Consider the following 57,671-nt stretch of genomic DNA (forward strand, 5'->3'; position numbering starts at 1 on the left):
ACGTCCTTGTCGAGCGCGCGCCGCGTGGTGCGGCGATACTCGTCCGACTTGCCGGCCAGCGCGCTCGCGACATATAGCTCGGCCGCTTCGCGCAGCACGTCGGCCTTGCTCTCGGCGCCGCGATCGCGCCGCGCGGTCGCCACCGGCGAGATGCCCTGTTCGACCAGTGCCGCGTACTTCTGCGCCTTCGCGCGCGCGACGCGCAGCGAAATCATCCGGAAATCGCCGATGGTCGCGAGCGGCTGACGCCTGCCGTTCAACGTGTAGCGGAAACGCCAGACCTTGGTGCCGGTCGTCATGACCTCGATCACGAGGCCGTTGCCGTCGGCGACGCAGTAGCGGGTCGCGCGCGGTTCGAGCGCGCGGATCTGGGATTCGGTGAGCGGGGTGGCGAGGCGGGGCATGCTTTGAGGGCGGCTGTGCGTGTGGGCTCGGACAGCGGGGATTTTAAACCTTTGGTTGGATTGTGTACCAAAGATTCGGGCGGTTTTTGGTCAACGGGGCGTGATTCTGGGGTGTGCTGCTCACGCGCCTATTTGGCCTGAATTGCTGGTGTGACGGCCAATACCGCTGACCGGCATGTTCCGCGTTACTTGCCGATACAGAAACGGCTGAAAATCACGCCGAGCAGATCGTCCGAGCTGAACTCACCGGTAATCGAATTCAATTGATCCTGCGCGAGCCGCAATTCCTCGGCGAACAGATCGAGCGCCTGCGAGTTCTGCTCCGCATGCGCGGCGGCGGTCGCCAGATGCTCTTCGGCCGCGCGCAACGCAATCAGATGCCGCTCGCGCGCGAGATAGACGCTTTCCGCGCCCGCCTGCCAGCCCGCGATTCGCAGCAGTTCGTCGCGCAGCAGCGCGACGCCATCCCCCTTCTTCGCCGACAGCCGCACTTCGCTGAGTTCGAGATCGGCATCGAGCGCCTGCGTCGCCGGGGCGAGCCCGGTCAGGTCGGTCTTGTTCAGCACGCGCACGACTGGTACGCCGCGCGGGAAGCGTTTGGCGATCGTTTCGTCGTCGGCCGTCATGCCGGCGCGCGCGTCGAGCAGATGCAGCACCACGTCCGCGCGCTCGATCTCACCCCAGGTGCGCTCGATACCGATCTTCTCCACCTCGTCCTCGGTTTCGCGCAGACCAGCCGTGTCGATCACGTGCAGCGGAATGCCTTCGATCTGGATGGTCTGCGCGACCTTGTCGCGCGTGGTGCCGGCGATCGGCGTGACGATCGCGAGCTCCGCGCCGGCGAGCGCGTTCAGCAGCGACGATTTGCCGACGTTCGGCTGTCCCGCCAGCACGACCGACAAACCCTCGCGCAGCAACGCCCCCTGCCGCGCCTCGCTCAGCACATGCGCAAGACGCTCGCGTATGCGCGCGAGCTTGCCGCGGGCGTCAGCGGCTTCGAGGAAGTCGATCTCCTCTTCCGGGAAATCGAGCGTCGCTTCGACCAGCATCCGCAGCGTAATGACCTCTTCGACCAGCGCGTGGATGTCGCGCGAAAACGCGCCGTCGAGCGAGCGGCCGGCCGAACGCGCGGCGGCCTCGGTACTCGCTTCGATCAGATCAGCGACGGCTTCCGCCTGCGCAAGATCGAGCTTGTCGTTCAGAAACGCGCGACGCGTGAATTCGCCCGGCTCGGCGAGGCGCAGACCGAACGCGCGGCCGGCGTCGATGCAGCGTTGCAGTACCAGCTGCAGCACGACCGGGCCGCCGTGGCCCTGCAACTCGAGCACGTGCTCGCCGGTGTACGAATGCGGCGCCGGAAAGTACAGCGCGATGCCGCGGTCGAGTGGATTGCCGCTCGCGTCGAGAAATGGCACGTAGCTCGCGTGACGCGCCGCTAGCGTTTGGCCGGTGAGGGCCTGCATCAACGGTTGGGCCGCCGCCGCGCCAGCGCGGCCGAACGAAATCCGCACGACGCCGATGCCTCCCCGGCCGGGCGCGGTGGCAATGGCAACGATGGGATCGGAGTCGGTCGTGAGCATGGGAAAGTCGGGCGAAAAACGCGAGGGGAGGGCTGGCCGCGCCGGTCGGGTCGGCGCGAGGCATTGTAACGCGGGCGCCTCGAATGGACGGGCGGGCGGCAAGGGCGCGCAGCGAATCGCGAGCTCGCCGGGTCTGTTGTCGGAGAAACTCGTATTTATCTCAAATAAGCTAGGATTCTTACTGCGCTTCTTAAGAAAAAATAAGAATGAATCGGACCTGCGACTCAGGGAAAAGCACGCCAGGCAATAAAGAGATGAAAAAATCCGATTTCTCGGAACGCGTTGTCCCGCGCACGCCACAAGCTAAAATTATCTCAAATACGATAAAACTAAGCTCGATTAGTTGTCAACTGGGCGAGTGCTGAATTGCACAATCTGGCCCATGCCTACCGACAAAGAAAAAGCCGCCTTCGCGAGAAGGCTGAAAGATCTGCTCGAGCCACTGAAAATTCGCGGCGGGACCAAACTTGCCGAGCAGTTCAATCTTCGCTATCACGGCGAGCGTCCCGTGACACCGCAAACCGCGCACAAATGGCTGACCGGTACGACGATTCCGAAGCCGGACAAGCTGCGCACGCTGGCGGAGTGGTTGAACGTCAAGGAGCACTGGCTCCACTACGGGCCACCGCCCGGTACCGGCGCCAGACCGATGGCACGTGGCGAAAAATATCCACCGACGCCTGAAACGATCGAACTCGCTTCGAAGATCGCGTCGCTGACGCCGAAGGACCGGAATCTGGTCGAGGAAATGATCGTGCGCTTCTACGGCGAGGATTCTGACGAAGAGTGAGCGATCAGGAATAGGCACGTGGCCGCGCGCCGCACTTCCCTCAACCGCACCATAAAAAAAGCCGCCCGGTTCGCACCGGGCGGCTTTTCGTTTTGAGCTTGCGTCGCGGCGGCCATACGGGCCGCCACGGGACAGAACATCAGGCCGGCTTCGCCTTCGAGCTGCCCATCATCCGCGTGATGTAGTACTGCTGCGCGATCGACAGCACGTTGTTCACGACGTAGTACAGCACGAGACCCGCGGGGAAGAAGAAGAACATCACCGAGAACGCGATCGGCATGAACATCATCATCTTTGCTTGAACCGGGTCCGGCGGCGTCGGGTTCAAGCGGGTCTGCAGGAACATCGACACGGCCATCAGGACCGGCAGGATGAAGTACGGGTCCTGCTGCGACAGATCCTGAATCCACAGAATCCACGGCGCGCCACGCATTTCCACCGACGAGAGCAGCACCCAGTACAGCGAGATGAACACCGGAATCTGGATCACGACCGGCAGACAGCCGCCGAACGGATTGACCTTCTCGGTTTTGTACAGCTCCATCAGCGCCGCGTTCATCTTCTGCGGATCGCCCTTGAAGCGCTCGCGCAGCGCCTGCATGCGCGGCGTGATCGCCTTCATGCGTGCCATCGACTTGTAGCTGGCGGCCGACAGCGGGAAGAACACCGCCTTGATCAGCACCGTCAGCAGCACGATCGACCAGCCCCAGTTGCCGACATAGCTGTGAATCTTCGACAGCAGCCAGAACAGCGGCTTCGCGATGATCGTGACCCAGCCGTAGTCCTTCACCAGATCGAGGCCCGGTGCGATGCCCGCGAGCATCTTCTCTTCCTCCGGACCGGCGAACAGACGTGCGTTCACGCTGACGGTCTGGCCCGGCTGGATGGTCGGCATCGTCTGCTTCATGCCGACGCGATACAGCGACGGATCGATCTTCTCGGCGTAGAAATCACGCTTCGTGCCCTGCTGCGGAATCCAGGCCGACGCGAAGTAATGCTGAACCATCGCGACCCAGCCGTTGTTCGCCGACGTCGCGAAGTCCTGCTTGTTCTTGTCCAGATCGCTGAACGTCATCTTCTGGAAGTGATGCTCGTCCGTGTAGACAGCCGGTCCGATGAACGTGTGCGAGAAGCGCGGCGTTTCGACCGGCTGGTCGTCGCGCACGAGCTCCATATAGACCTGCGGCGTCACCGGCGTGGTGCCGACGTTCTGGACCTTCGTCTCGACGCCGATCACGTAGCTGCCGCGCGTGAACGTGTAGGTCTTGATGACCTTGAGGCCACCCTTTTCGGGCGACGCAAAGCTCATCTGGAACGAGTTCTGACCATCAGCCAACTGGGTCGGCTGATTCGGCATCAGCGTGAAGACGTCGTTGTGATTCGGGAAGTCACCGCCGAGCAGGCCGGTGCGCGCCAGATACGTGTGGTTGTTCGTCTTGTCGAACAGCGTGATCACGAGATCCGGCGTCTTGCCGTCGCCCTGCTTGACGAGCGACAGGCGCGACAAGGTGCCGCCGCGGGTGTCGATTTCGCCGCTATAGACGTCGGTGGCGAACTTCACGAGCTGCGATTGCTCGGCTGCCGGCGCATTGCCGGGCGCGGCCGCGTTGGTGGCGGGCAGATCGGCCGGCTGGGTGCCCGGCGTCGTGGTGCCCGGCGCGGCGCTGCCTACGGTCTGGGTCGGCGTCGTGCTCGGGAAGAACATCGACGGGCGTCCGTGGTCGCGTTGCCAGTTGTCGAACAGCATGACAGCTGACATGAAAAAGATGACCCATAGGACGGTGCGTTTGATATCCATGCGTTGTCTCAGTGTCGATGGAACGGCGCGTCAGCGCTTTTCAGAAGTGGGTGGCGGGACGAGATCGATGCCGCCCGCGGAAAACGGGTGACAGCGGCAAACACGCCTCACGGCGAGATAAGTCCCGCGCGCGGCGCCATGATACTGGATTGCCTCGCGCGCGTAATCAGAGCAGGAAGGGTAAAAACGGCACCGGTTGCCGAGCATGGGGCTCACGGCAAGCTTGTAAAAACGCAATAAAGCGAGGAGTACCGTTTGCATGGCAGGTGCGGCCGGACGGCGCCGCGCAACGTGGAGTACCAGGCGACGCCCGCGCCCTGAAGCTGCCGGCGCCACTCTGGTGGCGGCGACCGTGGTGCGGGCGGTCACTGCGTCATTCCGTCCTGGGCGCCTCCGCGGGCGGCGCCTGGCGACGGGTAATTTCGCGCGCTGCCTTGTCGAGCAACGCCTCGATTTCGCTGCGGCAGAGCGCCTTTAACGGCGGCGAGGACGCGCTCGGCAAAGCTTTTTTGTCGAACCGCGTATGTAGACGCAGCAGCACATCCCAACCGCCGAATTCCGCGCGACGCAACCGGAAGGCTTCACGCGCGATCCGGCGCACCAGATTACGCGTGGCCGCGCGCGGCGCATACTTCTTGCCGATCACGAGGCCAAGACGAGCCTCGTTGCCGGTGGGCCGGCCGTACACGACAAAGTGCGCGGTACGGCGCCACGGCCGCAAACGAAAAACGGATGAAAATTCATCCGTTTTTAGCAGCCTTGCGGCTTTGGGGAAGGCGGCTTGCGCTCGCAACGGAACCGAGCCCGGTTGCTGCGCCCCGGCCGCTCCCGCTTCGTCGCGGGCTTCGGTCACAGCGCGCAATCCGCTTGCCTTAGATCGCGAGGCGCTTGCGGCCCTTCGCGCGACGTGCGTTGATGACCTTGCGGCCGCCAGCGGTCTTCATGCGAACGCGAAAGCCGTGGGTGCGCTTGCGACGGGTAACGGAAGGTTGGTAAGTACGTTTCATGTTGCTCTCACTTGATCGAAAAAAACCGCGCGATCATCGCTGAAAGCGCAATGGCCGGTGGTTTGCTGAAATTGGTTTTCGCGGAACCCGCTATTTAAACTGGTTTTCCGTTGGCCGTCAATAGTTTAGCCGTCTTCGAGCACGACCGGTGCTGGCCGGGCCTGCTGATCAGTCCCTGTGGATAACTCACTTTTGGCTCCGTTTTGGCGTTAGAATCTCGCCTTACTTCCCAAAAATGTTGCACGTCGCTCCGGCACGTTTGTCCCGCAAACCCTTGTGGTACAAGCGCCTGGGGCCGTTACGCCTGGCTGCTCAGGGCCTTGTTGCGCGCACGCGACAGGGGCAGCGGCGACCGCCGTGCACACCATAACGATAGCAATTTGATGAACGAATTCTGGCAACACTGTTCCGCATTGCTGGAGCGTGAGCTCACGCCTCAGCAGTACGTGACGTGGATCAAACCCTTGGCCCCGGTCGCCTTCGACGCCGATGCGAACACGTTGAGCATTGCCGCGCCGAACCGCTTCAAGCTCGACTGGGTCAAGAGCCAGTTCTCCGGCCGCATCGCGGATATGGCCCGCGATTTTTGGCACGCGCCGGTGGACGTGCAATTCGTACTGGATCCGAAGGCAGGCATGCGCGCCCCCGCGGCGGCTGCGCCGGCTCCGTCATCCGCACGTCCAGCTTCGAGCGCGCCGCACGGCGGGATGGCCGCCGTGGATGCGGCCGTCAGCGCCGTACAGTCCGCTCACATGGCTCGCGCCAATCCTGGCGTGCCCGCGGTAGCTGCCGCGGCACATGCGCAAAACTCGAATTCGCGCAGCATCGCCGAAGACGCCGCCGACCTCGATCTGCCAAGCCTCGACGCGAACGAAGCCGCCGCAGGGCGCCGCACGTGGCGTCCGGGCCAGGGCGCGGGCGCGGCGGGCAGCAACGAGAACGACTCGATGTACGAGCGCTCGAAGCTGAACCCGGTGCTGACCTTCGACAACTTCGTGACCGGTAAGGCGAACCAGCTCGCACGCGCGGCCGCGATCCAGGTTGCGGACAATCCCGGCATCTCATACAACCCGCTGTTCCTGTACGGCGGCGTGGGTCTCGGCAAGACCCACCTGATCCACGCGATCGGCAACCAGTTGCTGATGGACAAGCCCGGCGCACGGATCCGCTACATCCACGCGGAACAGTACGTGTCGGACGTCGTGAAGGCATACCAACGCAAGGCGTTCGACGACTTCAAGCGCTACTACCACTCGCTCGACCTGCTGCTGATCGACGATATTCAGTTCTTTTCGGGCAAGTCACGCACACAAGAGGAATTCTTCTACGCGTTCGAGGCGCTAGTCGCGAACAAGGCGCAGGTGATCATCACGAGCGACACGTATCCGAAGGAGATTTCGGGCATCGACGATCGCCTGATCTCGCGTTTCGATTCCGGTCTGACGGTAGCGATCGAGCCGCCCGAACTCGAAATGCGCGTCGCGATTCTGATGCGCAAGGCGCAATCGGAATTCGTGAGCCTGAACGAGGACGTCGCGTTCTTCGTCGCGAAGCATCTGCGCTCGAACGTGCGTGAGCTCGAAGGCGCGCTGCGCAAGATCCTCGCGTATTCGAAGTTCCATGGCCGCGAAATCACGATCGAGTTGACCAAGGAAGCGCTGAAAGACCTGCTGACGGTGCAGAATCGGCAGATTTCGGTGGAAAACATCCAGAAAACGGTCGCGGACTTCTACAGCATCAAGGTCGCGGATATGTATTCGAAGAAGCGTCCGGCGAATATCGCGCGGCCGCGGCAGATCGCGATGTATCTGGCCAAGGAATTGACGCAGAAGAGCCTGCCGGAAATCGGCGAGCTGTTCGGCGGCCGCGACCACACGACCGTGCTGCACGCGGTGCGCAAGATCGCCGACGAGCGCAGCAAGGACGCGCAGTTGAACCACGAGTTGCACGTTCTGGAACAGACCCTGAAGGGCTAGCCGCACCAGGAAGCAGGAAAAAGCAGGAAAAATCAGGAAAACGGATAGGGGAGGAGCGACCCGGCTGCGGCCGCCGGGTCGGAACGGGGAACAATCAGGAATGGGGCGATAAGCGGACGGGAAGGAGCACAAAAACGCGGCCGCGAACCCACCGCCCAACGCAGCGGTGCAACAAGCCACCAGCAACCCGGATACCGCTCCGCAAAATCGACCTGTTTATTCCCAAACTCGCCCCCAATTTAGTGAGGCGGTCCCGTTTTCAGGCACAATACAGGTTTAACCGCCCGGCGGCCGCGGGCGGATTTAACGCCGTGACGGGCGCTTTTCATGGCGCCGGCGGGGAGCCGCGGCTGCACGGTGAAAAGCTTGTCCCGTAAGGCGTGCAGGCCGTTATATCAACGAAGGAACCCTATGCAACTGGTCAAGACCGAACGCGATAACCTCCTCAGGCCGCTGCAAACCGTGAGCGGCATCGTCGAACGCCGCCATACGTTGCCGATCCTCGCCAATTTGCTGATCACCAAGAACGGTCCGGACGTATCGTTCCTGTCCACCGACCTCGAGTTGCAAATCACCACGCGCGCCGATTTCGGCGTGGGCGGCGATTCGGTCGCGACCACGGTGGCAGCGCGCAAGCTCCTCGACATTCTGCGCGCCATGCCCGACGGCCAGGTCACGCTGACGCTGAACGACAAGCGCCTGACCGTGCAATCCGGCAAGAGCCGCTTTGCGCTGCAAACGCTTGCCGCGGACGAATTCCCGACCGTTGCTCAGGCTAAAGACTACGGCGCGAACCTGGTGGTTCCGCAAAAGACGTTCCGCCAGTTGCTCGGCATGGTCCATTTCTCGATGGCCCAGCAGGACATCCGCTACTACCTGAACGGCATGCTGCTGGTGGTGGATGGCGACCAGTTGATGGCCGTCGCGACGGACGGCCACCGTCTCGCGTTTTCGTCGATGAAGATCGAGGGCTCGTTCGCGCGCCAGGAAGTGATCATCCCGCGCAAGACGATTCTCGAACTGCAGCGTCTGCTCGAAGACATCGACGACACGCTGAAGATCGACATCGCGCAGACCCAGGTCAAGTTCACGTTCGGCCAGGTCGAACTCGTGTCGAAGCTCGTGGAAGGCAAGTTCCCCGACTTCCAGCGCGTGATTCCGAAGTCGCACAAGAACAAATTCCAGATTGGCCGTGAAGAACTGCAGCGCTCGCTGCAACGCGCGGCGATTCTGACGTCGGACAAATTCAAGGGCGTGCGCTGCATCGTCGAGCCGGGCCAGTTGAAGATCATGTCGACCAACGCCGATCAGGAAGAGGCGCAGGAAGAACTGGAAATCGCATACGACGGCGACAGCGTCGATATCGGGTTCAACGTCACGTACCTGCTCGACGTGCTTGCGAACCTGAAGGTCGACATGCTGCAAGTGAGCCTGGGTGACGCCAGCTCCAGCGCGTTGATCACGATTCCCGAAAACGAGGAATTCAAATACGTGGTGATGCCGATGCGCATCTGACACGGCCAACATCAAGAAAAACACCAAGGGGCGCAGCGCCCCTTTGGCGTTTTTATGGCGTTTTGAAAAGTCCAGAGCAGCAACCTTGCAGTAACGCAGAACCGGAAAAAATCCATGACTGAAACGAACAATACGCAGCCCGATAACAGCTACGGCGCCTCGTCCATCCAGATCCTCGAAGGTCTGGAAGCCGTGCGCAAGCGGCCTGGGATGTACATCGGGGATACATCGGATGGCACCGGTTTGCACCACCTCGTGTTCGAAGTGCTCGACAACTCGATCGACGAAGCGCTCGCTGGGCATTGCAACGACATCCAGGTGATCATCCACGCGGATAACTCGATCTCGATCACCGACAACGGCCGCGGCGTGCCCACCGGCCTGAAGATGGACGACAAGCACGATCCGAAGCGCAGCGCCGCCGAAATCGTCATGACCGAGCTGCACGCCGGCGGCAAGTTCGACCAGAACAGCTACAAGGTGTCGGGCGGCCTGCACGGCGTGGGCGTGTCGTGCGTGAACGCGCTGTCTGCCTGGCTGCGTCTCACCGTGCGCCGCGACGGCAAGAAGCACTTCATGGAATTCCACCGTGGCGTGCCGCAGAACCGCGTGCTGGAAGTGATCGACGGCGTGACCACGTCGCCGATGCTGGTGGTCGGCGACACCGAAAACCGTGGCACCGAAGTGCATTTCATGGCCGATGAGACGATTTTCGGCAACGTCGAATATCACTACGACATCCTCGCGAAGCGGATTCGTGAACTGTCGTTCCTCAATAACGGCGTGCGCATTCGTTTGCTGGACCAGCGCTCGGGCAAGGAAGAGGATTTTGCGTTCGTCGGCGGCGTGAAGGGATTTGTCGAGTACATCAACAAGAACAAGTCGGTGCTGCACTCGAACATCTTCCACATCATGGGCGAGAAGGAAGGTGTGGGCGTCGAAGTGGCGATGCAGTGGAACGACAGCTACAACGAAAACGTGCTGTGCTTCACGAACAACATTCCGCAGCGCGATGGCGGCACGCACCTTACGGGTCTGCGTGCGGCGATGACGCGCGTGCTGAACAAGTACATTGCCGATCACGAAGTCGCGAAGAAGGCGAAGGTCGAGACGTCGGGCGACGACATGCGTGAGGGGCTGTCCTGCGTGCTGTCGGTGAAGGTGCCCGAGCCGAAGTTCAGCTCGCAGACGAAGGACAAGCTGGTGTCGTCGGAAGTGCGCGCGCCGGTGGAAGAAGTGGTCGCGAAGGCGCTCGAGGAATTCCTGCTCGAAACGCCGGCCGACGCGAAGATCATCTGCGGCAAGATCGTCGATGCGGCGCGTGCGCGCGACGCGGCGCGCAAGGCGCGCGAGATGACGCGGCGCAAGGGCGTGCTCGATGGCGTCGGCTTGCCGGGCAAGCTCGCGGATTGTCAGGAGAAGGACCCGGCGAAATCGGAGATCTATATCGTCGAGGGTGACTCGGCGGGTGGGTCGGCGAAGCAGGGGCGTGATCGGAAGTTTCAGGCTATTTTGCCGCTGCGCGGCAAGGTGCTGAACGTCGAGAAGGCACGCTACGACAAGCTCCTTTCGTCCGAGCAGATCGTTACGCTGATTACCGCGCTTGGCTGCGGGATCGGCAAGGAAGACTACAACCTCGATAAGCTGCGCTATCACCGCATCATCATCATGACCGATGCTGACGTCGACGGCGCGCACATCCGGACACTGTTGTTGACGTTCTTCTATCGGCAGATGCCGGAGATGATCGAGCGCGGGTATATCTATATCGCGCAGCCGCCGCTTTACAAGATCAAGGCGGGGAAGGACGAGCGGTATCTGAAGGATGAGTCGGAAGTGAACGCTCATATTCTTCGGCTCGCGTTGCAGGGGTCGGAGTTGGTGGCCTCTGAAGGTGCGACTCCGATCACTGGCGATGCGTTGGGTGAATTGGCGCGTGCTTATCTGTTGGCGCAGGCGGTGGTTGATCGTTTGAGCCGGCTGTATGACGCGGGTGCGCTCGAGGCGGTGATGGATGGTGTCGTTATCGATCTCTCCAGCGAGCAGGCGGCCGAGGCCTCGGCTCGCGCGCTCGAAGCGAAGCTGCGCGACGATGCTCTGAAGCCTGAAGTGCGCGTGACTACGATGTATGACCCGGTGCGGGAACTGCGCTCGCTGCGCGTCGCGCGGACGCATCATGGGAATCAGAAGATCTCTGTTATCGACGAAGAGTTTCAGTTGACTGCGGATTATCAGCAGCTCGTGAATACTGCTAATACGTTCAAGGGGTTGATTGGCTCCGGCGCTGTGATTAAGCGTGGCGAGCGGAGTATGGCGGTGACTGACTTCAAGAGTGCGATGAAGTGGTTGCTGGCGGATGCCGAACGCAATGTTTCCAAGCAGCGCTATAAAGGCCTCGGCGAGATGAATCCTGAGCAGCTTTGGGAGACGACTATGGATCCTGCAGTGCGGCGTCTTCTGCGGGTGCAGATTGAGGATGCTATTGCTGCCGATGGCATTTTCACTACGCTCATGGGCGATGATGTCGAGCCGCGGAGAGCCTTCATTGAGTCCAATGCGTTGAGGGCGGGGAATATTGATGTTTGAGGGTGTTGTAGCAGGAGCCATAACCTGAGATTTTGGGATGCATCCAGTGAGATTTTATCGAATGATGCGTCCCGATAGCTCAAGCTGATGACGCCTTGTCACGCGCTATTCCGAAAGGAACAACGGCCACCTTTATGAGGTGGCCGTTGTTTTTTTGGGGAAAACTCCCAGACTGCGCTTAGCTAGGTCGTCGGCAATCTTGCTGATGCCTTGCAATCTGATGTGGACAAAGCGTGGAATCTGGCGAAGTCGGGGACGGTGGAGTGAGGCGACGAGGGCGCTGCTTGTGTTTGTGTTCGCACCAAATGAAAGTGTTCCGCGACCTCTCGTAGAAGCCTTCCGCGGATGGAGTCAGCATCCCCTCAAAGCCTTTCTGGCCGGGGCGCGGAACGCTTTCACTGTGGCACTCAGATTCAGCAAAAAAAACCAAACGTCGCGACCCCTAGTGTAGACAGCAATCGCAGGGGCGAGTCGGCGCGGAACGCTTCTTCCCTTCTGGTATTGGCGCGCCACGGCTCATGCCGCGGATTCTCCAAAAGAAAGCGCTCGGGGCTTTCATTTCCAGTCGGAATGTTCCGTCTTTTCGTGAATCCGACGCCGTCGGGTTGCGGGCCGGCCATCAGCCGGTGGAGTTAAGCAACCCATGTCGCTTGTTACCAGCAATCACTGTTGCGTCAAGACTCGCCGGACATTTTCGATTACGGTCGCGAACGCCGACCAGCGACTCGTGTCGCGATAATCAGTGCATACAGAAATAGCCGATAATCAGGCCCTTATTTTCGTTTTTTCCGACCACGCCACCATCAATTTCTCGTCGCCACACTGCCACCGTATTACTTTTGTCGACGAAGGCGTTCCTTGGTTGATTTCCAGGCCCTGCTCCGACAATTCGGCCCGCGACATGCAAACTTGTTGATACCATTCCTTTTCAGCGAAATATTCACCCGCGGCCTTTGAAGCGCGTAACGGGCATGTCGACTGACGGGCGGAGCTTCCCTTGAGAGATGGAATGCTTCAAAAAGCCGTACAAAACTACAAGCAGAGGCAATAGGGCATGGGTGTCGGGGAATGGTTTTCGGTGTTTTGTGGCTCGCTTCGAATCAATGGCGAGAAACGCACGTCACTCGCGAATCGGACCGCCCGCATCGTAGGTCGGCTCAATTCCGACCTACGCTGCCTGAATTCGGATACCTCGTACCGCTTCTACGTCGGGTCGTACGGTCGAAGCACGGCCATCCCCAGCGTGAGTGACGTTGACCTGTTGTATGAGCTGCCTTACGCGCTCTATGCACGGTTTCACGGGCATGCCGGGAACGGGCAGTCTGCGTTGCTCGGGCTCATCAAGGATTCACTCCGCAGGACATACAACGTCTCGGACATGGCTGGCGACGGGCAGGTGGTGGTAATCAATTTCACCGACGGCGTGCGGTTTGAAGTCTTACCAGCCTTTGTCAACACCGACGGCAGTTATACGTTCGCTGATTCCAACAATGGCGGGGCTTGGCGTATATGCAAGCCTAAGCACGAAATGGAGGCTTTCTCGGCGAGGAATGTGGCGTGCAACTACAACCTTGTCGAACTGAGCCGTATGGTTCGAGCTTGGCGTGACACGAACAACGTCTCGATGAGCGGCATGTTGATTGACACGCTCGCCTATCAGTTCTTGGGCACGTGGACGTACCGAGACAAGTCATACGTGTACTACGACTGGATGACGCGCGACTTCTTCAACTATCTTGCGAATCTTGACAAGCAACAGACCTACTGGCTCGCCCCGGGTAGCGGCTCATATGTCTACCGCAGCGACGTATTCCAGTACAAGGCCCGCTCTGCTGAACTGAGGGCACTCGAGGCACTTGAATACCAGCAAAGCAACCATGACTGGTCGGCAAGGCAAAAGTATCGGGAAATCTATGGAACAGCATTCCCCGCCTGACGGCATGCGGGTTGAGCCAGCAGCGACGCTCGAAAGCCAACTGCGGGAGATGTACGCGCGCGCCGCTTACACGCATAAGACCCACGAGAAGATGGCAGACCGGTACATCACCCGATACAAGCGCATCAAGACAGCCGAGATTGTCCTGTCGGCCGTGACAACGAGCAGCTTGCTGCTGGCCGTCCTCGGAGACTCTCACACCGGGACAATTGTTGGCGCGGCACTTTCGACGGTATTGCTCGGATTCGCTCTTTATTTCAAAGAGGCGAGTCTCGGGGAGCAAGCTCAGAAACACACCGTTGTTGCGTCGAAGCTATGGGGAATACGTGAGGCGCTACTGTCACTTTTGGTAGATATGCGAGACGGACGCGCGGTCGATGAAATACGCCTTATACGGGACCGCTTGAACGAATCAATGGAAGAGATATACAAGGCTGCGCCACGCACAGACGGAAAGGCATATGGTGATGCGCAAAAGGCATTGAAACAATCTGAGGAGCTGTTCTTCACCGATGATGAACTTGACCGCATGCTGCCCAAGCAGTTGCGGACAAAGCGCTCTTGAATCACGCTCGTCATTTTGCGAATGTCACGAGACTCACTGCCTTGACCAAACTAATGGGCCTTTGCCCTGACAGACTCATTGAAGGCCCGCTGAGATTTCTGGAGCTGGTGCAGCAGCTCTAACGGAATTTTAGCCCCAACTCGGTAATGGTTAAGGCAATCCAGAGCTGATACATAGACATCACTGGCTTCGGACGCGGCACATCGGGAATTAGAAAGCAGGACAACAATGAAAACGTCAGAAAACAGGACGACCGACGCAACAACAGCTGACATCATCAACAGCATGCCTGGTGGGATACATCTGCGCACCATACGTGACGCGTTGAAACAAGGTCATGCCTCGGTGATGATTGGCTCTGGCTTTAGCCGGAATGCTGAAGGTGGAGCAAAGCTGCCCCTTTGGGGACCGTTGATGGACGCCCTGTTGGCGGACATGTATCCGGACAAAAATGAGCGCCGGAGGGCAAAAGACAGATTCGGAGGCACCAGCGGGATGTTGCGTTTGGCGGAAGAATATACTGCGATTGGGGACCGGGCGCGGCTGGATGCGCGGCTTCATGAATTGTTGCCCGATGCAGGTGTCGTCACACCTGGTGAGCTTCACACAAAGCTTCTGTCTCTATACTGGACCGACGTCTTCACGACCAACTATGACACCCTGTTGGAGAGGACACTTGATTTGGACCGTAGTCGTCTAAACCCAAGCATCAAGCCTCGCTACCAGGTCGTCGTCGCAGCGTCCGATGTCCCGTATTCCAAGCGTGACGGACGACCCCGCATCATCAAGCTGCATGGCTCGCTGCGTTCAGGCACAAAGCTCATTGTTACCGAGGAAGATTACCGCAATTATCCTCGAGATTTTGCACCGTTCGTCAATACTGTTCAGCAGTCGATGCTCGAGAACGTTTTCGTGCTGATTGGCTTTTCAGGCGATGACGCGAACTTTTTAGCATGGACGGGATGGACCCGCGACCATCTCGGTGATAAAGCTCCACCTCTTTACTACATTACCTTCAGTCCAGTCTCCGAGGGACAGCGTCTACTCCTAGAAAAGCGAAAGATATTTCCAATCAGTATTCGGTCGCTCGGTATGCAGGGTAATGAAGTTGATTACGGAAGAGCGCTTAAGGTGCTGCTGGACTTCTGGCAGGAAGTGCCACCGGTTCGGCGCGCGGAGTGGCCTTTCCATGTTGCCAACCAGCTCACGACAATGAAAGCTGGATTGACAGAGATGGTAGCGTGGCTGGAAACGGCGCAGCGCAATCGTGCGGATTACCCAGGCTGGATTGTCGCACCCGCTGATAATCGTACTCGTGCGGCGGACTCCGGCGCGCTCGCGTTCGCACTTCAAGCATATGAGAAGCTTCGCGAGAAAATGCCGCCTTGGCTTCGAGTGGTGTTTCTTGACGAAGTCGTGTGGCTAATGGACGTCGCGTTGAAACATCTCAGCCCGCAAATCGTCGCGTTTGTCACTGACGTGTTGTCGGAATGCGATATGAGCGTTGGCGCCGAAATGCCCATTCCTGCGCTGCCCGCAGACGCTGAGCCATTGAAGGTTTCCGACGACATACTTTTAGCCAAAAGGGCAAACCTCGCGCTCGCGATGCTGAGAGACGCTCGCGAAGACAATGAAGAAGGTCACTTTCTAAAGTGGGTCAACTGGCTCTCCCGATATGAATGCGAGAACCATTCACTCGAACTTCAATGCGCCGTACTCCATGAGCGTATCTTGTTTTGCATCGAGCATCGAAGAAAGCAGGATGCAATCGACATGCTCAACAAGCTAGCCAGAATAGCCGTTCAAGCTGAAGACCCATACTGGCCCATCCGCGCAGGCGCTCTTTTAGGCGAGGTCGGAGTTATTCGTCGAGGGCTGGAGCTCGTTAAGCGCGGACTTCACACCATTCGCGACGCGATTCAATTCAAAGGTGACGATGCCTATCTTGTGTCTCGCGAACAATGGGCCGAGTGGTTACTCGGAGCGCTCAGCAACGCGGTTAGAATAGGCGACGAGAACAAGAAAACCCCCGCGGGTCTGAATCAGGCTCGCACTTGGTCTCCGGAGCCTGGTCTCCTCGCACGCATCAATCAAGAAGAAACCGACAATCCAGAGAACGTCTCTCCGGAAAAATCAGTGCGAGACGAGAATGCGCGTGACAACATCGAACATCCGTACTTCATCATGGACGAAGTTCGGTACGATGTTCAGCTCGGAGATAGCGTACTCACCGCTAGCGTCATCGAGATTGATGCCAATAAGGTGCCCGCGAACCGGCGCATACCGTTGCTTCTACCTACGGCGCAAGCAGCTGCCATCAGCTACGTACGTCTGATTGAACGAGTCTCTCTGCCACCAGCGCTGGGAGAACTCATGTATGGCGCTAAGACCTTGGCGTCTTGCTTCCGAATTATGTCCCTGAATGGGGGGCAAGATGCAAGTTTGAGGATTCTTCTGCGCGCCAGCGCTCGTATCGGGCCCGGTTCTGCAGATGTTTTGGACCTTGCCGCAATCTCAGCACTCAGTCGGGAAATTGCACTGACTCTATTTGAGCAATCTGTCGAGGTGATTAACTCTATCACGATAGATGCGCAATGGGATGCGGCAGCGTCTTCTGCTTTGAAGCAGCTCCTTGACTTGGCATCTCGGGTCGCTTTTCGGCTCGAACCACATCACGCCGTCATTCTGTGCGAGCTTGCATTTCAATTGCACGGTTCGGCAGCTCTTCAAGAGGATTTGCAGCTTCACCGGGCGTATGCCAATTTCTTCGAGCGAGCAATACGACTGCTCCCTCGGTCCGACCATGCCAGTTTCGTGCCGCGCCTTCTTGCCCTGTCTACTAGCAAGGTGAAGCTCCTGGCCCGACAGCTATGGCCCGATGCAATATACTTCGCGGGAAGCCCCGGCTCGGTCAACAAAGTTGGCGACGAGCTAACAAGCGTTGCAAATCAAATCCTTGACGACTTTGAGCAGCTAGCATCGGGGGGCTCCCCTTCGGAGAGGTCGCAATGTGCGCGGGCCTTGACGTGGCTGCTTCATGCTGATGCGCTGACGACCGAGCAGAAGCGGCGCTTTGCTGCGCAAATATGGCACAACGTCCCTATGGGCGGAATCCCCCGATTCGAAGCCCTACCGTCTAGCACTTTCGTTGTGTGGCCGCATCTCTCCGACCGTCTGGAGCCGCACGAGTCCTTCAAGCAGTGGCTTGAAAAACTGGACTTTCCGAATATGGAAGGTCTCCATGATTTTATGGGTGAGAAGAAGAAGTTTGTCTTGACTCCCGATGATACGCTACTGGGCGCCCTCGTAATGAGCGCGCGAATCCAGGAGAAAATCGACTGGACAGAAGACGAACTGCTGCCGTATATCGAGAAAATGCGCGGCTGGTGGGCAACCGAAGGCGTCGAACTAGTCGCTAGGGCCCTCGCTGGTTCTGACGACACTACAGGCCTACTCGTGAGCGCGCGCCTACGTGCAATCGTCGCCGTTTGCCACGACGTATTCGCAAAAGTCCTCACGCTCGAGACTGTTAAAATTCACGGACTCGGCGACTGGTTCGAGGAGCTTTGGAGCGCGGGGCTCACCATCAACTCGCCGCAAATACCATTGCTCTTCGCCTGCCTGCGATGGTGGCCCGAAAGGTCCGACCAGGTCATTACCCAAGCCATTGCAACCATCGAAAGTAGCGCAAACGATGCCGCAACAGGAGACGCCTTGCGTGTAACGTCGCACTGGGTGGCTACACATCGAACGCCAACCGTCGGGACACGCCGATTTGTGAGCTACCTGCTAGATGGGCTTCGTGGTGGTCAGGATTTTCTTGTCGAGCAGAAGCTTCTCGTTCTCGAACAGTTGCTAGAAGCACAGACGGGTACCAGGCATTTGCAAGAGCATCGGCACGCCCTCGCCAGTAGACTCTGCGACCTCATGCACGACCTGCAAAGCGGCGCGGCGCTCCGCTCGGGCCGTGTGAATTATTTCGCCGCGCCGCTATTGCGCGTGGCTGTCGCAAAAACGCTTGCGGCCATGGGTAAGAATTTGAATGGTTGTGCGCGTGAGCTCACCTGGAAATCCGCGATAGCGCTCGCACGAAGTGATTCCCTCCTTCTTGTTAGGAACTGCGTACTATGACGCGCTACAAGGCAGCCCGAATGATTGAACGCATCGAAAGGCCGCACATGAAGCGAATGCCAGACCACGACCAGCAGAAGCTAGACGAATTCTTCGCGCTTTGTCGCCACTACGAGGGCTCCTACGCCTGCTGATGAGTAACTCAGAACGCGGATGAATGCATCTGCCAACTTCACGACAGTGATTTACCTGCTGACAGCTCGGTGCGCACGTTGAGCTCGCCGACTTCGAGAACGCAGCGGTCCGTTTGCGGCTGTGCGCTAGTGAGCGGCTCCATGCTTCGGCGCTTAAGTTTGTGGTGTGACAGGTGCGGACAGAAATGCTGCCAGTTCACGAAGCAGCGTTTCGATTGTCTCCCGTGACTGGCGCCATTGGTCAGGCTTGCGGTGCATTTCAGCTAAGTAGATGTATGGCCCGTCCGACAAAGCTCGCGTCACGCGAGAGAGTGTTCGTGACGCTTTTCCATTAACTAAGACGCGAAGCGAGGCTGCTCCTTGGCCGACTTGCACCATGCGGTGAAGCGCTGAGGTCAGAAGCTTCTGGTCGACGGGGGCTTGGCTGTTTGTGGCGAGGACGGTCTCTGAGGCGTCTAAGAACTCCCCGACGTTGAGAGCAAACTCGACAAAGGTCTTCGCGGCGAGGTTTCGAACGCCCTCAACCTTAAGCTTTGCAGCCTCGAGGCAGTTGGTCACGCGGCTCAATTCGCGGGTCGCATCGGCAATGAAAGTTGTTGCGTCGTAAGTCGTCGAAAGGGAGTCTCCAGTTGAGAATTTGATAGGAAATTCTCCAGCAAGGGCTCGCGGTAGTGCAATGGAACACAACTCAAAGACGACCGCGAGCAAGTCTAGGAACGATTCGCGGTCGGCCCCTTTGGGTGGCCTTGGGGAGTAGTCATTTAGGATGAAAAAATCATGCATCTCCCGCTGCAGTTGATTCGCCTTTTGCGTAAGTGAGATGAGTTCGCGTCGCTGTATCTCGCTCTTCGCACTGCCAAGAAGCTCCTGCATATTGGTCAGCGTAATGTTTGTGTGTTCAGCGACGCGAATGGCGCCCGCTTGAAATCCTGACTCAGAGAGGAGAAAGGCCCGGTCTGCACCTATATCAGACGCAATTTGGGCGAGCGCCAGAACCTTTTCTTTCGGTATTGCGGTGTTCCAAAGCTTGCACTCAACGACCCACGTGATGGCTACACCAGCAAAAGTGGCCCGAGCGAGGACATCGACCACGTGAAGACCCCGTGCTCCGACCGCCTCTTTTTCGACCTCAACTGTGCAGCCAAGCGATACGAATAGTTCAGCGACCTCTTGTTGATAGGTCTGCCATGCTGCAGTCATACAGTCTCCTGAAGCGGCCAGATGGAAACATCCGGTTGCGGCGCTGTGCATGTCTGTAGTCCGAGTGCACCTCGGCGCTTCTTTCGAATACCCCGCGTGCAACATGCAAAACGCATCATATATTTGCACCAGCGCGGAAAAATTGTCAAAAACTCGAGCCGATAACAATTGTGCCGAGGAGCCTTGCTATTATCATCTGCGATAGCTTATAGCCGGGCACGATTTTTCAGGCCCGTGGGTCACAAATCCGTCGAACATCCTGTGGATACGATGATTGTCGCAACAGCTTGGCGCCTGTTCCACCGCCTGTCTGCGTCTATACTCGCCAGCTATAAAGCTTACTGGCTTCATTGCCGAAAAGATGAAGGCCCGATTTGCGCGTTGAGCGAACGCGGGTAGCGCAATGATTGAGTGGAATCGCTCGTAAGCGATGAGCTATCGCGAGAAAGATAAAAACAGGAAAAGGAGATGCTGTGGCAGGTATGGATTGGGTCAAGCTGCTTTCCGCACAAAGACTCGGAGTGGACAAGAAGTCTGGAAAAGGGAAGGACATTCGGAGCGAATTTGTCCGCGATTACGACCGATTGATTTTCTCGTCGGCATTTCGACGGCTACAAGATAAAACGCAGGTTTTCCCGTTAGCGAAAAGCGACTATGTTCGAACTCGCCTGACACACAGTTTGGAGGTCGCTTCTGTCGGGCGGTCGCTTGGAACGCTTGCAGCCGCGGAAATCGGTAAGTCGGAGAGACGTGCTGCAAAGGTCAACCCGCAGGATATCGGAGTTATCGTCTCTGCAGCATGCCTCGCACATGACATCGGAAACCCGCCGTTTGGGCACGCCGGAGAATCGGCGATTCAAGAATGGTTCGCCAATGAGCACGAAGGTGGGAGGCGTCTGGCGTCGTGGAAGATGAGTCCTTCACAGAACCACGACTTCCGGATGTTTGAAGGCAATGCTCAAGGCTTCAGAACGATTTGTCATACGCAGATTCCCGAGCAGAAGGGGGGCATGCAACTAACTTGTGCAACCCTCGCGACGTTCACCAAGTATCCACGCGAATCAAGCGTTCCAGACCGGCAACGCTCGGGCATAAGCGGGAAGAAGTTTGGCTTTATGCATTCTGAGAGAGACTTGTTCGCCGAGGTGGCTGACGAGGTCGGACTACTCAGGAAGCCTGGAAAGGGCGCTGCATGGTATCGCCATCCCTTAGCTTTCTTGGTTGAAGCCGCAGACGACATCTGTTATCACATCATGGATATTGAAGACGGCTTCCGCGCCGGCATGGTGTCATTTGATGAGCTGCGCGACTTGCATAAACCGTGGATTGACGACGCGATTGAAACGCGCTTGGCGCAGGTACACGACAAACATCGACAAGCTGAGTACCTGCGTGCCCGTACGATTGGTAAGCTCATCCATGAGTTCGTTTCTGTTTTTGGAAAGAAACTCGATGGCATCATGACAGGCGCGTTTGACGACGAGCTTGCTTCACATATCGACGGGGCTGACGCGTTCAAACAGTTCAAGAAGGTTGGCCGGGCGAAGGTCTACAACAGTAGGCCGGTTGTCGAGGTGGAAGCCTGTGGCTTCGAAGTTATTGGTGGTCTTCTTTCCGCGTTTGTTGGAGCGATGGATGACCTGGCCGAAAAGAAAGGGGCAGCGTCCGTGCGGTCGAAGACACTCCTACGCCTCACTTCATTCGACACAGACACCTTGGCTTCGGCTTCAAATTACGAGCGTGCGGTGCATGCGACTGACTTTCTGTCGGGGATGACAGACTCGTACGCAGTCACCCTGTATCAAAGGATTCGCGGCATCGAACTCCCATAATCACGTGCTCCTGCGACCAAGGTCCACCACCCGATGCTATCGGGCAAAGTCAAATGACCCACCCCAAAACTTTCATTTGACGAATGGCGTCTGCTCATTAAAATGTGCATTCCGAGTGAATCTTAGCGATGTCCTTACTGCGAGCAATCGTTTCGGGCACGTAAAACTCAACAAATAGAACAGTCCGGGAGTCCATATGTCTGGTGGTGGTGGCGGCGGTGGAGATTGGAGGCCTGAGCCGAAGGCGCCCGTAGTTAATCCAACGGCAGGGGGAGGCGGTGGGGGTATTGGCGGCGTACCCAACGACCCCTGTGTCATTGAGGAAATCACCAACCTTAACTCGGTCGTGGCAGCCGCGTTGCGAAACGTGCGGCCAGGTGACCTTCTTGACGTGGTGTTCTTGCCAGGTCCGCCGCATCGACTTGTTACTCAGGACCGCAACGGGGCGACCGTGGGTTCCATCACGTCTCGTTCGATGCTTCAGTTCATTGAGTGTATCCAGAACGGCCGGCAATATGTCGCTGAAGTGCTAGCCATTCAAGGCGGCACATGCCAGATTCGTGTGGGTCTTCGATGACTCAGAGCGAGATTGTTGTTGCAGGTGGCGTCTATCACGAAAAATGTATCTGGCCTGAATGGGACCAAATCTTTGGCTCCGGTGGGCGTGCGGCTACCGCACTCGTCAGCCACGTCGACAAGGTGACGTTGCACAATTATGCGCGAGACGATGTAAAGCAAGAATTCGCGAAGGCGGCAGCGCTCTACGGCTTTGGAGTCGTAGCGCACCCATGCCCAATCGGCATCTCGTTCGAATATGTGCATTGCATGTCCACGCCGGTTGTTCGACCGCCGCTTGCGCGCATACCGAAACTCGACCCGATGGAGGTTTCGGCCGGGGCCGTCCTTCGGTTCGGGATGCTGGAAGGCTCGGCAAAGGTCGACGCCAATTGGTGCGTCCATGACCCACAGTCAGCCTTCCATCCGGAATCGTTCTGGGATAACGGGAGTAAGGCAGAGCATCTGGCAATCGTGGCAAATCGCAGCGAGATAGTTGCGATGGGGCAGGATATCGACCCCGACGTCGCGGCAAGAAACCTGCTGGCGCGTGGCGCCGAGGTGGTGGTGGTCAAGTCAGGCCCGGAGGGTGCCTTTGTGCACATGTCGAATGGGGGCAAGGCTCACATTCCGGCATACAGAAGTGATTTGGTCTGGACCGTTGGTTCGGGAGACGTTTTCGCTGCAATATTCGCCGCTCGTTGGGCCGTGCATCGCGAAAGCCCGGAGCACGCAGCGGAAGTTGCGTCGCGCGCAGTTGCACACTACGCCGAAACTATGGGATTGCCGGCTCTTCGTGTCCAGGAGCTAAAGCAAGCTCAGCGGGTTCCAGCTTCTACTATCCCTGGGAGGGTCTATCTGGCGAGTCCCTTTTTCAACCTCGGGCAGCGTTGGCTCGTGGATGAAGCTCGTCGGTGCCTGAAGGAACTGGGCCTCGAGGTGTTTTCACCGATTCATGACGTTGGTCCAGGTCCTGCACATCTGGTTGGACCCGCCGACATACAGGCGCTAGAGGAATGCGACCGCGTTTTCGCGATTCTTGATGGCCTAGACGCGGGAACCGTTTTTGAGGTTGGTTATGCGCGCGCGCAGGGCAAGCCGGTGTACGCCCTTGCACAAGCGGTTAGCGAAGAGAACCTCAAGATGGTGATTGGCTCGCACAGCAAAGTCTTCTTTGATTTCGTGACGGCGCTGCACCACACTGCGTGGAAAACATGAAAACGGCGCTTCTCCTTTCTGGCGGCATGGATTCAGTCGCAATTGCGTATTGGATGCGACCGGAAGTCGGAATCACCGTTGCCTACGGTCAGCGTGCCGCTGAAGCGGAGGTGCGCGCGGCCGCTGCTGTTTGCGAGGCGCTCAATATCGAGCATCACGTGATTGACGCCGACCTGAGCGCACTTGGTAGCGGCGACATGGCCGGGTCTGCGCCCGCCGCGCTTGCGCCCGTTTCAGAGTGGTGGCCGTTTCGCAATCAGATGCTCATTACATTGGCAGCAATGAAGGCCGTTAGTCTGGACGTAAATCGTCTCTTGATTGGTACGTTACGGACAGACGGCATGCATGCGGACGGTACGCAGGAGTTTATCGCTGCGATAAACGCGCTACTTCGCTGCCAGGAAGGCGCGATTTCACTTGAGGCACCGGCGATTGGGCTCACTGGGCCCGAACTCATTACGGCCTCAGGTGTGCCTGCAGATTTACTGGCTTGGGCGCATTCGTGCCATGTCGCCAATGAAGCTTGCGGGATGTGCCGCGGTTGCCGGAAGCACTATGAGACGCTTGGGGAGCTAGGCTTTGAGCCTTATTGAGGACCCGTGCCCACTTCGCGATGGTCCGTATTCGGAGTATGCGTGGCCAGTCGAAGACCGTGTGCCATTCGGGACCTTTAAAGCTCCCGCGCCCGCTTCGTTCGTGGACATCTTTGAACGACGGCGCTCGACCCGTGCTCTGGCTCCCGCGACTGTCGATTCGATGACGACAGTGTTCCACCTCGCACTAACGCCCCGGTTTTGGCAAGAGGGTGACGCAATGCGGCGCACCCGCCGGCCAGCGCTTTCGGCTGGAGCGCTTCATTCCATTTCGGTTGTTCTGTTTGTAGACGGCGTCGCTTATCGCGTTAACGTTGAGCTCTGCACGCTCGACCGACTGAGCTTTCCATCGGAAATCTACGAGATGTGGACTAGCAGATGCAAGTTTCTGCTACCCAACGCTAAAGGCGCGTTCATGGCCCTGGTTGCCGACATGGCGAAACCGAAGGCAGCATATGAAAACGGCGAATCGCTCCTGTTGCGTGATGCCGGTGCGCTGTTGCAGACGCTAGCGCTCGCAACAGAGTGGTGCGGTCTCGGGTTTTGTCCGCTGGGAATTCTGGGCAACGAGGTCGTATCGGCACTACCAGCAAACGAACAACTGCTCGCGGTCGGCGCCGCAGCTATCGGCGTGCCAATTCAAACCTGACTGGGAGCCAAAGCCCCTCAGTGCACGTGGGTAGGGTCGGCGCCGAAAAGGTCCAGCTGCTCGGCCTTCACGTGAGCCTTCTTCAAAATGACAGACAATCGGCGCATGTGGTCCCACATGAGGCCATCGAGGGTCGCGGCGGATACATCTATCGCTCGTGCGAATTTCACGAAGCGCGCTTCCAGCTGACGGTAGTGCGTTTCCGGTTGCCACTCTTCCGGAAAGAGTCCGAGATGCCGGCCGACGCGAATAATATGGATGTCCAGAATCGCTACCTCGCTTCGCGGGCGCATGTTGCGAACTACCCAGGAGGCGGTCTTGAGTCCGATACCGGGGAGTTCGTTCAGTCTGTCCCGGAATGCAACATCATCGTCAGGGGGCGTGAAGCCAGCTAGTTGTTCCAGGCATCCACTGAGGTATCGCGACTTCTGACGAATGAATCGATATTTGCGGTCGCGGTCTCGAAGCGTGAATGGCTCGCCCAGCGCTTCTTCGAGCTCTTGAGTAGTCACGCCCGACCGTAGGAGACCGCGTTCGCGTACTCGAGCGTACGCGGCCAATGCCAATTCAGCAGGCATTCCCCAACCGCCAAGCAGGCAGGCTGCCACTTCCTCATTCAGCGAGCGTCCGAGACGAAAGTCTTGAAAGGTCCCAGATTCCGTGTGCTGCCATGCCTGCCCACGCCAATACGCCGGTGTCATCAGTTCATCGAACGCTCCCCAGGGGATGCCTGGTAGCACCTCCTGATTCACTGGGGGAAGGGTCAATTCACGGAGTTCGCCCGCGATGTGCGCGTACATTGTTTGCATCGGGTCCGGAGCTTATCTGAGGATGAATACGAGTTGGCGTGAGATGCATGCGAGGCGTCGGATGATACAACAATTCGACCGGTAGCCCCCTAGGACCATTGCTCACGCGAAGCTGCAACGAAGTATAGTCAACGAAAATAAGCGTGCGGCAGGTATCGTCGAAGCGCCTCCGGCCATGGTCTGAAATGAGCGGTGAAATTTGCATGTCGACAAACGCGCCGTCAACGCGTCGAGGCGCAAAGCCGCTCGCGGCGACTCTGACAGAGACGATTTACCGATGCGATTAGACAAGACAGTCCACCGGCGCGCTGCGTTGAAGCAGTGCGAGGCGTCGATGTAGCCTGTCCCAGTCGAAAAAGCTTGAAACGGCGAACAGGAGATGCCCAGCTGTGCTTCTCGTCGCGCGTCGCCGGCCTTCTGAAATTTTTTTTGCATGTAAATCTCAACTGCTCACGGTCAGATTTCCGACTTCCCCTGTCGCAAGCAAAATCATCTCCCCTCTCGCCCGGTATACATACTGCTGCCCGCTTTGCGGTGCAGCCGCGCGACTGGTCGGACATCAACGGCAGCGGTCGGCGCTTGTAGTTTGATTCTGACCGGACCTGGCGACCGCGAGCCTGGCAGAAACAACCGATTCCGCTTCTGCTACTGCATCGTCAAAGACAACAGGCGATGCTTTCGACACCTTTATCAGCTCCAGCAGTTCCTTCCCGTATTCTTCATATTCGGAGTTCACGCCGAGTATGTCGAGAAGGAGGGGAGAATCGAGGTACACCGAGAAGCCTTCCAAGGACTCCGGCCCATCTCCGGCTGACTCACTGAAGCAGGCAAGCGCTTCCGCAGCCATGTTCGCAAACGCAATATCTGAAACTCGAGCAAATCGGTCCGGATGTGCATTTTTAGGTCGAGCAAAAATTGCGCGACATGAAAGTCGAGACGCAATTCCCGACGCTCGGCCTCATCGGGCGGAGCCGCTTTGAGCGTCAGAGTGGTGTTTGCTCGCTTGGTCGTTGTCCCAAACTCTTTGCGTGATAGAAGGCGCATAGAGTCGGTGTGCAGAAGCCGGTCGAGGAAACCTTCCTGCAACGCTTCGTCGTCGAGGCTCGCGAGAATCTCATCGTCGCGGCAGCTTTTAACGAAGTCATTCAACACCCAGTCAATCTCGCCCTCCGTCACGGCTGGGACGTCTTCATCTTCAAATTGTTGAGTCGCTGCATATTTATACACGGGCCTTTGCGCGCTGCCCAAGATGCTTTCAAGCAGGCCGTCCCGCTCGAGTTGCACAGCAAGACCGAGTATTGCAAGCCGTGGAATTCGAAGACCGTAGCGCTGCTCAACCTCATTCGAAAATTGTGCAGCATCGAATATCCCAGCCAGGCGCTGGAGGTAGCGCTCGGGCGCACGCTCGGGGTGCCCATATTCCAGGAGCAGGTGATGCAGGTTGCCATCCTGGCTGCCGGTTTTACGCCTGGTGAAGCGGACCAGTTGCGTCGCGCAATGGCCGCCTGGAAACGCAAGGGTGGCCTCGACAAATACTACGACCGCATCGTCAATGGAATGATGGAGCGTGGATACGAGAAGGCGTTCGCCGAAGCCATTTTCCAGCAGATTCACGGCTTCGGCGAATACGGCTTCCCAGAGAGTCATGCGGCAAGCTTCGCGTTGCTCGTGTACGCGAGCAGCTGGCTGAAATGCCATGAGCCCGAGGCGTTTCTCGCTGCGATGCTCAACAGCATGCCACTCGGTTTTTATTCTGCGTCGCAACTCATCCAGGACGCACAGCGGCACGGCGTGAAGGTCTTGCCGGCGGACGTCGCCATCAGCAACTGGGACTCGGTACTCGAACACTATGAGTCCGCAGCACGGCCGGCGGTACGCCTCGGCCTGTCGCTCTTGAAGGGCATGAAGGACGGCGCAGCGGAGCGCATTGAAGCCGCGAGAGCCGTGCGTCAATTCGTCGGTGTCAGCGACCTCGCACGACGCGCCCAGCTCGACCGTAAAGACCTTCAGGTTTTGGCCGCAGCGAATTCGCTGTCGTCATTGGCCGGTAATCGGCGCGAAGCACTTTGGGCGTCTGTGGCCGCGGTGCCGGACAGCGACATCCTCGCCGACGCGCGCGTTGAAGACGAGACGCCTGTGCTCGGCGCACCGTCGGAAGGCGAAGACATTGTCGCTGACTACAACTCGATGAGCCTCACGCTCGGACGGCATCCGCTATCGCTGCTACGGCCCGTGCTGCTTGAACAACGTCTCGTGCCGGCAGCAACGCTCATGACGTACCGCAACGGTCGGCTCGCTCGCGGATGCGGGCTAGTCACCTTACGTCAGCGACCAGGTACCGCAAAGGGAGTGATGTTTGTGACCATCAAGGACGAGACGGGCAACGTGAACGTCATCATCTGGCCGTCGCTGCAGGAAAAGTTTCGCCAGGAAGCCCTCGGCGCGTCGCTGCTCGCCGTTTATGGAACGTGGCAATGCGAAGGCGAGGTCCGTCACTTGGTTGCCCAGCGGCTCGTCGACTTATCGCACCTTTTAGGTGGGCTCACGGCAGTCAGCCGCAATTTCTGTTGAGCAGCCTATCCATACAAAGGCGCTTGATTGTTCAGGTGGTTAATAGATGTCATTCGATTTTACCAACTCCGTGTGAGCTGTTCCGACCACCGCGAGAAGCCCGCCTTAAACAGGCGTATTGTTATCTGACGGTCTCGCTTTCGCTGCCAATTCGGTTCATCCAAAGCGACAGGTGTGACCCTATATTTTCAATGGAGGCGGCGATGAGCAAAGGAACAGGCGGCGGCCAAGGTGCCACACGTAGCAACGCGGGCGGTGTATCGAAGGGCTCGTCCAGCGGGGCCAAATCAACTGGGAGCAGCAGCCGCTCGGGAAGTGGCTCTTCCGGAGGTAACTGGCCGAGTACGACGGGCAACCCGTCCGGCGGTGGACGTGGCAATGCGGCACCTCGTGGAAGCCGATGATTTCCAATGCGAAAAACAACCGTCCTATCCGATGGTTGGTTACGAGCTGTTCGATTGCTTCTGCCCATTTCGTGATGACGCGGTTGCACCGCGCCATCGCGTGACATGAACCAAATAATATGCTCGACCTGCGATTTATCTGGAATCTCGGCGCAATCATATTCAGCGTAGTCGGCCTACCGATTGTGCTGTTTTTCTGGGAATCGGCCATTCGGGTGACGAACTGCGATACCGATTTGAAATTTCTTCCGCCAGAGCTGGCGTCCGCCGGCCTGGCACTACTTCTTGTCTGCTTTCCAATCGGCGAGAAGCCTGAGTCAGGAACGACACCGGAAGCGCGGCGTGCCTGCCGGGAATACAATTGGAACGCGACATTGTTGATTTTGGCGGTCTTTTGGTTTGCCGTAGGCTCGATATTTTGGGTCGCCGCGTTTGGGTACTCGATAAAAGGTACATATCCCGCATTCTGGCTGAAATGGTCCTTCGGCGGATATTTTAAAGAGCTGGGGGCAATGGGAACCGACGCAATTCTTTTTTATTGCGCGGCCGGCGTGCTGGCATCGGGAAAAATGGCGAAGACATGAGCGAAATGCTATCTCTCGTACTTCGGAATCCTCCAATCATTGTGATTCCAACGATAGGCATATTTGCGGCCTTCGCGCTCTTGCGGCTGAAATCTAACTACGTGAATCACGGCGTTATCAGCTTTACTCGGACGAGCGGCCACGCGTCAGATTCCGTCGCGGTCAGCGAACCCGCTGCGCAGGGCCAAAGTGAAAAGGACTTGACGGAGCAAGGTCTGCCTAAGGTGGACGATGTGTCTGACCAGACGGCGCCGGTGGAACAGAACCGCCGTGAGGAACCTGCACGCCAAGGAGAGAAACCAACTGCAGTCGAGCCGCAGTCGAAACCACGGGAGCGCGTGCGAGACATGCCTGAGCGCGTCGCCTATTCGTATTTTCAAAAGAGCGAGCCTAGTTTTTACAGATTACATGATGCTGTCGACGAGACTTGGGACCTCCTTGCGAGGTGGTCAAGGGACGTAGCCATTTCGTCGCAAAGGGAAAACTTCGAAAATCGCTCATATTTTGACGAGCGACAGTTATGGTCGCTCATCAAGGTCCGGGATGCCTGGCGCGATGTGCGAGAAGCCGCGCCGGAAACGTGGGGGCGCAACGACCTTGACGATTTGCAGCATCACATGTCCGAAATTTTGAACAGGCTGACCGACGATACTATCCGTGCGCAACGCGAAGATTCGGGGTCGATTGACAACGTCAGATTCGGGTTATCTGAAATGCAGTACCTCCTGAAAGAGTACAGTTCCAACCTTGAATTCAGAAAGGTGGGCAAAGAGTTTCTGACCGAAGTCTCCCGCGCGCGCGATTAGCCGCGCCAGGCAGTCGAGGTTCACCAGAACCTCTTCGCGCCCGTTAACATTCAAGTTTGTCACGTTAATCCACCCGCTGTCGGCACTCGACATCATCGCGATGGCGCCAGCAATCGCTGGGGGTTCAGCGTCGCGCATACCCGCATGATTTCATGCTTCTCGCAGAGCCTCGCGTCGAGCTTCGCGTAGTTCGTGTACTCGAGTAAGATGCTGCGCTTACCAAACATCGCGGTGTCATGAGAATCCCGGGGATACCGTTGCGGATGCCGCCGTGTAGCTATATTGATGGGGACTTCGTTTGCAACGTAAAGAGTGTAGGTGACATGACTCATGGTCAACCGAGGTAGACCGCCAACGAATGAGCCATGGCGACACGTCGGAATCAATTCAAACGAAGCATGAAAAATCGCGAACTCAAATGGCAGGTGCAACTGTGAAGAGATCTGAGAAACTTCTGGAAAATATCGACCAGTCGAAGGAACAGCACACCCCCACGACAGCAGATATCGCCCCGCACAACGAAGCCAACCCGAGCAAGCAGACGGCGGCGGTTAGCGCTGCTGAGCAGAAGGTATCCGTCGGCGCAGGCAAGAAGACCACCTCGTTGCGGTTGATGCAGGCAGTATGGGCAGCGCAAAAGAAGCCGTCATTAGAGACGGGCCCACAGACAGATATTGCCGCGGGAGAGGATGACCCCACTTCACGCTGAAAATTGCCTGACGAAATTCGGATGCCACGCCCGAATGCCCCGGTGCGGTCACGATAGCGTTGACATCGAGACCGCTGGACGTATGCTTTGGCATAGACGCCAGCGCATTCAGACTGCAGTTATTTCGCCATCGACCGCAATAATCTGACCGGTGATGTATGCGGACGCGTCTGAGGCCAAGAGCACAGCAATTCCTTTGAGGTCTTCAGGGCCGCCGAAGCGATTCATAGGGCAAAGTTCAAGCAGATTCGGCGACTGCTCGATGTTGACCTTTGTCATCTTTGTCGGAAAGAATCCCGGCGCGATTGCGTTCACTGTTATCCTTCGTTGGGCCTATTCTGCAGCAAGTGCCCGCGTCATGTTGACCACGGCACCCTTGCTTGCGTTATATGCAATCGTCTTCATGTGTCGCGGGTCGATGCCGACGAGACCTTCGACGGACGCGATATTCAGAATTCTGCCCCTGCCAGTACGAAGCATGGAATGACGACCGACAGCCTGGGTCAATACGAAGAGGCCCGTGACGTTCAGGTCGAACACCTTCTTCCAGCCGTCTAGGGGATGTTCTTCGGCCGGAGCCCCCCAGATAGTCCCCGCGTTGTTATCCAGAATGTCGATTGCTCCATGCACTTCGATAATGCCTGTTACAACCGATTCGATAGTTTCGTGGGCAGACAGGTCACATACGACGGCCACGGCATCAATTCCGCAGGCGCGTACCCGCGCGGGTTCCAAAAAGCCCTTGTACCAGTGGACATCAGCCGAATACGCGGATTCTGACCGAAACAGGAATACGATTGACGCGGTTATCCGTGTTGCCAACGATATCGGCGCCATGCCAGCGCAAGTGTCGCTCAGCTGGCTGTCCGACCGACCTGCTGTGACGGCCCCCATCATCGGCGCGCGAACTTTGCAGCACCTGACCGAGGCACTTGGAGCCGTCGACCTCACTCTAAATTCGGACAGCACCACGTTTCTGGATGCGGTCAGCGCACCGCTCTCCGGCGGTTACCCCTATGAAGCCTTCGGCAGCGGCCAGCGGATGCGGTTTGTCGACAGCCCGACTCAAGCGCTCAAGTCTCTGGTCAGTGAAGGGTCCAAGCATCCGTTGGGACGCATCTGAACCATCGCCAACGCCGGGTGGTCATTTCCTCGACATCCTCGCGTATTCCCTTGCACCGCCCTGTTCAGGTTCAAAGCCGACGGGGCTTTCGCGCGCACGGCGATGTCGGTCGTCTGATGGCCCGTGCCATTTAGGACGGCTGGAATAGCGCCCTGAGGCAACCGACTGACGGGCGACGATGGCTCAGACAGGTGTCTCGTGATGCTTTGGAACGTGTCTGAAGGCCACGCTCAGAATACTGCGGGGCTCAACTTCACCAAAGGGGATTTTCAAGCAGCAGGTGAAAGCTAGAGAACAATGCTGAAATCTAGGCAGTTGAACAAAGGAGCGCGAGGTCAGTGCCCCGAGCGATGCGGCAGTAGGTGAGTATAGGTGCACGCCGCACGTGTGGGTGTGTTGCTGCTAGCGTCGGCTGGCGCGCGACACCCGACCCGCACGGGCTGCCAGAATCCCGCCAATCGTACCTCCGACATGACTTTGCCACGAGATGCCCGGCGTCAGTGGCAACGCGCCGATGAACATCGTCATTCCATACGCCGCGACCACGACGAGAGCGACTGCCACCGATAGCATGTCGCGGATGTACAGCCCGCGGCCTACAAGGTACGCGGCGTAACCGAATACCAGTCCGCTCGCATCGATGTGAATCGTGTATGGCGCTCCCAGTAGCCACGCGCATAACCCTGCTCCAAGCATCGAGCCTATCGTGGCATCCCAGAAGTTTGAGACCTTTGGCCAGGTGCAGAGCCAGCCGAGGACAAGCAATCCTGAGGTGTTCGCCAGGAGGTGGCGAAAGTTGGCGTGCAGCCAGGGCGCGAACAGGATTCCCTGCAATCCGCTGATGGTGCGCGGCTCGACGCCATGTGTGTCTAGATGTAGCCAAGGAAACAATACAGACAGGAAAAAGACTATCCACATTGAACCGACGAAACTTGCAAGCAGGGAAACGCGTGCTTTTAAGTTGACACCACCCGTCGCCACCTTGCAGGAGCTTTCTTAGATGTAGTAAATGCAGTCACAAGGAACTGCCGGCGTTGGAACTGAGGGCTGCGTTATCCGTGGCGCAGCCGCACGAGCACCTTGCGTATTAGCAGCCGACCATTTTGCCCTGTGGCAATCCGTCCGCCACGCAGGATGTCATAGCGCCTCATTGGCTTTGGGTTTCTCCTGTTTTTTATTGCGACGCTGCGTTCGGTTGTATTAGTGCTGCTCTATCCGGAGTCACAGATTGGTGGTCCGGGTTGGGACAAGGACAACGTCCGGCGCTTGATTTTGTGGGGCTCTGTCAGAAAGATGCCAAAAGCCTGTTTCTCGAAAGTAACAAGACGAAGTTATGCACACCGCCACGGGGGCTCTACACCGAATCCATCTTCCAGCAGATTCACGGCTTCGGCGAATACGGTTTCCCTGAGAGCCACGCGGCGAGCTTCGCGCTGCTCGTCTACGCGAGCAGCCGGTTGAAGTGTCACGAGCCGGAAGCGTTTCTCGCCGCGATGCTGAACAGCATGCCGCTCGGCTTCTATTCTGCGTCTCAGCTCATCCAGGATGCGCAGCGTCACGGCGTGAAGGTGCTGCCGGCCGATGTCACCATCAGCAACTGGGATTCAGTGCTTGAGCGTCACGATTCTCAATCAAGGCCTGCAGTACGCCTTGGCTTGTCGCTCCTGAAGGGCATGAAGGACGGCGCCGCTGAACGTATTGAAGCCGCGAGAGCAGTGAGACAGTTTGCCAGCGTCAGCGAACTCGCCAAACGCGCGCAGCTCGACCGGAAGGACCTTCATGTTCTGGCCGCCGCGAACTCTCTGTCGTCGCTCGCCGGCAACCGGCGCGAAGCGCTCTGGACGTCTGTCGCCGCGGTACCCGACCGTGACATCCTTGCCGATGCGCGGGTGGATGATGAAACGCCTGTGCTTGGCGCGCCGTCGGAGGGCGAAGACATCGTCGCCGACTACAACTCGATGAGCCTCACACTCGGTCGACATCCGCTATCACTACTGCGGCCGGCGCTGCTCGAACAACGGCTTATGCCAGCGGCGACGCTCATGACCTACCGCAATGGCTGACTCGCGCGTGGTTGTGGATTGGTGACGGTACGTCAGCGACCAGGGACCGCAAAGGGCGTGATGTTCGTTACCATCGAGGATGAGACGGGCAACGTGAACGTCATCATCTGGCCTTCGCTGCAGGAAAGGTTCCGGCAGGAGGCACTGGGCGCGTCATTGCTTGCGGTGTACGGAACATGGCAATGCGAGGGCGAGGTCCGACGTCTGGTCGCTCAACGACTTGTCGATATGTCGCATCTGCTCGGCGGGCTTACGGCGGTCAGTCGAAATTTCTGTTGAGCGATAGCACCTACTGTGAGGAGTTTGTTGTCGATGGACGCTGATACCAAGTTGAGAGATTTTGAGAATTATCTGCGCCGTTTCATAACTGAGGTAATGAAACGAAAATACGGGCCTGGCTGGCTTTCTTCCCTTCGTATGGATGAGAACGTGAAGAAGTGGAAGGCGCGCATGGAGGAGGAGTCGAAAAAGCGAAAAAGCGTCTCCGCAGACACTCGCATCCTTTTCTACGCTGAATTCTATGAATTGACCGAAATTCTGGAAAAATTTTGGCCGCATTTCTTTCAAGAGACTCTTGGAAAATTCCGTCCGATAAAGGACAAGCTGAAGGAGCTTGAGGGGCTGCGCAACCCAGCCGCTCACGGCCGAACGCTCATGCCTAGTGAACGGGAATTCATCTCTGGAACGACTGGCCAGCTTCGGGCAGTATTTGGGCGGTATAGCTCGACTCTCTTCGGCGCCGACGACGACCCGTATCCGCAAATGCTCTCGGTCGAAGACAGCTTGGGTACGCTGATTGAGTTCAAAAAAGATATGCGGCAGCATATCCGGACAACCAATAAGGTAGTCCAGGTTGGCCAGCAGATTGAAATCGTTGCTCTGGCCGAAGACCCGAGCGGCGAAGACCTTGAGTATCTGTTCAGAACTCTACACATGAGCGTCAATACCGGGTGGACTGCGAGCAACCAGTGGTCTTACGTATTTACGGATGCTGATGTTGGAGAAATGTGCGACGTATCGGTCAGGGTGCGTAGCAAGCGTCCTCACCATCGCATGCGCTCGCACATCCCTTCCGAAAGCCATGACGACCTGATGACGCTTCGCTACAGCGTTCGTCCCGCGCTCTAGCTGGGAACAACAACTATCCGCCGGCGCTTCGCCCGAACTGGAACGTCTGCTGTCTCGCCGAGTAGATTATCCAAGGATGTGCCGAAGCGAAGCCCTAAGAGTATCGTGTCGTGATGGTCTCGATTCCGATGCGCAATCCGAATCATCGGACGCGGCTCGTGGTACCCCTTAATTTCGGTGGAGGCGGCGATGAGCAAAGGAACAGGCGGCAATCAAGGTGGCGCGCGCGGCAACTCGGGCGGTACATCGAAGGGCTCGTCCAGCGGGGCCAAATCAGCAGGAAGCGGCGGCCGGTCTGGCAGTGGCTCTTCAGGCGGGAACTGGCCGAGTACGACTGGAAATCCGTCGGGCGGTGGGCGTGGCAACGCTGCGCCTCGCGGAAGTCGTTGACGAACTGTTCGTCGAGGGTCGCACACCCTCACAGCCAGTCCGCCAAAATATTATTCTGGAAATTCTCCCCAGCACACGGCGAGGTTTGCGAGCGTGGTCTCCAAATCTAAAAACATCACCCCTGTTGCGCGGTATTCATACTGCTGCCCGTTCCGCGGTGCAGTCGCACCACTGGTCGGACATCAACGGCAGCGGTCGCGGGACAGCCGGTACTCTGGGATAGCCTTGAGATACCGGAAAGGGTGGCGAAGTTAGCGCCCTGAGGCGAACGGCTGACGGGCGACGCTGGCTCCACATGTTCGTAGACGGCGACCACGTCCTCGAAAGGGGCTTCGCTGCGCGCGGTACATGTTCCGCCCCCGGTCGTACACTGCCAAAGCTCGCGAGTGGTCGAGGCAGAAACCATCAAGGTAGAACCGTGGCACTAAGTGATGTCTGCGAGGCCTTTTCATTGGTGGTGCCTTTCATGTAACGCGCAACCGACTGCTCCAGCGATTCTTCATGCAATACTGTGAAGCTCGACAAACAATATTAGCGATTCGTGGTGTGGCATGCCAAGAATCGAAGAACGTAATCATGGACCAGGATTTTCTTCGAGCACTGCTGTACCGCGCAGAAGGCGCGGATTTGGATTTCAAGCGCGAACAATACAAGGTTTCCGGGTCCGACGCAGAAAGAAGTGAACTCGTAAAAGATGTTCTCGCGATGGCAAATGCGTGGCGCGAGTCGACCGCATATATCATCCTTGGAGTAGCGGAGAACAAGTCTGACTTCCCTATCGTTGTGGGTATCGCTGACCTACACGATGACGCGCATTTCCAGCAAATAGTCAACTCCAAAGTTCACCCAAAAATCGACTTTGCTTACGAAGTTTGCAAATTTGACGGACTCCTGGTGGGAGTAATCTCAGTGCCAAAACAGAAGCGTCCGTTCTACCTCCCAAAGCGATTTGGCGATGTCAACGCAGATACCGTGTACCTCCGGCGTGGAAGTTCGACGGCGATTGCCAAGCCAGACGAGATTGCACTCATGGGTCAAGGCGATGTTCAGCGCCGCGAGCCGCCGAAGGTGTCGTTGACGTTCAAAGATGCGGATGATGAAGACATCAGCTCGTCGGTCCGACAGTTGGTACATGTCGATTTTGGCGACATCAAGCAGCTTCCTGATTACAGAGAGCCGGACGTAGATGCGATGTACTCGATGCTCAACATGCGTCATTCCACAAACTCCGATTATTGGAGAGAAGGCGCAAAGTATGTTGCCGACAAGTTTGGATGGGTTCGCGCGACAATCTGCATCAAAAATGAGTCGCGGTATTCACTGACTCATTGCAAGCTGGAATTCACTGTGAAAGACGGTGGCGGAAATTCGCTTGCGATTCGGTACGCCGATGACCTTGCAAGAGCGCCGCAGCACGGATTGAAAATACCAAAGTCGCTTTACGACATCGGTCGGTCTGTCGACCTCGAAGTGGTCGCAGCGACAAAGCGCTCACCGTCGAAATGTATCTACCATATCGATAAGGTTTTAGCTGGCGATACAATTACCTCGGACGCAGCCGTCGCATTGACGGCATCCGAGAGCGGGTTGATTACAATCAACGGCCAATTCTTCGCGCATGAGCTCGAATCGCCGCTTCCATTGACTTGCAATTGCGAGTTCATCGTCGAGAAACGCGACGTCAGTTTCGAGCAATTGCAACGAATGCTCATGAAGAAGCGACGTCCCTGACGTTAGGAGCGTGAACTACTATCGCTAACTGGCAGTTGGTGAAAGCTGCATAACGGAAAAGAGCGCTAAACGCCTCCCACCTTTGTTGCCTTCACTTTCAACGCTGCCTCCCGTTTTAGGCAATCAGATACTTCGACCGGTCTTTAGCACCGGCAATCCATGCGGGTGCCCGACCGCGGCCGCTCCACGTCGCTCCCGTGTTTGGGCCTGCATATAGAGCCGGCTGAGGACCGCGAACATAGTTTCCAGCTTTCGGCGAGTTCTTGACAGTGTTAGAAGAAGTGACGGCAGTGCTTTCAACGAGGTACGTGGAACGGTCCCTGACGGTCGCAATCCATGCAGGAGCACGTCCGCGACCAGACTACGTCGCGCCAGTTTTGGGGCGACGGTAAAGCGCTGCCGATGCAGTTTTTGAGACAGCCGCCTTGACGCGGGGCTTGCGTCCGCGTTTCTTGCTACCACTACCATCCGCAACGATGTCCGCAACGGTAAGACCATGCTTTTCCATGAGCCCGTGGATTTTCTCGACGACGGCAGTCGTATCTTTTTTCAAAAGCGCGTCGGCTTGTGCCTGTAGTTTCGCAATCTTTGCATGCACAGTTTTCAGCGTCACCATACCTTCACCTTGTTTTAGTTAGCAGTGGACGGGTTATCTTACCGTGACCAAGTTGCAGGACGCTTGTGATAGGTGTCGCTAACGGTCGACTGACAACGCCAATTTTTGAGGTGACCGGCACCACCGTCATCCTTCAAAAACAGATACCGATTGATGGATTACCTTGAGGTGTCGACCATCGTACCGGACAAAAGACCATGCATCTGAGGCAGGCCCATCCGTTCTTCCTCGATTGTGAAAACGTGCGTAAAGAAGATGGCTGCCCGACTCGCGCAGATAGCGGTCGAGCAAATCTCGTCGAATATAAAGGCCAGACCTTAGCTCTGCCGTCAGGCTAAAAGCAGCCAGTACACCTGCTTCGTCTAACCAACCCGACTGGCGGTCCCAAACTAGCCCCAGATGTTCCACGAGGGCTGGAGCCGGCACACTAAGATTTGCTTGACGCTCATTCGCTGCGTAATCGTATTCCCATTCCACGCCACGCAACAATTCAACATCTGCGTATGTGAGGTCACCGTCGGCGGCTAACGCAACGCTATCGCTCAACGCGCACTGGTGAAACGCCGATGCGCGCGGATATTCACCAAAAAAAGCGCGGTAGCAATGATTGCCATGGCTGCTGAATGCATGCGTGTTGTCAAGGTATCTTGCCGTCAGTTGCTTAGCCTTATCAATGATGAAGCTCGAATAGTCAACCGTAATGTACCGTGAGTCACGAGAGTAGGCGCTGTCTTCTCGCTCATCGTCATGAGCGTAGAAGGCGAGCGCAACCCAATCAGCGCCATCGCTAGACCGGCGATGCAAGCACTCTTTGTGCGGCGTCAAGTCGTCCGCCTTCACCCAGTTCAAATCGCTAATCTCACTGGCGTCGGGAAAATGATAGCGAGCATCGCCAACTACGCGCTCATCGTATGAACGTGGCCCAGAAATATCTCGGACATCGGTAACGTCGACCTTTCGCAGGTTTATGGACCAGAAGTATTCAGGCATCTCCGCCACGGTCACATCATCGTTCCAAGTTTTTGGTGGAACGTTTCGTGCGAGAAGGCCTACGAGCCGATGCAGCGAAATCCAGAAATATTTCTTGCCGAGCCGTTCCGCATACCCTGGACGTCCGCGTCCAGAACCATGTCGATTATGCAAAGGGTATTCGTGGGCGTACGCTATCCCTTTCGGGCCCGGGTAACCCAACCGAAGGGTTTCAAGCATTATCCATGACGCAACATTTTCGATGGTGATACCCATGGAAGCCAAATCGAAATCATGCATCTTCGATTCGAGAACGTAACGCTTAAAATCCGTACCCCATTGTTCACTGAGGTCCATGTTTGGTGGCAGGCCCTCAATGGACGTGAACGCTGTAGCATCCGAGTAAGTCGGCCATTTCTCCGGCAAATAGAAAGGCGCACAAAAGGCTATCGCTCTGGCTTGCAGCTCCGCCGGTATGCCGACTGACTCACTCAGTGCCATAGCAAGCATTCGCACCGAATCTCGGACCATGACGTTCGGAATAGCAAAGCCGGGGGTCGCAAGTTTTTCGAGAATTGCGATGAAATCTTGCTGTCTGTTGGAGGGAGCAAGAAGGCTTCCGCAATATATGGCCAGCGTTAGCGATTCAAGAATATAGTCGTCGTCGCTTCCTTCGAAGAGGTGAACGAGGCTCAGACCGAGTGCAGGGTATAAGCTGATGACCCGCGTCAACGCCTTGGTGCTACGGTCTCTAACACGACGGTCCGCAGAGCTCGTAACCCACAACAGAACAATCGCGAGAAGCTCACGACTTTCGTCTGGCCATCGACTTACATCTGAGCGGAGCGCTGCATCAACAATTGCGTGCACCACGCCTTGCTCTTCAAAAGAGCTTGTTAGAAAAGTCGAGAGCAGCGCGTCGCGGCCAACTAGCGACCGACCGTTCAGGCATGAATGAAGCCACTTTGCGTTAATCGCACACTCTGGAATCATTGCCGTCTTGAACAATGTTTCATAGGCGGAGCGCCACAATTCCTGCTGCTTAAGACAAGCCTTGATGACATCGACGGTAGCCGAAGTAATGCTCTTCCTCGAGCGGAAGGTAATACTCCTTAGAAAAGCCGGCATCGATACTGCGTGCGGAAGCGCCAATCTATAATCGGTTATTTCGACGTTTGTTTTCTCCGGTAGAACGGAGGCTATCGCCTCGACAAGCCCCGCGTTTTCCGGGCAAAGCTTTGACAACGAGTTTCCGAGCAATTTAAGGTTGACCTCGTCGCCGGCAGAACACGACTCGAGGATATTTGCCGCGACGAGCGAGTCGCTAAACTTCTGGTAGGCGAAACGTACAACCCATTCATCTCGAACTACTTCACTGACGATGAGCAGGCCCTCGCGTTGCAGCTCTTCGAGCATCACTGACGCATGTACATCGCCGCTGAGCACCGAGTTGAGCGTGGATACCGCTACCTCGTAGTTGATTGCACCTGCAGGGTCACATGCCCATACCTCTGCAAGCTCTCGTAGGCTGCGCCGAACCAAATTGACCGGATTGGACCATCCGCGTTTGCGTCGGATGGCGCTGTCACAAACATCCAGATAGCTGTTGAATAGGTTGTCGAAGCCCGGTGCCGACAAGTCCAGGTTCTTTCCACCGCCAGCCTTGATTGTTTTACAGGCCAAGTGTAGCAACAACGGATTAACGAGTTCTTCTGAAAAAAGCGGCGTGATTTCGCTTTCGATTTGATATGCCGCGCAGAAGGCCTCTAAAGCCTCGGCCTGTCTGCCCTCGAATCCTCTGTGGTTGAAGGCGAATCCCGGAAAGCGCTCGTCCACCACAAGGTCACGATACGTATCCCGGGTCGAAACGCAAACGAGAATATTCGGATAGTTTGCTATCTGTTGAAGAAACTCGGGTAGCCTGTCGCGCCAGCGCGCGGCGTCAGGCGTCTCGTTCAGAGCATCAATGTAAATAACGAATGGAAGACGCGTTGACGCTGCGCTCGCGCTGATACATTCGAACAGCTCGCCGCGGCCTACCGAAGCTCCGAAACCCAGTTTCGTGCGGACCACCTCCCACGGCTGCCCGTCCCTGAAGTCCTCTCCAAAAACTACGAGAGAAAGCCCTTCAGCAGTCAAGCGGCGATTGGCCGCTGCTACTAACTCGTGAGTCTTCCCAATTCCCGGCGGCCCCACCAAGAGAAGCGATTGCGCGCGGGACGCATTTACAGCAGGAGACCTAAGCCGTGACAGTACCTCACTGATGTCCTTAAGCGCTTCCCGACACATGTCCAGAATCCCCGCGGGGAGCGCCGCCATCATCTCGGCCTGAAATTGCCGAAAGTGCGGATTGTCGTTTTCCTCGCCGTGTAGACTGCAGAACTTTTCATAGTGTTTGTGTTCCGCCGTTTCCATTAAAGGAAGCAGCAACTCGAGGTGTGCCTCAAGTTCGTCGGAGTGATTCACGACAAAACCGGGACTGCGCATCTGAGTGAACGCGTTGTTGACGGAACTCAACAGCTGTTTGGCCTTCTTCTTGTCGAGTGCATCTAAAAGCGAAAACAGCTCTGCGCTCGCCTGGGCTAGAGAAGCGAACGCGTGACGATATGGGCGCACGTTCTCCACGACCCAGCCATCCGGTGACAATACGCGTCCGAAAAAATCGAGTGCTTCGTGCGCTTCGGTTGCGACATCAACGAGTGAAGAGTGACGGGGACCGGCAAACGCCTTCGCTTGCTCAAGCCCGCTCACAATCTGGGCCTTCGTCAAGGCTGCCTCGCCAAACCAGTAGCGACGGTAACCACCGTGGGAGTCGATGGTCAACAGCTTTTCTCGCACCAGCGATTCGGGCACAAGATGAATTTCGACGGGGTGGCCAAGTGCAAATGATGCAATCCGCATTTTCACACGCCAGTCTTCGAATCGCTCGGTCTCGCTACGACCATGCGCACCAGCCGAACGCTTTCCCGTTAAGTCAAATGGGATATAAACGTAGTACTCGGTCAAATCAGGATAGTTCGCCAGCGCCGTCTTGTACGAGTCCTTTATCTGCGAGAATTCGCCGTTGCCAAGCTTAAAGAAATACTTTGCTTGGAGCCCCACGACGCCGTCCCCCGGCGTACGGAAAAACGCTTCGACACCGCCATCACCGCCGTCACCACGAATCGCGACAAACTCGCTTCCAGGGGGCACGTCTGTCGTGCGTTGGAAAAGAAGGATGCTCAACGCCTCGAACGAGTCACGTTTACTCTTCGGTTCGGCACGAATTGTCTGGAAGTCGATGGTCGTCACGATGTGCTGCTGGAAAACAAAGAGCTAACACTTTACTGCAACCTTATCGCAACACCCCATTCGTTTCGCTGGCAGTTTGTCTACGGATACTGCCGCAGGAAGGGAACTTCCTCACCTGCCAGCTCCGACTGAAGTCTTCGGACGGCCCCTCTGCTCCTCGGTTAGTCGCTCGCAGGGACCGTTCAATTGGTGTGGTTATAGTCATCGGTCGCAGACAGTAGCAATTGCCGCGTGCGCTTCATGACCTAGACGACCTCGCGTTGCGAGACGTCCCACTCGCCAGCGTCGACCTTCAATCTCACCCCATTCTCGGCCCGGGTCAACGCCACGTCTGGCGACAGACCCGAGGTAGCAATCTTTCGCGATACGTAATCGGATAACCGCCCCATATCTCTCGGTCCACATCAGGTCCTAGACGATGCCTACCGCCAGCAAGTTCGAAGCTCTCGGAGCGCGAATTTTCGAGTACCTCTTCCAGGAGGGGTTGGACTGGTCGACCCTTGTTTCAGAAGCGGTGACGACGGCCGACTCTTAAGGTACTTTCCCAATGCAACAAGCATATCGCAAGCGGGAGTAACGAAGGACAGCCCCGTATACATCCGTCTACGTTCGAGCGCAATTTAGAAAGCTACTTTTGTTGACTAGCTCTAAAGATGCCATCAAATTCGCCGTTATCAACGTGTGGGGGATTCGCGATGCTTTTAGAGCGGTAGGCTGAACCTGAAAAATACGCACGCAGTTATGGGTGTGAAGCTCCTGATTGCCGATTGGCAATGCCGCATTGGCCTGACATGTTTCGGGCGCGCACCATCGCGCTCAGATTCGATAAGTAAGTATGAGGAGGTTTGAAATGCCGTATCAAGCTGCTATCCAACGAAGTGACCCGACCGCGCTGATATTCTTGGTAGACCAATCAGGTTCGATGGCCGACCGCATGGCAGGAAGCGAGCGAACCAAAGCTCAATTCGTGTCTGACGTGCTCAATCGCACGTTGATGAATCTCGTCACCCGGTGCACAAAGTCGGACGGCGTACGGGACTATTTCGAGATTGGTGTCATCGGCTATGGCGGCAGTGGTGCTCAGAACAGTTTCCACGGCGGTCTTTCGAGTTCCCTGTTGCACCCCATTTCGCAGATTGAAGCAAATCCTCTGCGGGTGGAAGACCGGAGACGCAAGGTTGACGACGGTGCCGGCGGGTTCCTTGAACAGTCTGTGAAATTTCCTATCTGGTTCGAACCGAAAGCTGATGGCGGAACGCCGATGTGTGCCGGCATTACGACCGCCGCCGAGGCGCTTGCTGGCTGGTGCGATGCGCATCAACAAAGCTATCCTCCGACCGTCCTCCACGTCACTGACGGCGAATCGACGGACGGTGACCCTGAAGCGTTGGCCGACACGCTTCGGCAATTCCACACGAATGACGGAAATGTGCTGCTCCTAAACCTGCACGTCAGTGCGCAAAACGGGCAGCCCGTTCAGTTCCCGTCATCGGACGGGGCATTGCCCGACCAGTATGCAAAGCTGCTATTTCGCATGTCGAGCGAACTGCCGAAGCACTTGATTAGTGTCGCGCAAGAAAAAGGCATCGCGGTCTCGTTCGAAAGTCGTGGGTTCATGTTCAACGCAGAGGCCGGAGAAATCGTAAACTTCTTCGATATTGGCACTCGGGCGTCGCAGCTTCGGTAACGTCCAGCATGCTCGGCATAAATTTTAAGGCGTCGGTTCCGAAGAGCCTCTCCGAACAGGATGCCAACGAGGATGCCGCGTCTTTCGACCTCGAGCGTGGCATCGTCGCCATCTCAGACGGGGCCTCGGAATCCTTCGATTCAAGGGCATGGGCGCGCCTGCTTGTTGCTCGCTTCATCCAGCAACCGGCGGTGAATGCGGAGTGGGTGAGCGCGGCACGTCTAAGCTACGAGGTGGATTGGGACTTTGAAACAATGTCCTGGTCGCAGCAGGCGGCCTTTGACCGAGGAAGTTTCGCGACACTCCTTGGAGCTGAATGGCATGAGCATAGCCGTGCGCTCGAAGTCTTTGCTGTTGGCGATAGTCTTGCCGTCCACCTCGATGCCTCCGGCGCGTGGGAGTCGCACCCTTACCGTCGCGCCGAGCAGTTTGACGAACGACCGCGACTCCTTTCAACAAAAGCAGAGGCGAATGCGTTTGTCCGTTCGAGCACGTTTTACACCGAGTCTTGTGCCGTTTGGGAACTGACGGAAGGAAGTCTCGTTTTTCTGATGACAGACGCGCTGGGTCAATGGCTGTTAACCGAGCCGGAGTCGTTTAATGCTCGCTGCCAGCTGCTTCTGTCCGCTAACACCGAACCCGCTTTCACCGAGTTTGTTCTGGAGCAGCGACGTCTCGGCGCAATGCGGATAGACGATACGACTTTGATGGTGCTTTCTATCGACAACGGAGCGCCATCGGAATGACATACCCGACGCTTGAGCAATATCAAGAGGTCCTCCAGCATCCAAACACCGCGTTCCTTGATGCGGAACTGGCGCGCGGGTCGGTGGCTACAACGGGTCTAGGGATGCCGTTGGCGATGTGCGGGGGATTCGCACTTACCTACACGGTCACCACCGGCGGCCGCAAACTCGCTGTTCGTTGTTTCCATAAAGAATCGCGCGAGCTGCAGCAGCGCTATGACGCCGTATCACGAACGCTTCGCGGGTTGAGCTCACCATATTTTGTGGCTTTCGACTTTTTGCAAGCAGGCGTCAAAGTGAACGGCGCCGGGTACCCAATCGTGAAGATGGATTGGGCGCAGGGCACAACGTTAGGTGAGTTTGTTGAGAAGTATTATCAGGACGGGCCCCGACTATCCAAACTTATTGAATCACTGCGGAAACTCGCCCAATATCTTGAAGGCCAAGGCATTGCCCATGGAGACATACAACCGGGCAACGTGATGGTGTCCGCGGATGGGGCCACCGTTCAGTTAATCGACTATGACGGCATGTTCGTGCCGAGCTTGGCTCACATGAAGAGCGCGGAGCTGGGTCACCGGAATTTTCAGCATCCCGGTCGCTCCGAGAAACATTTTGATGCCAGGCTGGACCGGTTCTCGTTCATATCGATGGACCTAGCGTTGCGAGCGCTCAGAGCGTCGCCCGGACTGTGGAACACCACACAGAGCGAACCGGAGTCGTTCGTCTTCCGCGCAAACGACTTTGTTGCGCCATTATCGTCACCGACGTTTGCTGCCCTGTCGCGGATAGGCGACTGTTCAAAAGACGTCGCGAGTTTTGCCGCCGTTTGCAACGCCGACATCCTTTCAACGCCGACGCTCGTCGATTTCGTTGCGGGAAGAAACATACCGGCCGCTCCTCGATATGTCGCACCCGCCGCGGGTGTCCAGCTTTCGCGAACCGCATATCTGGCGCAGCACCCTGTTCTCGATGCGTCACAATACGGCGTCGTGTTCAAGCATATTGGGCAGATGGTCGAACTCGTCGGCAAGGTGGTTGGCGTAGCGCAAGGAAAGAGCCGCAGAGGCGGTCGCCCCTACGTATTCGTGAATTTCGGCGATTGGAAAGGTACGTGCGTCAAATTGGCCATCTGGAGCGACGTTCTGGAGAAAATGACTAACGCGCCAAACAGCGGATGGGTTGGCAGATGGCTGAGCATCAAAGGGCTCGTGGACCCGCCGTACTCAAGCCGTAAGCACGGGTATACGCATCTCTCCATCACTGTGTCGTCGGCGAGCCTTGTCCACCAGATTTCGGAAGAGGAGGCCCGATACCGCCTTGCGCCGGCTTACCGCGTTCCGAATGTCACCGTCACGCGCAATGGCGATAACGAATCGTTACTAGCGTCCATGGGAAGGAAAGCTGCCGCGCCGGCTGCTACGCGCCCGATTCCTCCAGGGACGATAGGACCGCAATCGGCAAACCAGCAGCTGCTGGCGCAACTGCAGAGTCGCGCCAGCTCGTCCGCCGTCGGCGCAACGGCTAAACCGCCGCCCGGAAGTTCACGAGCGACGTCGGCCGCGGCTGCTCGTTTCCCAAGCGGGGGAGCCTCTTCCAGTTCTGCACCGAAGGCAACTCGCGCTTCCTCGCCCACATCGACCAATGCGTCAACAGGTAAGAATCCTCGGAAGGGGGTTCCGGGTTGGGTCTATGTGGTTGGATTCATCGTGCTCTGGCTGTTGGTGAAGGCACTCGCTCGACGATAACAAGGGCCAACTTAATCATTGCGCACGGCTTTGAAGATGTCGCGAACCGGCAACCATTCGCTTTGGTACGTTGCTCCTATGAGCCATAGCATACGGTTTTCTCTCGTTTCTCCGATAAACAGGGGAGAACAATCGCACGACCCACCCGTTGCAACGGGATGCGACTACGGCGTGCGGCGGCGATGATTTCGTCGCTGTGAAGATTGAGTCAAGAATCAATGCAAGCGCGAGCCGCGCAAAAACTGGGGGAAAAGTGAAGAAAGCGTCAATTGTCGTCATAGCTACTGCATTAACCTTGGCGGCATGCTCCAAACCTGAAGACACCGTGATTCCGAGTGACCCGAAAAGCTGGGATACGCAGCTTGCACCCGAAGTAAAGAAGCTTAGCGATGAAGACAAGCAGTTGCTCACAGGTTATCTGATGCGGGCAAAGATGGGTGAGGCATTCGGAGGCGCGCCGATTCCCGTCGGAACAACGGTGAGCCAAGGCATTGAACGTCAAAAGGATTGGCTTGCGAAGCAGGAAGCGCAACAGGCCGAGCAGGCACGGCTGAAGAAGGAAGTCGAAGCGCAGAAGGCCGCTGCTGCGGCAGAGGTATCTAAAAGCGTCGTACTGGCATTTCTGTCGCAGCACATTGTCCCAAAGGATGTGTATGCGCAGCGCTATAGCGACCAGTTCTTTATCGACGTCGCGGTGCAGAACGCGAGCCAAAAGTCCATCAAAGGCGTCAAGGCGGACCTCGTTTTCAAGAATACGTTTGGCGAGACGATTTACACGAGTGGGCTTACGATTGAGCAATCGATTGAGCCTGGCGCACGAGCTACCTGGGAAGGTGGGCATGAACTTAACGAGTTCAAAGACACCGACAAAAAGCTGATGAATCTCCAAGAAGGGAGCTTCACCGCTGAAATCCGCCCCACGATGGTCGTGTTCGCCGATGGGACCAGCATTGGCTCTGTAAATTAACGCCCTTCTCTTTGAAGCCTAGAGCCGCCGGGCCTAGTCTGCTGGTTCTCAATGTGCTCGTCGGGGAGAACGACGCAGGTAAAACGTCGGTCATCGATGCAATTCGGCATGTGCTGCTGACCACGAGCTATGAATTCCTGAGAATTCAAGAGCATGACTTCCATATCGAAGGGGACACTCGCGCGAAAACACTTTGGCTCGAAGCTGAGTTCCGCGGCTTGTCGAAGGAGCAACGGCGACAGTCGTTGAATGGCTGACCTACCCGAGTTCGGGCGACCCCTATCTTGTCGTCCACGTAACCGCAAAATTCGGCAAACCGATTGGGCGTAACCGCGGGAACGTCGTCACCGTCGTGATGTCCGGGCATGACGGCTCGGGTATCGAAATTGGCAGCGCAGTTCGGGACCTCATTCGCGCTACCTATCTGAGACCGCTGCGTGACGCGGAAGCAGAATTGCGCGCGGGTCGCCAGTCACGACTTTCGCAAATCTTGCAGGCTCACAAGAACATTGCTGGCCAGGAGCATGACGGTTTCGACCGTGACGACGCGTCAAAGCAACCGACGACCAACGGCGCCCGAGCTGTTGAACGACGCAAACGCCAGCAGTGTTAATCCCATGTCCCGTCGAGAAGGCAAGCTCGTTCCGACAGGCGACGAATTAGCGGCAGGCGCCGGATTGACGGCGATGAACGTGCTCACAATTTGCGGCGAACACGCTAACTGAGCGGTCGCTCCCGAGGGACGGACGTGCCACAGGTCGACGCCCTTGGCAACTGCTGGACTCTTCGCTGACAACTCGAGTGATAAAGGGACGAGCCCAAGATTTGCAGGTTTTCGTTTCACTGACAAGCGCGCGAGCCGTATCGCTCGCCGTGCTGCCATGGCGCCCTCGCGCCTTTTTGGTTTCTGAGGGTCGCCCAAGGACTTCGTTACCGTTCCTGTCCGGATTTCAAGGTGAGTGCGAGTTGCGGGGTAGGCAGGCGCTGTGGCTCGGGACGGCTTGAAAATTCCCCCAGCATTGCCTACGTTGGTAAACCCAAGCCGGTGCAACGCCGGCGCGCAGTACCAAGAATGAGCTTGCATTCGTCTGGTTGACCGCCCGCGCGGTCGGTCCCTCTATTTATGAGAGGGTATGACGCGGGAGCAGACGATGAAACTGGTCTGGCTGCGGGAGAACTGGGCGACGTCGAGGACAGTCCGTCGTCTAGCCCTTCTTGTTTTGTCCCTGATTGAGCGGATGCAGCGTGATGGTCTGCACACCCATCGCGCGCAGGCAAGCTATCAGAAAGGCTGCCGAGAACCGCTTCCGGTTAACTTTGCGGTTGAGTTGGTCGGGAGACTCGTAGACGCCCAATTGTTCGAGCATCCGCGAAAGCTGTTTGTAACGGATGCCGCGCCGCATCATCTCTTCCTCTATCAACCCCTTCGCTTCTTCTTCCCACGACCCATAGGGCTCAGCCGACGGCCGACTGCGCATGTTCGGCGGTTCATCCATCACTTTCCCTCAACTTCTCTGACGTCCCGATTCTTGCATCGCTGGAATTTTCTCACAGCGATTTTCGGTCGTATACGACCGAAGACAAGTCAGGCGACCTACACGTCCTCAGCAACCCATTTTTGTGAGGACGGAATGCTGACAGAAACATTACAAATCAAGGTGTCGACCACAATGGTCGCTGCTGCACGCCGGACGACCATCTCCACGCAGGTTTGGCTAAAGACTCTTGGTGGGAGCGCGAAATGAGAAGCGCACCGTCCTATGGCGTCCGTAGCCGCCGGACTACTGTGAACACCGGTGTCCGGCCCACTGCCCGCACCTACGGCAAGGCCCGCATCGGCACTTATGCCGAAAAAGCCGCCGGCCACATCACCGTTGAGTCTGACCCGGAGCGCCTTGTCGCGCACATGTTGTCCATCGACCCCCGCGTGCGCTCTTTCAGGCAGCAACCGTTCACCGTCGACCTGGTCCTTGAGCGGCTGCTGTTCACGCGTGAGGAGCTGTCAGAAGCTCGCAAAGCGCGGGGTAGTCGCGGCGGGGAGGCGGAGTACACACCCGACTTCGCCACCGTTCAGGCTGACGGCCTGCAGCACGCCTATGAAGTCAAGCTAGAAGGCTTCGAGGGCGACGGTCGGTACTGGGCCAAGGTTGAGCGAGCTCGCGAAATCATGGCGGCGTACTGCTATCCGCTATCGATGCTAGTCGTGCCCGCGAATGAACGACACCCGGCCGTTGTCAACGCGCAATTGCTAAAGCCGGCGATATTGCGTGCGCGCGAATACGTGACGCCGGACATTATCGACCGGGTCGAACGCTTTTGCGAATCGGGCCCGGTGCTGCAGCGAGCCCTGTGCGCCGAGCTCAAGATTTCGACCGGCCTGATTCCTGCGCTGCTCGCGACCGGCGTGCTTCAGGCAGACCTTGCGCATCAGCACATCTGCGCGACTCTGCAACTGTCTGCTGCATATGGTGACCTGAGCCACCTCTGCCTGATTGAGGGGCTGCGGCCATGATGTCCGACCTGCGCACTGGAGACAGGTTGGCGGCCGCCAGTAAGCCCGAGAGCTACTTCGAGGTGCTCGACAGTCGTTTGCATGCCGGCTCAATCCAAATCTTCGATTCGGAAAGACATGAGTCGCGGTATGTCGATGAAGCACGCATGCGAGTTGCGATTTCAGAAGGTAGCCTGGTCCTTCACCGAAAAGGGATGCCACGCGTCAGCATCGCCGCTCAATACGAAAACGATGCATTGCACGACCAGGTCCGTGTGCTGACCTATGCTCTACGGCGCATTGATGAAATCCGCGAACAACGCGGCGTTTCGTTTGATGCAGCCATTCCTTTGGTCCGCGATGCCTACGGAAAGGAGCGCGCCGGCCAGTTACTGGTGCGCCCGTTTCCGTCTCGCGCGACCCTGTACCGCGCTCACAGGAATCAGCGGCTCGGTCTTCCGGTCCTCAAAGGCGACAGGAATAAAGGCAATTCGACCGCCAGGTATTCAAAGGAGCTTGTCGAATTCGTTGAAGAGGTCATCGAGAGCGAATACCTGGTTACCGAATCGAAGTGGACAATTCTCGATACGACGAAATATATCGACCGAGAGGCCCGACGGCGCGGTCTGCATGTCGCGAAGCACGCTATCAGCCGCAAGTTTGTATGCGCGAGGATTCGTGACCTGACTGTCGATGCCGAATACGACCGCATGGACCCGCTCGACCGTGTCGCCGGCAAGTCATATGCGAAAAAGCGAATTCGAGCGGCGTTCCCGTTTGCTCGCATCGAGCAGGACGCGCTGCATCTGCCATTCGTTGTGAGAACATCCCATGGCGTCGCTCGGACCGTTTATCTCGTACTGGCGATTGATGTCTGTACTGGATATCCCGTGGGGTGGCATCTCGTCATCGGTTCGCCACGGGAGATGGATTCCCTTTTGTGCCTCGAAATGTATTTGACGCCCGCCAAGGGCGCCAGATTTTCGGAGCTTGGCATTCTTCACACGCTGAATATCTTTGGCACGCCCGGACAGGTCATTTTCGATAACGGTCCGGAGACGAAGGGCGGGCGAATCTACCGTCTCGAGCGGCTGGGAATGGACGTCAAGCACTGCAAGGCAAAAGAAGCTCAAGGCAAGCCATTCATCGAGCGCCTGAACCGCTCGCTCAAGGAGGCGTTACAGCGCCTCCCGGGGTGCACTCGCTTCGAGGGAAAAGATGGTGCACGCGACCCTGAGGCATTGGGCGAAGAGTTGATGACTGTCGAGGAACTCGAGAAGTGGATTGTCAGATGGCTCTATGAGGACTGGGTCAATAGTCCGCTTGCGCGGCATCGTTGGGACGAACTGCTCGTCGATTCACTGAAGGGCAAGACGCCGCTTGAACGCCTGACTTACCAGACCGAAGAAATGGGGCAGCCTATCACCATGCCGCCGCCACGCCACGAATGGATGGCAGCACTCTTCGAGCATGAATTGTGCGCGTTGAACGCCCATACCGGCATCGCGCTCAAGCACGGATTTAGGTACAAGGGCGAGGCCATTTCGTACCTACTGTCGAAATATGGCGACCGCGCAGAACTTCACGTGGTCTACAACCCTGACGATTTTCGCCAGGCGTATGTGTACGAGGGAAGTGACCTTCCGCTCGTCACGTTGACGCACGAGCACGTTCGCCCCGATACGCCAGCGTGGACCTTCGCGGAAGCCAAGGCCCGATTCGATACGGGCATGGACAACTGGACGGCCCCGGACGCAAAGGTTCAATTCGAGCACGACATGGACAAGGCGGTCACTGGAAACGGGAAGGCCAGCAAACGCAAGACCCGCAGCAAGCGCGAGGAAAACAAGGAAACCGTGCAGCGCTCCAAAGACAACTCAGCCATCCAACGCGCCATCGACCGGCCGCTTTCGGCGGCAGCCCCGTTCGGGCCCGTCCCGTGGATAAATCCGTCGCTGACAGCCGAAGACCATCTGCCTCACGACATTTCATACGACGCAGCGCCTTTGATGAACATCGTGAACAGAAACACCGGAGAGAAATTGCTGTGACACCTGCTCAACAACTACGCCTCGATATTGAGGCTTGCGAACTTCCTCATCCCATGTTCGTGGAGCATCTCAATGCACTGAACCGCCGCATCGATGACGCGCTCACGGGCTTTGCGCCCAAAATCGTTCGAGTTCCCGGCCCGAGCGGCGTTGGGAAATCTTCGCTCATTGCGAGCCTGTCGCGAGGCTATCCTGAGTCGCGCATCGACGGACGGCGCAACGTACCAGTGCTGGTAGTTGATGTGCCGGTGGGCGCAACGGCCAAATTGCTTCCCAAAAGCGTTCTCGGCGCGTTAGGCATCCAGGTTCCCGGCAGCATGACGGCGGGTGCAATGTTCGACCTGATGGTGAAACAACTGCGCCTGGCCGCAACACGCGTCGTGATTTTCGACGAGATATCACACCTCGTTGACGAAGGGTCGCGGGTGCCTCCGCGTGCAGCCAGCGACTGGCTCAAGACGCTGGCGGATACGCTCGCCCTGACGCTAATTCTCTTCGGCATTCCGCGACTCCAGCGGCTTTTTTCCGCGAATGAACAGTTGCGCCGCCGAGCCTGTCCCGCGCGTAACTTTCTGCCGTACGACGCCACGGATGCTGAACAGATGGCCGCCTACGTCTCATGTGTCGTCAATTATGCGCGCGTTTTTCTCGCAGCCGGCTATCCCATTGACGTACCCGGCCGCGTGCTGACTCAGCAATGCTACCTGCTCACTGGCGGCCTGATTGGCGTGCTCGCCGACTTCATGGGCGAGTTGGCCAGTGTGATGAAAGACGAAGCGCCGCGCCCCATTACATACGCAGACTGTCAGGAGGCGCTGAAAGAAGTTAGCCACGCGGGGTCTCCTCATCGATTGGCGTTCGAAGATTCTGGCATCGACTACGCGGGCGTGGAGCCGGCGGCGCTGAAACAGGCATACGTTCATGTCCTGACAAGTAACGCGGCGTCCGTACCAGTTCGTAAAAAATCGGGAGATAAAAAATGAGCCTCGTTCTCACCTATGCACCGCGCGACGACGAATCGGGGATGGGCTACTACCGGCGCCTCTCAGCCGACAATGCGCTTTTCAGCTGGCGCGACCTGGCAAGCACAGCGGGTGTGGAGCGAAACCGCCGTGCCTTACTTAATCATACTGACGATGTCGCCCGTAACCTTGGCATGGAACCGGAATGGAGCCATTTCACCCGACGACAGGAAGAGCATTGCCGAGACTGGGGGCGTTTACACCGCGCCCAATCCGATGCCGTGTGCCCCGCGTGTCTGTCTGATTCGCCTTATCTGCGACACCACTGGGAACACGCCTACGTTACGGCGTGTCCGCAGCACCGCATTTTGCTGGTGGACCAGTGCGACGCCTGCGGACAGCATCTGTCGTCGGAGCGACTCTACATTGGATTGTGCTCTTGCGGTCAAGACCTGACCACCCTGCCGCGCGTGCCGGCAACTCGAGGTCAACAGTGGTTGTCGACACTGATTGCGACCAACGGGCAACAGTCTGGCGGTGTGAAGCCGCCTCTGCGCGGAGTAGACATCAATGTGCTGGTGAAGGTCATCCGGACGCTCTGCCAATATGCGGAGCCGAGGCGCCTCGGGTTGCCGCGCGGCGCAGCATCGCCGAAATCTGTCACCGAAGCAATTGAGTTTCTCTCGCCGCTCGAAGCCTTGCTCGCCGCCTGGCCGACGGGTTTCCAGAACCACGTCGAGCAGCGCATTGCCGCTGGCCGCAAGGATGCACGCACACTGAACACGTTGCTTGGTGCCTGGTACATCAGTCTGCGCAAGCTCTGCCAGGGCACAACGCTCGAGCCTCTGCTCCAAATCATTATCGACGTTGCCGCCCGGACGTCCGACTGTATTCTGGGCATGGATTCGGCCAAATACCTAGCCGAGGATGCCACCGGATACATACGCGCGCCAGATGCCGCGAGGGCAATTGGCATCAGCGTCTCACGTCTGCATGACTCCATTGACGCTGGCGAGTGCAAACACCGCGCACAACGTACTGGCACGCGTGGCCAGCTCTTCGAAATCCCGTGCGACGAGGTTGAACGCATCCGGCGACAACGTGCCGGTTGGATTACCGACAATGACGCATGCGAACTGGCCGGCGTTGCACCCGTCGTGCTCGAACGCATGAAAGCAGCGGGCGTCATCCGGTCAAACGCCCGCTGGCGGGAAGACCTGATGAAGGGCGGCCCAGTCGAGCGTCAATCCGTTCTGGATTTACATGAGCGCGTGGAGCGGTCGGTTCAACCAGTGTCACTGGCCGATGATACGACGCTCACATGGGCGGAGCTGACCAGCCGGCGTACGGGAGACCGAAAGGCTATCGAGTCGCTGATGCAGGCCATCGCATGCGGCAAGGTGAAAGCCATCGCGCGTGGTCGGACACTGGGCGAAATGTCCTTCCTGAGGACGGACGTATCGCAGTATTTCGGCACGCCTCTGCTTGAGGCCGGCATGTCGATTCAGCAACTGGCCAAAGCGACCGGATGGAAATGGGAGTCCATCCAGAACTGGGTGGACCAGGGTCTACTGGCGTCGGAGTCGATTCTGCGACGTGGCCAGCCGTGTCGGGTCGTGCTGCCACATCAATTGCTGGAGTTCCGGCAAGCCTATGTTCCACTGGCAGACCTCGCCCGTGCCATGGGTACGAAGTCGTCCGCACTGTCGCGTCTGCTGCCCGGCATCGAAATGGTCGGCGCAAAACTGCTCCCTGGTGGCGTCACGCGGGGCGGGCTGATTCGTATTGCCGACCTCGGCCGGCTCGCGGTCATCGGTGCGAAATCGGGCTATGACCTTTTTGTTCCTGCGTCGCTTACGCCATGAACAGACAAGCGACGCGCCTAATGACCGCCATGTCTCGAGCAGCGAGTCAAGCACCGCACGGGACATGTCGGCCTGCACGAAGGGGCAGCAGGCCTCTCCGATTCAATCAGTTGTATCGCTACATTGCTCCATCATCAGGAGACTGAGATGCCAATCTGGAAACCACGTCCCACTTCCGAACTGCCGAGAATTCCTTTATCGCGCTGGCGAATTCTCGAAACGGAGGACGGCAGCCGGCATTTTGTTGGCGTGGATATGTTTGACCGGTCGGGTCGAGTCAGCTCCCCGATAGTGAGTTTCGACCCTGTCGCTATGGAGGGGACAACTGAGACGGGGCGCATCTACGAGCTGATTGGCGGGAATGGCTCGTCATTTGACGTCGACTATGTCTGGATAAGATGGTGCGAACTGTACGAGGTCGAGTCGTACACCGACGTCACTGAACGATTGCTAACCGGAGCCGACAATGACAACGCCATTTGAGCGCACGAAAGCCGTTACTGATACCCGGGAATTTTTGCAGATGCTTGCTCGCAGTGACGAGATAACCATCCGTGGCCTCGTCCAGACGCGCGCGATGGGACTACTTAGGCACTACCCCCTTGATATCGACCTAGATGTGTCGGCATCTGCCTTACCTGGAATCTGGGCCGTGCCGATACACCGAGGGCCTGGCTCTATAGCAGCCATTAGACGTCAAACTCGTATCCCCCGCCGCTGTGACGAGGATGAGATTCGCAATAAAGGAGCCGACGATGACGAGACCCCATGTAGTTCCTGAAGACTTTCCGAGGGAGTCATCGCCCGGACTGGTGTCAGGCAGGCAGCCAAAGCTTCTCGTGCGCGAGACGAATGGACGGTATTACGCAGGCATCACAGACGAAGAGCTGTGGATACGCTATGACGCCTGCGAGGATTTGGCCGGCCAGTTAGCGGACTACGGGCTCCGGAAGATGTCTGGGTCGGGCCTGTCATTCGACGCCGCACTCGGCCGAGTCGAAAAAGGGCTGAGAGCGAGGGTTGCGTCCGGGCAGTGGGATTTTTCTCGTGATGAGGTGGCTTGGATGATGAAACGCGCGGGCGAACTGCTGTCAGGAACGGTTAATTCCGATAGAGCACGGAATGCAGGTGTTTGAACATGTGCATCTTGGTGAATTTTCGCTATTTGCCTGTCAGCGCCAGGACACCAATGAACGGCCTCGATACAAAGTGGCTCCGACCTCTCCCAGAATCGTAGAAGGTGAAGTATGAAGAAGCTCAATTAATTCTCTGAATGGCTAGTTCGCTTTGCTTTGCCACAGCGGAACATTGAGCAGGTCGCGATAAGGCCGAGGCCGAGGCCGGAGCCGGAGTGGCGGCATTTCGATACAGACCGTGATACTTGCTGTCGTTGTCGTCATCATGGTGCCGCGAGAACTAGCTCTGGAAACGAATGACATCGGCGTCGATGGCAATCCGAGCTTTTTTTTAAATCAGGACGACTTCGATGTCCGCCGCTTTCCCCTGCAACCATCCCCAAGACGGAGTAGACACATGTCCTTTCCAAACAACCTGGACCTCAGTGACGCTCTTCAAAAGATTCACGAACTGTCCCTGGAGGACGGCGATTTAGGGCACGAATACTGGTATGCAGTCGGTCAGCTTCTACGACGGGCAGCCGGCATGCAAGCCGAAATAGACTTGCTCACGAAAGAGCTGAAAGAATGTCGTGCAATGCGTGCTCGCCAGACCCGCTGAATGTCGCGTCATTGCTTTCTGGACAGCAGGGCTTGTCATCAACGACGATGCACATCCCTGGTAGCATTGGCAATCACCGGCCCGCTGCGAAGAGCGGCATGGCACGGACATATATGCTCTTGGAGCAAGCTGATGGCAAAAATCTGACTGAATATCCGGTCAGGATAAGTTACGTCGACACACTGAGCATTTGCAGTTGTGTCGACAAACGATGGGTCAGGTTACCCACGCGCAGCGAACTACAAAAATCTGTTTTTCGTCTTCGGAACAGATGTAATTCGCAACACGGCTGCACAAAGGAGTCATCGGGTCTTTGAGTTTCTCCAGCGCCCGGGTGAGACTGGCCTTGAAATTCCTTATGTTGGATTCATACCCGGAGAGCCGATAGAGGGATTCAACAGGTAGCCATTGTGGACGAGCATGGCCAGCGTAGAAGCTTGCAATCCACCCCCGGAGACCATCATATCCGACGGCTTCGTTGTCTACCGCGGTCCACGCGCCTGCTCCGAAAAGTTCGGCCACCGCGGTCGTCACCCGAAGCAGCAGCCCGTCGCTCCCTTTGAAGTCGTCAGCAGCTTCGCCATCCTCAAACGTCGCCGACAACAATTTCGGCACCTCGATGTTCATGCGCTGATAGCGGATGCGTATCTGCGCGAAACTCAGACGAAGCACGCTGGCCCGGATAGCCCGATGCGCTTTTACGCTGTATTCGCTCTGCATGCGACGCGCGAACTCATAAAATGTGGTTCGAACATGCCTCAAGCTTTCTTCAGGGCACAGAGGAACATCCCGGTAATAATCGAGGCAGTTGCAGTAGACCTGCCTGTCGAACTGACAAAGACTATACCCACTGAGCGTCAGGGTCACGTTCTTGAACGTGGCGATTTCCTTTCCAGCGACAAGGCAGGTCGATTCGTTCGCAAGCAAATTATCGTTGTCAGCTTGCACGCTTCGCGCCACTGAAAAAAGGGCCGAACGGAGAAGCGTATTTGGTAGTGCCTTTGCCATGGAAGACCAACTCGGAAGATAAACTTCCGAGGCGCGGCGAGTAGCCTGTCGCCGTCGCGAAAGATAAAGCTCTTCCGCTGTGGCGTCCGGAGGGATGTTGGCCACTGCTGGTTGCTCAAGTGCCTTCATTGCCCGGCGCTCCAGTCCATCGGCGACATCCTGAAGCTGTTTCGCTGCGTTAAGCACGGTTATCTGCCGCTCGGGAGCAGCGGTGAGCGCCGCGTCGGCTGTCTGGCTGGCTAGCACGCGCAGTTTATCGGCCTTGCTTTGAGAGTGCGTTTTACTTTGGAGATGTGCCATTTCACCGCTCCAGAGATTGAGGCTTGCCTTCTCCCGCTGAACACGACTTCAAGGCATTGCGAAAGCGGGGCTGCCGCACGTCACAAGGCCTTCGACACGATACGCAGGAGTGGTTGGTACGGCAGTTTGGGCGATGGAAACAACATGAATGTGGTCTGTTCATTGCGTACACATGCGGGTTGGTGATACATGTGTATAGCGTGCACATCGGTGAGACCTCACCAACTTGAGCGTCGCTCTTCGCGGACTATCTGACTTGTACTCTGCATCGCCGCGGCTTGTACCGTGCAACGCCGCAGCTTGTACCCCGCATCGCTTCAACTTGTACTCTGCATCACTTGAAGGTGATGCTAAGGGAAAAACAGCCCTCAAATCGCCGGAATTCTTGTTGGCCGGCGCGCGGGCTAATATCTATAAAATCAATAATCAGGATAGCCGTTGGAGTG

General features: G+C 57.3%; 45 protein-coding genes and 3 pseudogenes (1 of these 48 running past the window's edge). 32 read left to right on the forward strand and 16 right to left on the reverse strand.

The annotated features are described in order from the left end of the window. Together CI15_RS06190 and mnmE are read right to left on the reverse strand one after the other, a co-directional pair. Window positions 1-404 carry the 5' end (the start) of a tyrosine-type recombinase/integrase gene (locus tag CI15_RS06190; protein WP_062125291.1) on the reverse strand. 790 nt of this gene lie to the left of the window's left edge, so the window shows 404 of its 1,194 coding nt (coding positions 1-404); its start codon is at window positions 402-404; the stop codon falls past the left edge of the window. A 185-nt stretch (window positions 405-589) separates the two neighbouring features. Then, complete coding sequence (gene mnmE, locus CI15_RS06195) at window positions 590-1,984, reverse strand: tRNA uridine-5-carboxymethylaminomethyl(34) synthesis GTPase MnmE (protein ID WP_062125293.1); 1,395 nt, start codon at window positions 1,982-1,984, stop codon at window positions 590-592. Between the two features lie 382 nt (window positions 1,985-2,366). On the opposite strand from mnmE, the gene CI15_RS06200 reads away from it, so the two are divergent. Continuing rightward, entirely contained in the window at window positions 2,367-2,774 is a 408-nt protein-coding gene (locus CI15_RS06200) for a transcriptional regulator (protein ID WP_062125295.1), read from the forward strand. Between the two features lie 139 nt (window positions 2,775-2,913). Here the strand turns inward: CI15_RS06200 and yidC are convergent, their stop codons facing one another. The 4 genes from yidC to rpmH form a co-directional block, all read right to left on the reverse strand. After that, window positions 2,914-4,572: a membrane protein insertase YidC gene (yidC, locus tag CI15_RS06205; protein WP_062125296.1), complete on the reverse strand. Its 1,659-nt coding sequence runs from the start codon at window positions 4,570-4,572 to the stop codon at window positions 2,914-2,916. Window positions 4,573-4,602: 30 nt separating this feature from the next. Next, window positions 4,603-4,833: a membrane protein insertion efficiency factor YidD gene (gene yidD, locus CI15_RS35165; protein WP_013091032.1), complete on the reverse strand. Its 231-nt coding sequence runs from the start codon at window positions 4,831-4,833 to the stop codon at window positions 4,603-4,605. 112 nt (window positions 4,834-4,945) lie between these two features. Then, window positions 4,946-5,425 carry a ribonuclease P protein component gene (locus tag CI15_RS06210; RefSeq protein ID WP_062126124.1) on the reverse strand — a complete coding sequence of 160 codons (480 nt, stop codon included), beginning with the start codon at window positions 5,423-5,425 and terminating at the stop codon, window positions 4,946-4,948. A 19-nt stretch (window positions 5,426-5,444) separates the two neighbouring features. Then, window positions 5,445-5,579: a 50S ribosomal protein L34 gene (gene rpmH / locus CI15_RS06215; protein ID WP_004198824.1), complete on the reverse strand. Its 135-nt coding sequence runs from the start codon at window positions 5,577-5,579 to the stop codon at window positions 5,445-5,447. A gap of 383 nt (window positions 5,580-5,962) precedes the next feature. On the opposite strand from rpmH, the gene dnaA reads away from it, so the two are divergent. From dnaA to CI15_RS06245, 6 genes are all read left to right on the forward strand, one after another. Beyond that, window positions 5,963-7,555 carry a chromosomal replication initiator protein DnaA gene (gene dnaA, locus CI15_RS06220; RefSeq protein WP_062125298.1) on the forward strand — a complete coding sequence of 531 codons (1,593 nt, stop codon included), beginning with the start codon at window positions 5,963-5,965 and terminating at the stop codon, window positions 7,553-7,555. Window positions 7,556-7,966: 411 nt separating this feature from the next. Beyond that, entirely contained in the window at window positions 7,967-9,070 is a 1,104-nt protein-coding gene (dnaN, locus tag CI15_RS06225; RefSeq protein ID WP_062125300.1) for a DNA polymerase III subunit beta, read from the forward strand. A gap of 114 nt (window positions 9,071-9,184) precedes the next feature. Then, window positions 9,185-11,656, forward strand: a complete 2,472-nt coding sequence (gene gyrB / locus CI15_RS06230; RefSeq protein WP_062125301.1) for a DNA topoisomerase (ATP-hydrolyzing) subunit B — start codon at window positions 9,185-9,187, stop codon at window positions 11,654-11,656. A gap of 1,054 nt (window positions 11,657-12,710) precedes the next feature. After that, window positions 12,711-13,592: an SMODS domain-containing nucleotidyltransferase gene (locus CI15_RS06235; RefSeq protein WP_062125303.1), complete on the forward strand. Its 882-nt coding sequence runs from the start codon at window positions 12,711-12,713 to the stop codon at window positions 13,590-13,592. After that, window positions 13,570-14,157 carry an SLATT domain-containing protein gene (locus CI15_RS06240; protein ID WP_062125304.1) on the forward strand — a complete coding sequence of 196 codons (588 nt, stop codon included), beginning with the start codon at window positions 13,570-13,572 and terminating at the stop codon, window positions 14,155-14,157. Before CI15_RS06235 ends, CI15_RS06240 begins: the two co-directional genes overlap by 23 nt. Window positions 14,158-14,385: 228 nt before the next feature. Continuing rightward, entirely contained in the window at window positions 14,386-18,288 is a 3,903-nt protein-coding gene (locus CI15_RS06245; RefSeq protein ID WP_082814174.1) for an SIR2 family NAD-dependent protein deacylase, read from the forward strand. A 287-nt stretch (window positions 18,289-18,575) separates the two neighbouring features. On the opposite strand, the gene CI15_RS06250 is transcribed toward CI15_RS06245, so the two are convergent. Then, on the reverse strand, window positions 18,576-19,622 hold the full coding sequence (locus tag CI15_RS06250; protein ID WP_062125307.1) for a restriction endonuclease: 1,047 nt from the start codon (window positions 19,620-19,622) through the stop codon (window positions 18,576-18,578). A 482-nt stretch (window positions 19,623-20,104) separates the two neighbouring features. On the opposite strand from CI15_RS06250, the gene CI15_RS06255 reads away from it, so the two are divergent. The 4 genes from CI15_RS06255 to CI15_RS36365 all read left to right on the forward strand — a co-directional run bounded on the left by CI15_RS06255 (window position 20,105) and on the right by CI15_RS36365 (window position 24,469). Further along, a complete protein-coding gene (locus tag CI15_RS06255) occupies window positions 20,105-21,454 on the forward strand; it encodes a deoxyguanosinetriphosphate triphosphohydrolase (protein WP_062125309.1) in 1,350 nt (449 codons plus the stop codon). Window positions 21,455-22,027: 573 nt separating this feature from the next. Beyond that, the gene (locus CI15_RS06260) at window positions 22,028-23,227 is read left to right on the forward strand and encodes a PfkB family carbohydrate kinase (RefSeq protein WP_062125310.1); all 1,200 of its coding nucleotides are present in this window, start codon (window positions 22,028-22,030) and stop codon (window positions 23,225-23,227) included. After that, complete coding sequence (locus CI15_RS06265) at window positions 23,224-23,820, forward strand: 7-cyano-7-deazaguanine synthase (protein ID WP_062125312.1); 597 nt, start codon at window positions 23,224-23,226, stop codon at window positions 23,818-23,820. Before CI15_RS06260 ends, CI15_RS06265 begins: the two co-directional genes overlap by 4 nt. Before the next feature lie 415 nt (window positions 23,821-24,235). Next, entirely contained in the window at window positions 24,236-24,469 is a 234-nt protein-coding gene (locus CI15_RS36365) for a nitroreductase family protein (RefSeq protein ID WP_153041057.1), read from the forward strand. Between the two features lie 17 nt (window positions 24,470-24,486). Here the strand turns inward: CI15_RS36365 and CI15_RS06275 are convergent, their stop codons facing one another. Together CI15_RS06275 and CI15_RS36370 are read right to left on the reverse strand one after the other, a co-directional pair. After that, window positions 24,487-25,269 (reverse strand): 8-oxoguanine DNA glycosylase, encoded by a 783-nt coding sequence (locus CI15_RS06275; RefSeq protein ID WP_063910525.1) that lies wholly within the window; start codon window positions 25,267-25,269, stop codon window positions 24,487-24,489. Window positions 25,270-25,837: 568 nt separating this feature from the next. After that, window positions 25,838-26,125, reverse strand: a complete 288-nt coding sequence (locus CI15_RS36370) for a hypothetical protein (RefSeq protein WP_153041058.1) — start codon at window positions 26,123-26,125, stop codon at window positions 25,838-25,840. Between the two features lie 512 nt (window positions 26,126-26,637). Here CI15_RS36370 and CI15_RS06285 point away from each other — a divergent pair. From CI15_RS06285 to CI15_RS06300, 4 genes and pseudogenes are all read left to right on the forward strand, one after another. Next, window positions 26,638-27,849: pseudogene (locus CI15_RS06285) on the forward strand (helix-hairpin-helix domain-containing protein); the annotation flags it as partial. A 523-nt stretch (window positions 27,850-28,372) separates the two neighbouring features. Next, window positions 28,373-28,837 (forward strand): hypothetical protein, encoded by a 465-nt coding sequence (locus CI15_RS06290; protein WP_062125317.1) that lies wholly within the window; start codon window positions 28,373-28,375, stop codon window positions 28,835-28,837. Next, window positions 28,834-29,643, forward strand: coding sequence for a hypothetical protein (locus CI15_RS06295; protein WP_062125319.1), 810 nt, complete (start codon window positions 28,834-28,836; stop codon window positions 29,641-29,643). Before CI15_RS06290 ends, CI15_RS06295 begins: the two co-directional genes overlap by 4 nt. 358 nt (window positions 29,644-30,001) lie before the next feature. Next, window positions 30,002-30,352 (forward strand): hypothetical protein, encoded by a 351-nt coding sequence (locus CI15_RS06300; RefSeq protein ID WP_153041059.1) that lies wholly within the window; start codon window positions 30,002-30,004, stop codon window positions 30,350-30,352. A gap of 108 nt (window positions 30,353-30,460) precedes the next feature. Here CI15_RS06300 and CI15_RS37590 read toward each other — a convergent pair. Next, window positions 30,461-31,249, reverse strand: a pseudogene (locus CI15_RS37590) (SDR family oxidoreductase). Between CI15_RS37590 and CI15_RS38360 the strand changes: the two are divergent. Beyond that, window positions 31,188-31,475, forward strand: coding sequence for an aldo/keto reductase (locus CI15_RS38360; protein WP_062125325.1), 288 nt, complete (start codon window positions 31,188-31,190; stop codon window positions 31,473-31,475). The pseudogene CI15_RS37590 and the gene CI15_RS38360 overlap by 62 nt on opposite strands. A gap of 402 nt (window positions 31,476-31,877) precedes the next feature. Here the strand turns inward: CI15_RS38360 and CI15_RS06320 are convergent, their stop codons facing one another. Then, the gene (locus tag CI15_RS06320; RefSeq protein WP_062125327.1) at window positions 31,878-32,456 is read right to left on the reverse strand and encodes a rhomboid family intramembrane serine protease; all 579 of its coding nucleotides are present in this window, start codon (window positions 32,454-32,456) and stop codon (window positions 31,878-31,880) included. 374 nt (window positions 32,457-32,830) lie between these two features. Between CI15_RS06320 and CI15_RS36030 the strand changes: the two are divergent. From CI15_RS36030 to CI15_RS06340, 3 genes and pseudogenes are all read left to right on the forward strand, one after another. Further along, window positions 32,831-33,817 (forward strand): annotated as a pseudogene (locus CI15_RS36030) (helix-hairpin-helix domain-containing protein); the annotation flags it as partial. A gap of 33 nt (window positions 33,818-33,850) precedes the next feature. Beyond that, window positions 33,851-34,666: a Swt1 family HEPN domain-containing protein gene (locus tag CI15_RS06335; protein ID WP_153041060.1), complete on the forward strand. Its 816-nt coding sequence runs from the start codon at window positions 33,851-33,853 to the stop codon at window positions 34,664-34,666. Window positions 34,667-35,632: 966 nt separating this feature from the next. Then, entirely contained in the window at window positions 35,633-36,787 is a 1,155-nt protein-coding gene (locus tag CI15_RS06340; RefSeq protein WP_062125332.1) for an AlbA family DNA-binding domain-containing protein, read from the forward strand. Between the two features lie 115 nt (window positions 36,788-36,902). Here CI15_RS06340 and CI15_RS38145 read toward each other — a convergent pair whose 3' ends face one another. The 3 genes from CI15_RS38145 to CI15_RS06345 all read right to left on the reverse strand — a co-directional run bounded on the left by CI15_RS38145 (window position 36,903) and on the right by CI15_RS06345 (window position 41,663). Beyond that, window positions 36,903-37,121, reverse strand: coding sequence for an H-NS family nucleoid-associated regulatory protein (locus CI15_RS38145; RefSeq protein ID WP_338152540.1), 219 nt, complete (start codon window positions 37,119-37,121; stop codon window positions 36,903-36,905). 27 nt (window positions 37,122-37,148) lie between these two features. Beyond that, window positions 37,149-37,403 (reverse strand): H-NS family nucleoid-associated regulatory protein, encoded by a 255-nt coding sequence (locus CI15_RS38150; RefSeq protein WP_075643663.1) that lies wholly within the window; start codon window positions 37,401-37,403, stop codon window positions 37,149-37,151. A gap of 126 nt (window positions 37,404-37,529) precedes the next feature. Next, window positions 37,530-41,663, reverse strand: a complete 4,134-nt coding sequence (locus CI15_RS06345) for an NACHT domain-containing protein (RefSeq protein ID WP_062125334.1) — start codon at window positions 41,661-41,663, stop codon at window positions 37,530-37,532. A gap of 850 nt (window positions 41,664-42,513) precedes the next feature. Between CI15_RS06345 and CI15_RS06350 the strand changes: the two genes are divergently transcribed. The 5 genes from CI15_RS06350 to CI15_RS37535 all read left to right on the forward strand — a co-directional run bounded on the left by CI15_RS06350 (window position 42,514) and on the right by CI15_RS37535 (window position 47,068). Further along, window positions 42,514-43,350, forward strand: a complete 837-nt coding sequence (locus CI15_RS06350; RefSeq protein WP_062125336.1) for a vWA domain-containing protein — start codon at window positions 42,514-42,516, stop codon at window positions 43,348-43,350. An 8-nt stretch (window positions 43,351-43,358) separates the two neighbouring features. After that, entirely contained in the window at window positions 43,359-44,096 is a 738-nt protein-coding gene (locus tag CI15_RS06355; RefSeq protein ID WP_062125337.1) for a protein phosphatase 2C domain-containing protein, read from the forward strand. Continuing rightward, window positions 44,093-45,844 (forward strand): protein kinase family protein, encoded by a 1,752-nt coding sequence (locus CI15_RS06360; protein WP_062125339.1) that lies wholly within the window; start codon window positions 44,093-44,095, stop codon window positions 45,842-45,844. Before CI15_RS06355 ends, CI15_RS06360 begins: the two co-directional genes overlap by 4 nt. A 148-nt stretch (window positions 45,845-45,992) precedes the next feature. Beyond that, on the forward strand, window positions 45,993-46,811 hold the full coding sequence (locus CI15_RS06365; RefSeq protein ID WP_153041061.1) for a hypothetical protein: 819 nt from the start codon (window positions 45,993-45,995) through the stop codon (window positions 46,809-46,811). 11 nt (window positions 46,812-46,822) lie between these two features. Then, window positions 46,823-47,068, forward strand: a complete 246-nt coding sequence (locus CI15_RS37535; RefSeq protein ID WP_062125342.1) for an AAA family ATPase — start codon at window positions 46,823-46,825, stop codon at window positions 47,066-47,068. Window positions 47,069-48,016: 948 nt separating this feature from the next. Here the strand turns inward: CI15_RS37535 and CI15_RS06375 are convergent. Next, complete coding sequence (locus CI15_RS06375; protein WP_062125343.1) at window positions 48,017-48,307, reverse strand: DUF6471 domain-containing protein; 291 nt, start codon at window positions 48,305-48,307, stop codon at window positions 48,017-48,019. Between the two features lie 290 nt (window positions 48,308-48,597). On the opposite strand from CI15_RS06375, the gene CI15_RS06380 reads away from it, so the two are divergent. The 8 genes from CI15_RS06380 (at window position 48,598) to CI15_RS06410 (ending at window position 55,917) form a co-directional block, all read left to right on the forward strand. After that, a complete protein-coding gene (locus CI15_RS06380; protein ID WP_241495800.1) occupies window positions 48,598-49,323 on the forward strand; it encodes a hypothetical protein in 726 nt (241 codons plus the stop codon). Then, the gene (locus tag CI15_RS06385) at window positions 49,320-51,353 is read left to right on the forward strand and encodes a transposase (protein WP_062125346.1); all 2,034 of its coding nucleotides are present in this window, start codon (window positions 49,320-49,322) and stop codon (window positions 51,351-51,353) included. Before CI15_RS06380 ends, CI15_RS06385 begins: the two co-directional genes overlap by 4 nt. Then, a complete protein-coding gene (locus CI15_RS06390) occupies window positions 51,350-52,336 on the forward strand; it encodes a TniB family NTP-binding protein (RefSeq protein WP_241495801.1) in 987 nt (328 codons plus the stop codon). Before CI15_RS06385 ends, CI15_RS06390 begins: the two co-directional genes overlap by 4 nt. Next, a complete protein-coding gene (locus CI15_RS06395; protein ID WP_062125349.1) occupies window positions 52,333-54,180 on the forward strand; it encodes a TniQ family protein in 1,848 nt (615 codons plus the stop codon). Before CI15_RS06390 ends, CI15_RS06395 begins: the two co-directional genes overlap by 4 nt. A 147-nt stretch (window positions 54,181-54,327) precedes the next feature. Then, window positions 54,328-54,663 carry a hypothetical protein gene (locus CI15_RS06400; RefSeq protein WP_062125351.1) on the forward strand — a complete coding sequence of 112 codons (336 nt, stop codon included), beginning with the start codon at window positions 54,328-54,330 and terminating at the stop codon, window positions 54,661-54,663. A gap of 40 nt (window positions 54,664-54,703) precedes the next feature. Then, on the forward strand, window positions 54,704-54,961 hold the full coding sequence (locus CI15_RS38155; RefSeq protein ID WP_338152541.1) for a hypothetical protein: 258 nt from the start codon (window positions 54,704-54,706) through the stop codon (window positions 54,959-54,961). Further along, window positions 54,936-55,316: a hypothetical protein gene (locus CI15_RS06405; RefSeq protein WP_062125352.1), complete on the forward strand. Its 381-nt coding sequence runs from the start codon at window positions 54,936-54,938 to the stop codon at window positions 55,314-55,316. Before CI15_RS38155 ends, CI15_RS06405 begins: the two co-directional genes overlap by 26 nt. A 397-nt stretch (window positions 55,317-55,713) precedes the next feature. Beyond that, window positions 55,714-55,917, forward strand: a complete 204-nt coding sequence (locus tag CI15_RS06410; RefSeq protein ID WP_062125354.1) for a hypothetical protein — start codon at window positions 55,714-55,716, stop codon at window positions 55,915-55,917. Window positions 55,918-56,133: 216 nt separating this feature from the next. Here CI15_RS06410 and CI15_RS06415 read toward each other — a convergent pair whose 3' ends face one another. Beyond that, window positions 56,134-57,225, reverse strand: coding sequence for a hypothetical protein (locus CI15_RS06415; RefSeq protein ID WP_062125356.1), 1,092 nt, complete (start codon window positions 57,223-57,225; stop codon window positions 56,134-56,136). Between the last annotated feature and the right edge of the window lie 446 nt (window positions 57,226-57,671).

The organism is Paraburkholderia monticola, assembly GCF_001580545.1.
In the GTDB taxonomy this organism is placed as follows: domain Bacteria; phylum Pseudomonadota; class Gammaproteobacteria; order Burkholderiales; family Burkholderiaceae; genus Paraburkholderia; species Paraburkholderia monticola.

Bases quoted from the DNA above. Each gene is read 5' to 3' on its own strand.
- CI15_RS06410 (WP_062125354.1), top strand. From the start codon at position 55,714: ATGTCCTTTCCAAACAACCTGGACCTCAGTGACGCTCTTCAAAAGATT.
- CI15_RS06375 (WP_062125343.1), bottom strand. From the start codon at position 48,307: ATGGATGAACCGCCGAACATGCGCAGTCGGCCGTCGGCTGAGCCCTAT.
- CI15_RS06240 (WP_062125304.1), top strand. From the start codon at position 13,570: ATGGAACAGCATTCCCCGCCTGACGGCATGCGGGTTGAGCCAGCAGCG.
- CI15_RS38155 (WP_338152541.1), top strand. From the start codon at position 54,704: ATGCTTGCTCGCAGTGACGAGATAACCATCCGTGGCCTCGTCCAGACG.
- CI15_RS06235 (WP_062125303.1), top strand. From the start codon at position 12,711: ATGGGTGTCGGGGAATGGTTTTCGGTGTTTTGTGGCTCGCTTCGAATC.
- CI15_RS06250 (WP_062125307.1), bottom strand. From the start codon at position 19,622: ATGACTGCAGCATGGCAGACCTATCAACAAGAGGTCGCTGAACTATTC.
- dnaN (WP_062125300.1), top strand. From the start codon at position 7,967: ATGCAACTGGTCAAGACCGAACGCGATAACCTCCTCAGGCCGCTGCAA.
- CI15_RS06300 (WP_153041059.1), top strand. From the start codon at position 30,002: ATGAGCCATGGCGACACGTCGGAATCAATTCAAACGAAGCATGAAAAA.
- CI15_RS06245 (WP_082814174.1), top strand. From the start codon at position 14,386: ATGAAAACGTCAGAAAACAGGACGACCGACGCAACAACAGCTGACATC.
- CI15_RS06405 (WP_062125352.1), top strand. From the start codon at position 54,936: ATGACGAGACCCCATGTAGTTCCTGAAGACTTTCCGAGGGAGTCATCG.
- CI15_RS38360 (WP_062125325.1), top strand. From the start codon at position 31,188: ATGCCAGCGCAAGTGTCGCTCAGCTGGCTGTCCGACCGACCTGCTGTG.
- yidD (WP_013091032.1), bottom strand. From the start codon at position 4,833: ATGCAAACGGTACTCCTCGCTTTATTGCGTTTTTACAAGCTTGCCGTG.
- CI15_RS38150 (WP_075643663.1), bottom strand. From the start codon at position 37,403: ATGGTGACGCTGAAAACTGTGCATGCAAAGATTGCGAAACTACAGGCA.
- CI15_RS06290 (WP_062125317.1), top strand. From the start codon at position 28,373: ATGCTCGACCTGCGATTTATCTGGAATCTCGGCGCAATCATATTCAGC.
- CI15_RS06200 (WP_062125295.1), top strand. From the start codon at position 2,367: ATGCCTACCGACAAAGAAAAAGCCGCCTTCGCGAGAAGGCTGAAAGAT.
- CI15_RS36365 (WP_153041057.1), top strand. From the start codon at position 24,236: ATGGCCCTGGTTGCCGACATGGCGAAACCGAAGGCAGCATATGAAAAC.
- mnmE (WP_062125293.1), bottom strand. From the start codon at position 1,984: ATGCTCACGACCGACTCCGATCCCATCGTTGCCATTGCCACCGCGCCC.
- CI15_RS06355 (WP_062125337.1), top strand. From the start codon at position 43,359: ATGCTCGGCATAAATTTTAAGGCGTCGGTTCCGAAGAGCCTCTCCGAA.
- gyrB (WP_062125301.1), top strand. From the start codon at position 9,185: ATGACTGAAACGAACAATACGCAGCCCGATAACAGCTACGGCGCCTCG.
- CI15_RS06395 (WP_062125349.1), top strand. From the start codon at position 52,333: ATGAGCCTCGTTCTCACCTATGCACCGCGCGACGACGAATCGGGGATG.
- CI15_RS06340 (WP_062125332.1), top strand. From the start codon at position 35,633: ATGGACCAGGATTTTCTTCGAGCACTGCTGTACCGCGCAGAAGGCGCG.
- yidC (WP_062125296.1), bottom strand. From the start codon at position 4,572: ATGGATATCAAACGCACCGTCCTATGGGTCATCTTTTTCATGTCAGCT.
- rpmH (WP_004198824.1), bottom strand. From the start codon at position 5,579: ATGAAACGTACTTACCAACCTTCCGTTACCCGTCGCAAGCGCACCCAC.
- CI15_RS06360 (WP_062125339.1), top strand. From the start codon at position 44,093: ATGACATACCCGACGCTTGAGCAATATCAAGAGGTCCTCCAGCATCCA.
- CI15_RS06415 (WP_062125356.1), bottom strand. From the start codon at position 57,225: ATGGCACATCTCCAAAGTAAAACGCACTCTCAAAGCAAGGCCGATAAA.
- CI15_RS06385 (WP_062125346.1), top strand. From the start codon at position 49,320: ATGATGTCCGACCTGCGCACTGGAGACAGGTTGGCGGCCGCCAGTAAG.
- CI15_RS06400 (WP_062125351.1), top strand. From the start codon at position 54,328: ATGCCAATCTGGAAACCACGTCCCACTTCCGAACTGCCGAGAATTCCT.
- CI15_RS06350 (WP_062125336.1), top strand. From the start codon at position 42,514: ATGCCGTATCAAGCTGCTATCCAACGAAGTGACCCGACCGCGCTGATA.
- CI15_RS06335 (WP_153041060.1), top strand. From the start codon at position 33,851: ATGGACGCTGATACCAAGTTGAGAGATTTTGAGAATTATCTGCGCCGT.
- CI15_RS06260 (WP_062125310.1), top strand. From the start codon at position 22,028: ATGACTCAGAGCGAGATTGTTGTTGCAGGTGGCGTCTATCACGAAAAA.
- CI15_RS06295 (WP_062125319.1), top strand. From the start codon at position 28,834: ATGAGCGAAATGCTATCTCTCGTACTTCGGAATCCTCCAATCATTGTG.
- CI15_RS06255 (WP_062125309.1), top strand. From the start codon at position 20,105: ATGGATTGGGTCAAGCTGCTTTCCGCACAAAGACTCGGAGTGGACAAG.
- dnaA (WP_062125298.1), top strand. From the start codon at position 5,963: ATGAACGAATTCTGGCAACACTGTTCCGCATTGCTGGAGCGTGAGCTC.
- CI15_RS06265 (WP_062125312.1), top strand. From the start codon at position 23,224: ATGAAAACGGCGCTTCTCCTTTCTGGCGGCATGGATTCAGTCGCAATT.
- CI15_RS06275 (WP_063910525.1), bottom strand. From the start codon at position 25,269: ATGTACGCGCACATCGCGGGCGAACTCCGTGAATTGACCCTTCCCCCA.
- CI15_RS36370 (WP_153041058.1), bottom strand. From the start codon at position 26,125: ATGGCTGCGGAAGCGCTTGCCTGCTTCAGTGAGTCAGCCGGAGATGGG.